Origin of the sequence: Streptococcus infantis ATCC 700779, from assembly GCF_000187465.1 — a bacterium.
Classification (GTDB): domain Bacteria; phylum Bacillota; class Bacilli; order Lactobacillales; family Streptococcaceae; genus Streptococcus; species Streptococcus infantis.
Map to the genome: position 1 here is coordinate 1,324,682 of NZ_GL732439.1, position 55,231 is coordinate 1,379,912.

Consider the following 55,231-nt stretch of genomic DNA (forward strand, 5'->3'; position numbering starts at 1 on the left):
GATATTGGATTTATTTTTTTATCTTTTTGGAGAAAAATCTCTTAGCACCTGCTTTAGTTCTTTCAACATTGCTTTTCTTCCTTTGAATCGCTCATCAGCTAACAGTCGTTCAAATAACTCCAATTTTTCTTTCCCTAATCCTGCTCGATACTCTTTAAGCACTTCTTGTAATGCGTAAGACTCATCTAGCAATAGGCCCCCTTCTCCTAATCGATGGCTAATCTCGCTCACTTCTTCATAAGCTTGTCGATCCAATCTTCTTTTGTAACTTTCTTGTTTCCTGACTGCATCCAAAATTCGATTTCGAAACTTTGTTTTGAAGTAGGTATAAAATTCCTTATTTTTATTTTCCTTAAAATCAGGGTGATTTTCTAATAATTCATGTAGGCAAATCATTCCTTCTTGATCCCAATCTTCTTTTTCCCATAAATGAAGGTAGTATTCTTTTCTACACTTATGTACAATAGCTTTTACTTCGTGGTAATTCATGTCTAACATAGTTGTTCTCCTTTTCTGCCATTAGTATAGCAGAGGTAGAGACGAATTATGACATTTCTTCTATTTTGTTATTTATCTTGCCTGATTTTATTTTTTTGAATGTTTGTTACTTTGTTAGGATATCTTTTTAGACTTTTTAGGATATAAAAAGAGACAAGAGTTATGCTCTTGTCTTTTAAACAATTTATTGGAACAAATCTACAATTGTATCCCAGACGGTTTTTGCTTTTTCTTTAATTTTTGCATCTGAAATAGCTTTTTCTGCCTCATCAATAAGGTTCTGAGCTCGACTTTGAATGTCATTTATAGAGTCATTTGACTGCCCTCCACCATTGACAGTTGACTGATTCGGAACATTTTTAGGAGCAATTCCATTTATTTTATAGGCATTTTCGACTGTAAATGTACTTCCTGGTGTATAAGGAAGAATTGTTTCTGCCATACTTCTAAAAATATGAGCGGCGCCATTTGATGTCGAACCTGCTAGATAATGATTTTCATCGGTTGTTGGGAAACCAAGCCAGTGACTAATGACTACATCTGGCGTATAGCCGATAACCCACTGGTCACTCGTATACACCGGGTTGAAGGCTGCTTCTGTTGTACCTGTTTTCCCGGCCATAACATAACCATCTGGTGATGAACTTATCCCTGTACCGTTTGTGAATGTCCCTAGCATCAGGCTAGTCATTTTATCCGCTACGGATTTATCTATCACTCGTTTTTGAGAATTCTTATGGGTAGCAATGACTTGACCACTTGCATTTTCAATACGTGTAATGAAATGTGCTTCAGGCATCAAACCTTCGTTCGCAAATGCTGCATAAGCTTGCGCCATTTGCAGTGGACTAGTTTCCACACCACCGCCCAGTGCAACACCCAACACACGATCTACATTGGTTAAGTTAAGCCCGAATCTTTCGCCTGATTCAAAAGCCTTGTCAATACCAAGTTCCTTAACCGTGGCTACTGCAGGAAGGTTTAGGGATTCAGCTAAAGCTTGGTACATTGGAACTTCTGGAGATGTTTTAATTCCTGCGTAGTTATCTACCTTGTAATCACCATACTCCATAGTATGATTGTCCAACTCTTTATTTAGAGGCCAACCAGCTTCGACTGCTGGGGTATAGACAACTAAGGGCTTAATAGTTGAACCTGGGCTTCTTTTTGATTGAGTTGCATAGTTGAAATTTCGGAAACCGGCTTTATCATCTCCTGCTACACGACCAACAACTCCTCGAACTCCTCCTGTTTTTGGCTCTAGAGCAACACTGCCCGACTCAGCATGAGTTCCATCTTCTGCGGTTGGAAAGAGAGCTGTATTTTCATAAATGACCTGCATATTAGCCTGGTAATTCTGATCTAATTCCGTGTATATACGATAGCCGTTGTTCACAATTTCTTCTTCAGTTAAATTATACTTTTCAATTGCTTCATTAACAACAGCATCAAAATAGGATGGATATCGGTAGTCTGAAACTTTACCTTCATAAGCATCTTGCAGTTGAGAGGCCATATCAACACCCGAAGCTTCCGCTTCTTTGTCTTTATCAATATAGCCAGCAGCGACCATGTTTTGGAGAACGGTGTCTCTACGATTAGTAGAATCTTCAATAGAATTCAAAGGGTTATACAATTCTGGTCCTTTGAGCATTCCAGCTAAAGTTGCAGCTTCATCAAGTGTCAGTTGAGAAGCTGAGACCCCAAAGTATTTTTTACTTGCATCTTCAACACCCCAAACTCCATTTCCGAAGTAGGCATTGTTCAAGTACATAGTCAGAATTTCTTTCTTACTATATTTTTTTGTTAGTTCCAAAGCTAAAAAGAATTCTTTCGCCTTTCTCTGTACAGTCTGATCTTGAGAAAGATAGGCATTTTTCGCCAACTGCTGAGTAATTGTAGAACCACCACCTGAGCGTCCAGCCGTCACTATCGCTAGGAAAAAACGAGCATAGTTAATACCATCGTTCTTGTAGAAACTTCTATCTTCTGTAGCAATGACGGCATTTTGTAAGTCTTCACTGATGTCCGAAAGTTCGACATAGGTGCCTTTTTGACCTGACAAGGCGCCTGCTTCTTTTTCCTCTCTGTCAAAAATCAGAGTGCGAGTTTTTAAAGCGTTTTGTAAGTCGGTAACATTTGTCGATTTTGCTAGAGCAAACAAATAGACCCCAACAAACAAGCTGGCACTAAGCCCAAGAATCAAAAAGATTTTTGTCAGGTGATAGCGACGCCAAAATTTTCGAACAGGGCCAATTGCCCCCGCTTTCTTTCGTCCTGCTCTTGAACGCCGTAAATTGCTCGACACACTTTCTTCTTGTTCAATTCCATTCATTTCTGTTTTTTCAATTTCAGATTCTTCTTTTTTAAATAAAGAAAGAAATTTTTCAAATAAGGTATCTAATTTCATGCGTATATTTTATCATCTTCCCCATAGGAAGACAAGAATTTTGCTAGTTCCCCTGTCCAAATAAATTGATTTTTGTTACAATATCAGTATGAAATTTACCTTTACAATCCCCGACTCTCTACCCGAAATGACTGTCAAACATTTTCTAGAAGAACAGCTGTTAATACCTCGAAAAATAAGGCACTTTTTGAGAATCAAGAAACACATCCTCATTAATCAAGAAGAGGTCCATTGGCATCAAACGGTCAAGACTGGAGATGAGTGCCAATTGATCTTCGATGAGGAGGATTATCCTACAAAAAAAATTCTCTGGGGAAATCCTAAACTTGTCGAAGAAGTCTATCAAGATCAACATTTAATTATCGTCAATAAACCTGAGGGTATGAAGACACACGGAAATCAGCCAGACGAGATAGCTCTTCTCAATCATGTCAGTGCCTATGTCGGCCAAACCTGCTATGTTGTTCATCGCTTGGATATGGAAACAAGCGGTCTCGTACTGTTTGCGAAAAATCCATTCATTCTTCCTATTCTTAATCGCTTATTAGAAAAGAAAGAGATTTCTCGAGAATACTGGGCTCTGGTTGATGGAAGATTAGGGGCTAAGGACTTAATCTACCGAGATAAAATCGGTCGCAATCGTCACGATCGTAGAAAAAGAATTGTGGATCAAAAAAATGGTCAATACGCCGAAACTCACGTAACTCGGTTAAAACAATTTCAAAATAAAACCAGTCTCGTTCGGTGTAGATTAAAAACAGGACGTACTCATCAGATCCGAGTCCACCTATCTCACCACGGGCATCCAATCCTCGGGGACCCTCTCTACAACCCACACTCAAAAAACAAGAGACTGATGCTTCACGCATTTAAACTATCCTTTATCCACCCTCTGACTTTAAATAAATTAAGCTTTACCGCACTCTCAGATACATTTGAAAGAGAATTAAAACAAAATGGATGATAAAATCATCCATTTTTATTGATACAAAAAGCAAGACCGATTGGTCTTGCTTTTTCGACTCAGAAATTATTTAGCAATTTTTGCGAAGTATTCAAGAGTACGTACAAGTTGTGCAGTGTAAGACATTTCGTTGTCGTACCATGATACAACTTTAACCAATTGTTTACCGTCAACGTCAAGAACTTTAGTTTGAGTTGCGTCAAACAATGAACCGTATGACATACCTACGATATCTGAAGATACGATTGGATCTTCTGTGTAACCGTATGATTCGTTTGAAGCTGCTTTCATAGCTGCGTTCACTTCATCAACAGTAACGTTCTTTTCAAGAACAGCTACCAATTCAGTAACTGATCCAGTTGGAGTTGGAACGCGTTGTGCAGATCCGTCAAGTTTACCATTCAATTCTGGAATTACAAGACCGATAGCTTTAGCAGCACCAGTTGAGTTAGGAACGATGTTTGCAGCACCAGCGCGAGCACGACGAAGGTCACCACCACGGTGTGGTCCGTCAAGGATCATTTGGTCACCAGTGTAAGCGTGGATAGTAGTCATCAATCCTTCTACAACACCGAAGTTATCTTGAAGAGCTTTAGCCATTGGAGCCAAGCAGTTTGTAGTACATGAAGCACCTGAGATAACTGTTTCAGTACCATCAAGAACGTCGTGGTTAGTGTTAAATACAACTGTTTTAACGTCATTTCCACCAGGAGCAGTGATAACAACTTTCTTAGCGCCACCTGCATGCAAGTGTTTTTCAGCAGCTTCTTTCTTAGCAAAGAAACCAGTCGCTTCAAGAACGATTTCTACACCGTCGTTAGCCCAGTCGATTTGTTCTGGATCACGTTCAGCAGAAACTTTAACGAATTTACCGTTAACTTCGAATCCACCTTCTTTAACTTCCACAGTACCGTCGAAACGACCTTGAGTTGTGTCGTATTTCAACAAGTGTGCAAGCATAACTGGATCTGTAAGGTCGTTGATGCGAGTAACTTCAACACCTTCTACGTTTTGGATACGACGGAAAGCAAGACGACCGATACGACCGAAACCGTTAATACCAACTTTAACTACCATTAGTGATTTCCTCCTTATGAAAATCATGAAAATTTTATTGTGAAAAGAGTAACTTGAATCACTACAAATCACCTTTCAACAAACCTATTATATAACTATTTTAGTTTTATTGCAAGCGCTGACGTTGATTTTCACTTCAGTTTTCTACTTTCTAGATACACAATTTTATATAGATTCCCTTTGTCAAAAGTCTATCAACATACATCTTTACAGTTATTTACTATACTTTTTGTTAAACTTTTAACCTCTTCTATTTTGAAAAACTATAAAAAGAGACAGGATTACTCCTGCCTCTGACTGATAATCAATTATTTAAGACGTCCTGGTCTTTCTTTGTAACCATAGTAAGCATCTTCGATGATTTCTTGCATATGGTCAACCATTGGAAGACGTGGGTTTGCAGGTGAACATTGATCTTCATAAGCAAGGAAGGCCAATTCGCGTGAATGTTCTTTCCATTCTTTCTCGTCAACACCTTGTGCTTTGAAGTTCATTTCGATACCTACGCGCTCACCGAGTTCGTAAACAGCTTTAGCATAAGATGCAACTCCTTCTTCTGGAGTAGAAGCTGGAAGTCCAAGCATACGAGCGATATCTTGATATTTCTCATCTGCACGGTAGTAGTTGTACTTAGGCCATGTAGCTGTCTTAGCTGGGCGTGTACCATTGTAACGGATAACGTATGGAAGCAAGATTGCATTTGTACGTCCGTGAACTGTGTGGAATTGTGCACCAATCTTGTGAGCCATTGAGTGAGAAATCCCTAGGAAGGCATTAGCAAAGGCCATACCAGCAATAGTTGAAGCGTTATGCATTTTCTCACGTGAGTGGAAGTCTGCATTCTTAACTGAGCTTTCAAGGTTTTCAAATACGAGTTTGATTGCTTGAAGAGCAAGTCCATCAGTGTAGTCGCTAGCCATTTGTGATACGTAAGCTTCAGTTGCGTGAGTCAATACGTCCATACCAGTGTCAGCAGCAACAAATCCAGGAACTGTCAATACCAAGGCAGGGTCTACGATTGCCACAGTTGGAGTCAATGAGTAGTCAGCGATTGGGTATTTACGGTTGTTTGCTTTATCAGAGATAACGGCAAATGGAGTTACTTCAGATCCTGTACCAGATGTAGTTGGGATAGCGATGAATTTAGTCTTCTTACCAAGTAATGGGAATTTGAAGGCACGTTTACGAATATCCATGAATTTTTGTACAAGGTCACGGAAGTCCACTTCTGGTTGCTCGTAGAAGAGCCACATTACTTTAGCAGCGTCCATTGGTGATCCACCACCAAGAGCGATGATTGTATCTGGTTTGAAGGAACGCATAATCTCAGTACCACGTTCAACTGTAGTGATATCTGGATCTGGTTCTACATCTGCAAAGATTTGGTAAACAACCTTATTGCGACGAAGGTCAAGTTGCTCGATGATACGATCGAGGAATCCAAGCTCTACCATAGCATGGTCAGTAACGATCATGACACGCTCAACGTCACGACATTTTTGAAGGTATTGAATTGAATCACGTTCAAAGTATGTTTTTGAAGGAAGTTTCATCCATTGCATGTTATTTCTCCGTCTTCCGACTTTTTTGATATTCAAGAGGTTAATGGCGCTAACGTTATCCCCAACTGAGTTACGTCCGTAAGAACCACATCCGAGTGTCAATGATGGCAAGAAGGCATTATAAACATCCCCGATACCACCGAAAGTAGAAGGTGAGTTACAGATAACACGAATAGCTTTAACAGCTTTACCAAATTCTTTAGTCAGTTCTTCATCAGCAGTATGGATGGCAGCTGAGTGTCCAAGACCGTTAAATTCAACCATTTGACGAGCTTTAGAAATACCATCTTCACGGCTTTCAGATTTCAAAACTGCGATAACTGGTGATAATTTTTCACGAGTCAACGGCTCGTTTTCGCCAACTTCTTTACATTCTGCAGCAAGAATGTTTGTTCCTTCTGGAACAGTAAATCCTGCTTGTTCTGCGATCCAAGTTGCTGGTTTACCAACGATGTCAGCGTTCAATTTTGCACCAGCACAGTTTTTGCTGTTTGCTTTCACGCCGAAGCAGAACTCTTCAAGAAGAGCTTTTTCTTTTTTGTTTACAAAGTAAGTGTGGTAAGATTTGAACTCTGCTACAAATTCATCATAAATTTCTTTATCAATAATAACCGCTTGTTCAGATGCACAGACCATACCATTATCAAATGATTTAGACATTACGATATCGTGAGCAGCTTGGCGAATGTTGGCTGATTTTTCAACATAAGCTGGAACGTTTCCGGCACCTACCCCAAGAGCTGGTTTACCACATGAGTATGCAGCTTTAACCATGGCATTCCCACCTGTTGCAAGGATTGTTGCAACACCTTCGTGGTTCATCAATGCGCTAGTTGCTTCCATAGATGGTTCAGTAATCCACTGTACACAGTTTTCAGGAGCTCCTGCTTTAATCGCTGCATCACGCACGATTTGAGCAGCGTGAGCTGATGATTCTTGAGCTGATGGGTGGAATGCAAAGACAATAGGATTACGAGTCTTCAATGAAATCAACGCTTTAAAGATTGCTGTTGAAGTTGGGTTAGTTGTTGGAGTGATACCGCAAACAACACCAACTGGTTCAGCGATAAGAGTCAATCCTGTCACATCGTCTTCTTCAATAACACCAACTGTTTTAGTGTGGCGCATGTTGTTTACTACGTGCTCACAGGCAAACAAGTTCTTAGTCGCTTTATCTTCAAATACTCCGCGTCCTGTTTCTTCAAAGGCATGTAAAGCCAATTCTCCGTGAGCATCAAGTGCTGCAACTGAAGCTTTTGCTACAATATAATCGACTTGATCTTGGTCAAGTTTACGCATTTCTTCAAGGGCAACTAAAGCTTTTTGCACCAAACCATCGACATGCTTTTCAGCAGCGAGTTTCTTTTCCTCTGGTGTTACAGTTTTTTTATCAGCCATATTTTCCTCCATAGCTTTCAAGGATTGTAAGTCCTTTGTTAATTTTTTCACAATCTTATTATAACTCTTTTTTCAAGATTTGTAAACAGTTTCATAGAAATTTCACAAACTTTTTTTATTCGCTTGTGAAAATAATTTTGCACAGCCCTACCCATACGCTTTTTAGCTTATACTTTGTGAATAATCCCATAAAACTTTTATTTTTCACAAACTTCATTGTAAAAAGGTATTGAAAGGCGTCTCAATTTCCATGTAAGCGCTTTCTATAAGTGCGGTATATTACCCCCTCTAAGAGGAGGTTATTGTGCTTGTTGGAAGAGCCCTTGTTTAAAGTCACCTTCATAGACAATTTCTTGCTCTGTAGTCAGTTTTCCTTTTCCTTCAGCTTGGCCATTAACAAAGTCACCTTCATAAACCCAGCCCTCTTTAGCTTGGTAGGTTCCTTTACCGTTAAATGCTCCATTTTTAAATTCACCAGTATAAGTGTCGCCATTTGAGAAGGTCATTGTGCCTTTGCCATTCATCTTTCCACGTACAATACTTCCATCATATACAAGTGAATCGCCATCCAGTTTTAAAACTCCTTGCTTAGGCATATTCCCTACAAATACAAATATAGCACAAAGAGCTATGACTACTACTGTTACAATTTCCAAACGAGGACGCGTTATATAGACACTGTACTTATCATAGAATTTCTTTAAATTATCCATTTTTTGCCTCATTTTCTAAACGTGTTAGCCAAGCTTGGCAACCAGTTAAAACTCGATCGTAAGTTTCATCAAAATCACCTGTATACCATGGATCAGGAACACCCTCAGAAGCAAATGCCTCTAGCTTGTGTTGTTGGTCTTGAGGACACATTCGAGTCAAATCTAGAAGATTGGACTCGTCCATCCCAATGACATAATCAAAATATTCAAAATCACCCTTAGAAATTTGCTGTGATGTTTTTGATGAATCGTAAGGAATCTCGTGAGCTTTAAAAATTTTCTGAGTTCCTTTGTGAATTGGATTGCCATGTTCCCAAGAAGAAGTTGCTCTACTTTCAATCTCATAATCATCGGTTAAAGATTTCATAACAAATTCTGCCATAGGACTACGGCAAATATTACCAAGACATACAAAAACAACTTTCTTCATTATTGTTCCTCATCTTCATAGAAAAAGGGGTATGAGATCCACCCCGTTTTATTCTTCAATCGCGCTTTCACCATCAACAACTGTACCTTCTGACGTAACAGCCTCTTTAAGTGGCAAGACAGATTTGATAGCTCCAAGTTCAAAAGTCAAGTAAACTCCGTCTACATCAAGTACGATCGTTCTGTTTTCGGTATCAACTTCATCAACTGTACCGTATAAACCACCGATAGTAATGACTTCATAGCCTTTTTGAAGCTTGTTCAAGCTTTCCATACGCTTTTGCGCTTGTTTCTTTTGAGAACGTTGCATAAAGAACATCAAGGCGAACATACCTACAAGCATGATTAAAAATGTTAAATTTGGACTAATATTTTCCATAGTATTTTCTCCTTTGTATTTTACATAGGACTACTATATCAAATTTCAACTACTTTTACAAGGTTGTGCCTTGTTTTTATGGTTATAAAAAATCAGAGTTTTCACTCTGATTTTTCTTATTTCAAGTTGTTTACAAGTTCTACTAAGTTTTCAACTGTAAATCCATACTCTGCCAACACTTTTGAAGCTGGGGCAGATGCTCCAAAGGTATCAATACCGAGAACTGCTCCATCAAGACCAACATATTTGTACCAGTTTTGAGTCGCTCCCATTTCAACCGCCACACGGCGACGAACTGCGTTTGGTAGGATTTCTTCTTTGTATGCGGCATCTTGTGCATCAAAGACATCCGTAGATGGCATGCTAACTACGCGAACTTTTCCACCTTGACTTGCCAATTCTTTAGCAGCTGAAACAGCTAGGTTCACTTCTGAACCTGTTGCAATCAAAATCGTGTCAAAGTCTGCTGCATTTTCATAGACAACATAAGCACCTTTCGCAACCTTATTAAAGTCAGTTCCTTCCTCAACAGTCAAGTTTTGACGAGTCAAGACAAGGGCAGTTGGTGTTTTCTCACTCTTCACTGCGAGGTACCAAGCTGCTTGAGTTTCACGCGCATCTGCTGGACGGAAAACGTTGAGATTTGGAATCGCACGAAGTCCTGCCAAGTGCTCAATTGGTTCATGAGTTGGTCCATCTTCACCAACTGCGATTGAATCGTGAGTAAAGACATAGGTTACAGGAAGACCTTGTAGAGCTGACAAACGAACTGCTGCTTTAAGGTAGTCTGAGAATACGAAGAAAGTTCCACCGTAAACTCGAAGTCCACCGTGAAGAGCCATTCCGTTCAAGACAGTACCCATTGCAAATTCACGGACACCAAACTGGATATTACGGTTCAAGCGATTTGCATCGTCCTGAAGTCCGTCAGTTTTGATGTAAGTCATATTTGAATGAGCAAGGTCAGCTGATCCACCAAGGAAGGTTGGCAATTTAGCAGCCACTATATTTAAAGCATCCTGGCTTGAGTTACGAGTTGCTTGAGAGAAGCCATTTTCTAAAGCTGGGAAATCTTCTGGAGTCAATTCAACTGGATCGCGTCCGTCGATAATGGCTTCCACTTCTGCAACAAGCTCTGGGTGAGCTTCTTTATAATCTGCAACTAGTTTTGTCCATGCTTCATATGCTGATGCACCTCGGTCCGCAACATTTTCTTTGAAATCAGCATAAACTTCTGCTGGGATTTCAAATGGTTCGTAGTCCCAACCAAGTGCTTGACGAGTTGCAGCAGTTTCGTCTGCACCAAGAGGAGCACCGTGTACAGCATTAGTTCCTTGTTTGTTTGGCGAACCATAACCAATAACAGTTTTCACTTCAATTAAAGATGGTTTCCCTGAAGCCTTAGCTTCTTCAATAGCTGCTTGAATAGCTTCTAAGTCTGTCCCATCTTCTACCAAGGCTGTATGCCAACCGTAGGCATTGTAACGATCGCGAACACTCTCTGTGAATGAATCTTTTGTCTCACCGTCCAAGTTGATATCATTTGAATCATAGAGAACAACCAATTTGTCAAGTTTCTGTAAACCTGCATAAGAAGCAGCTTCACTTGATACACCTTCCATCAAGTCACCATCTCCACAGATAACATATGTATAGTGATCAAAGATGTTATAACCTTCGCGGTTATACTTGGCTGCAAGGAAACGTTCTGCTTGTGCAAAACCTGTCGCAGTCGCAATCCCTTGTCCTAGAGGACCTGTTGTTGCATCAACCCCTGCTGTATGACCAAATTCTGGGTGACCTGGAGTTTTAGAACCCCATTGACGGAAGCTCTTCACTTCATCCATGCCCACATCTTCAAATCCAGAAAGGTGAAGAAGGGCATAGAGAAGCATTGATCCGTGACCCGCTGAAAGAATAAAACGGTCGCGGTTGATCCAGTTTGGTTGAGCTGGATTGATACGAAGTTCTTTAGTGAAAAGGCTGTAAGCCATCGGTGCTGCACCCATTACCACCCCTGGGTGACCTGAATTAGCTTTATTAATAGCATCAATACCCAAGAAACGAATAGCATTAACAGATAGATTTGACATAGAATTTCCTTTCTCTTTGAGGTGATAAGTATACCACGCATCCTATTCTACTATTATATGAAAAAATAGATAGAATAGCAATAAAACAATTTACTATAAAATGACTCAGCCGATTATACTAATCTCTAGTTACTTGATAGTAAGGTGATAGTTTTTCAAAACCTCTATCAAGTTTATCTAGAACCTTATCTATAGTATCTTCATCGGCTACTGGAATATCAACTTTTACTAAAACCTTACGAATCTCCTGATTGGATAATTGTTGTCTTAAAAGTTGTCTATTCTCCTCAGTAGCTTGTACTCTATAGCTTTCATCGTTTTTCTGAACCCAATAATAGATTCCATCAACCACTGGGACATCCAATATTTTAGCCTGCTTTGACAAGGTAGCCTCATCTTTCTTTCTCTCTATAAAGCTGACTTCTATAGAGATTCCCCAATTATTTTGATTTCCATATAAACGAAGAGCCATCATGGGCTCTGTTACATGCCCCTCTCTCTGTAAATAAACCCAGAAATGTGGTCGTAATCTCTGCGCTTGATTCATCCATTGACTGGTTGGGTGTAAATTCCAATCGGAATGCCTAGCTTGAAAACATTCCGCTAGGTGAGTAAATGCCTTTCGCGCTTCCTGCCCTTTTTGACGCAGGTCTAGCATTTTATCCTTTTCAGCTCCTGCTTTGTCAGGATTCCGGTACTGTTCTCCTTGATAAGCAAGATAGTCCTTGAATTCTTTCATTTGATTCCTTCTTTAGTTAGAAAAAATCAGGTTTTCCCTGATTTTTCATTTTTATTCTGTGTCAACCACAACGTAACGATTTGGTTCGTCACCTTCAGAGTAACTGGTTACACCTTCCATTCGTGAGATGATGCGATGGATAATTTTACGCTCGCTGCTTGACATTGGATCTGTCATCTGACTACGGCCTTCTTCCAAAACACGTGTCGCTAATTTTTGAGCATAACTCTGCAAGACTTCTGCACGATGTTCTACATAATCATTAACGTTGATAGTAATGTAGAAGGTTTTTGAATAACGATTGTAGAGGTAATTTTGTGCCAAAAGTTGAAGAGATTTCAAAACCTTACCATGGTAACCAATGATACGGCCTGGCTCATTTGTATCAATTTGCATGTTGATAGAGCGACGGTTAGAGGTGCTAGAAATAGTTCCCTCAACATCCATATCATCGATAATCGCTTGAACATAATTGGTTACTTCTTCAACAACCTTTTCAGTGTCATATGTTGGCTCGACTTTCAAACCAAGACTTTCTAAGTCGCTACCTTTTTCAGGTTCAACCTCGTCTTGAGTTTCTTCAGGTTGCAATTCTTTTAAAACTTCAATATGGCCTGTTTCTTCTAAAATCGTGCTGGCTTCTTTATCATTCTTAAGAATTTCAGCCTTGACTTCTTCAGAGATTTCTTGGCCTTCTTCTTCAATTTTCTTGATAGCAGCAACTACATGTCCCAAATCAACGGTTGCTTCACTGACTGTTTTAACTGGATCATTTTGATCATTAATTTCTTTTGGAACGCCTTTGATCGCTTGCTGATTTGCTTTTACAACGGTTGTCTCACTGATTGCTTCGATATCAACTTGAGCTGGTTTTTTACCAAAAAGTCCAAAAAATCCTTTTTTCTCTCTCGAAACAACTTTGATATGAGCTTTCATTCTCGGAATATTTAATTCATTCAATCCATTTTGGATTGCTTCTTCAACTGTTGAACCTGTAAATAATACCATTATCAGATTTCTCCTTACTTTTTCTTTTTCTGTGCTTTCTTCAGAGCTTTTCTTTTCTTAGCTTCTAAATCCTTCTTAGCCTTCACATCCGCTTCACGCTCTTCAATGATTTTGAAGGGGTTGTTCAAAAGGTAAGTTTGAAATACTTGATAAGCATTTGACACCGCCCAGTAAAGAGCGACACCACTTGGAGCAGATATTGCAAAAAAGAAGATGATGACAGGCATCCCATACATCATACCTGTCATAGCACCATTTTTCTCAGGCAAGGCTTTGTTTGAAAGCCAGCTACTGAGGAAGGTGAATAGGGCAGCTAAAATAGGTAGTACGAAAGTGGTATCAGCTCCACCTAGATTGAACCACAAAAAGTGGCCTGTCTTCAAAAAATCTACGTTTGATAAAGCTTGGAAAAGAGCCAATAGAATTGGCATTTGAATCAAAAGCGGCCAGAAGGAAGCGGATTGCTTAATGCCTAATTCTTTAAATAATTTACGTGTTTCCTGATCTAGCTTAGTACGACTTTCCATGTCGCGACCTGGATAACGTTCGCGCAATTCTTTGATAAGAGGTTGCGCCTCTTGCATTTTTCTGGAAGCCACCATTTGTGTTTGAAAGACTGGTAACAGTATTGTTCTAATCAAAACCGTGAAAAGAATAATCCCTAAACCAATGCTGACATCAAATGACAAAAATCGAATGGTTTCAGCAAAAAAATAAACAAGGTTACTCCAAAAGTCTGCAGAATCTGCAGACACTTCACTAGTTGAACAAGCAGTCATTACCAACAAGGACAAACCTAACAAACTAGTCAATTGTAATTTCTTCTTCACTCTTATTTCCTTCCTGGTAAATCTTTGCTAATCTCAAAACATGAAGTAAGTTTTTTTCAATTTCTGCATATTCTAGTAGTTCAACGCCTTTTCGAGCAATCACAACAAAATCGACATTATCAACAAGTTGATTACTATTTTGAATGAGAACATGCCGGATTCTTCTCTTGATTTGGTTTCTTGTCACAGCATTTCCTAATTTTTTACTGACTGACAAACCTACTCGAAAATGTGTTTCATTGTTTTCTAATCGATAAATAACAAATTTTCGATTAGCTACACTTGCTCCCTTTTTAAATATGGCGTCGAAATCTTTCTCTTTTTTTACACGAAAGCTTTTTCTCAAAAATTCTACTCCATCTAATAAAACTACTACTATTATACCATAATTTTTCAAAAAGCCAATCATGGCAAGGTTTTAGGCTGGTTTGACTTCGAAAAAAGTAGCCATTCTTAAAAAATTTGACCAGAATCAATGAAATTTTACTAGTTTTATTAGAGAATACAAAACAAAAGCCACTCTTACGAGCGACTTTTGTAGGAGATTATTATGAAAAAGTTTAGGATTTCTATTAAATAAAGTTAGGAGGTCTTTATTTAATGATTAGAGTATACACACTTATCCTTAAATTGAACTTAAATCATTTTATTTTTTTATTAATTTTTAAAACTATGAATTGGAGCTGGAATCTGTCCTCCACGAGCAATGAAATCAGCCGAAGAAGTTCCATTGACTTTCATAACTGGGGCAGTTCCTAGCAAGCCACCAAACTCAATCATATCGCCTTCTTTACCCTTTGGAATGATACGAACAGCTGTTGTTTTCATATTAATAACACCAATTGCTGCCTCATCCGCAATCATAGCCGCAATCGTTTCTGCCGGGGTATCTTCTGGAATGGCAATCATATCCAATCCAACTGAACAGATAGCAGTCATCGCTTCTAATTTCTCAAGATTTAGGGAACCATTTTGCACTGCTGCTATCATACCCTCATCTTCTGAAACTGGGATGAAAGCACCTGACAGACCACCGACTTGGTTGCAAGCCATTACTCCGCCTTTTTTTACTTGGTCATTTAAAAGAGCTAAAGCGGCAGTCGTCCCATGAGTCCCAACTGTTTCCAGTCCCATTTCTTCCAGGACCCGAGCTACTGAATCCCCCACTGCAGGAGTAGGTGCTAAACTCAAATCAACAATCCCAAAATCAACACCTAGTCTTTCACTAGCCATCTGGCCAACTAATTGACCAATCCGAGTAATCTTGAAGGCTGTCTTTTTAACAGTTTCAGCAACTACATCAAAGCTTTGGCCGCGAACTTTTTCTAAAGCACGTTTGACAACACCAGGCCCTGAAACACCTACATTGATAATAACATCAGCTTCACCAACACCATGAAAGGCTCCGGCCATAAAAGGATTGTCCTCAACTGCATTGGCAAAAACGACAAGTTTTGCAGCCCCCATATCTGAAAGCTCAGCTGTCTCCTTGATAATTCGACCCATATCAGCTACAGCAGTCATGTTAATTCCTGACTTGGTTGAACCAATATTGACAGACGAGCACACTTTGTCTGTCTCGGCCAAAGCACGTGGAATCGAATTGATGAGTATTTCATCTCCTTTTTGGTAGCCTTTTTGAACTAAGGCAGAAAAGCCACCAATAAAATCGACACCAATTTCTTTTGCTGCTCTATCTAAAGCTTTGGCTAACGGTACATAGTCCCTTGCATTTGTAGCAGCACCAATTAGAGAAATAGGTGTTACTGATACACGTTTATTGACAATAGGTATACCTAACTCAGCAGCAATTTCATCACCGACAGCCACTAAATTTGCCGCCTTAGTCGTAACTTTTTCATATATTTTATCTGCAGCCTTATCAATATCTGGATCAATACAATCAAGTAGAGAAATCCCCATGGTAATGGTACGAATATCAAAATTCTGCTCTTCAATCATTGCAATAGTTTCGGTAACTTGTCTAATATCCATAAGCACCTCCTAGATATTATACATAGCATCGAAAATAGCCGCGCTCTGAATATTGATTTTGACATTCAAGGTCTGGCCAAAGGCTTCAAACTCATTTCTTAGTTGAGTAAAATCATGTTTTTCATCACTGGATACTACAGCCATCATGGTGAAGAACTCATCCAAGACAGTTTGTGAAATATCATCAATATTTAATCCTAATTCAGCAATCTTAGTCGCAACACCTGCAACAATACCACCCTTATCTTTTCCAACAACAGTTATAATAGCTTTCATATTGGTCCTCCATCTTTGAAATCATAGAAAAATAACCATATCTATATTTTTCTTTTTTCTCAGTATAGCACATTTACTTCAAAAAAACTAAAAAACGCCTGCTTACGAAATTGTTCTTAAAAGAAAAACAATTTCGTAAACAAGCGTCTACCCTACCATCTTATGATGAGTGTTCCCGCTAGGACAAAAGTCCTAGCGGTAGACCAGAGCTAGACTAAGAGCACAGGGCTCCATCATCATAACACTCAACAAAATTGATGATTTTATACTAATTCGATGATCGCCATTGGCGCTGCATCACCACGACGTGGTTCAGTTTTAAGGATACGAGTGTATCCACCGTTACGTTCTGCGTAACGAGGTGCGATTTCTGAGAACAATTTTTGAAGTGCTGTAGTAGAAGTGTACTTATCAGTTGCTTCATCATAGTTTTCAGATGCGATTTCATTACGTACGAAAGCAGCAGCTTGACGACGTGCATGTAAATCACCACGTTTACCTAGAGTAATCATTTTTTCAACAGTTTTACGGATTTCTTTAGCACGAGCTTCAGTTGTCACGATTGATTCATTGATCAAAAGGTCAGTTGTCAAATCGCGAAGCATTGCTTTACGTTGTGAGCTAGTGCGTCCTAGTTTACGGTAAGCCATGTATTCCTCCTTTATTTATCTTTTAATCCAAGACCCAAATCAATGAGTTTGAGTTTCACTTCTTCCAAACTCTTGCGTCCAAGATTTCTTACTTTCATCATCTCTGCTTCAGATTTTTCTGTCAAATCATGCACAGTATTGATACCAGCACGTTTCAAACAGTTATATGAGCGTACAGACAAGTCAAGTTCCTCAATCGTACGTTCCAAAATACGGTCGTCCGATTCAGTATCAGCTTCTTTCATCACTTCTGCAGATTTAGCAATCTCTGTAAGATTTGTAAACAAATCAAGATGTTCTGTCAAAATACGTGCTGAAAGCCCTAAAGCATCTTCTGGAATAATAGTTCCATTTGTCAAGATTTCAAGGGTTAATTTGTCGAAACCATCATTGCTTCCTACACGAGCAGGTTCAACTTGATAGTTAACTTTTGTAACTGGTGTATAAATAGAATCTACAGCAAGTGTTCCAACTGGGGCATTATCTTTTTTATTTTCATCTGCAGGTACATAACCACGACCAGTGTTTACAGTCATAGTTGCTTTAAATGAAGCACCTTCTCCGATTGTAAAAAGATAATGATCTGGATTTACGATTTCAATATCACTATCAGTTAAAATATCTCCGGCTGTCACTTCAGCAGGACCTTCAACATCAAGTTCAATAGTCTTTTCGTCTTTTACATATGATTTAACTGCAATACCTTTAATGTTCAAAATGATTTGCATCACGTCTTCGCGAACACCAGGAATTGTATCAAATTCATGTAATACTCCATCGATATCGATAGATGTAACAGCTGCTCCTGGAAGAGAAGCAAGAAGTACACGACGAAGAGAGTTACCAAGTGTTGTACCGTATCCACGTTCTAGTGGTTCGATTACAAACTTGCCATAATCTTTATTTTCATCAATTTTTGTTATATTTGGTTTTTCAAACTCGATCATTTAGTTACTCCCTCTTAAACGAAAAGCAGTGTAAAGGTAATGATTATACACGGCGACGTTTTGGAGGACGAGCACCATTGTGTGGCACTGGAGTCACATCACGAATTGCTGTTACTTCAAGACCAGCGGCAGCAAGAGCACGAATAGCTGACTCACGACCAGAACCTGGACCTTTTACAGTAACTTCAACTGATTTAAGACCGTGTTCTTGTGCAGATTTAGCAGCAGCTTCTGAAGCCATTTGAGCAGCAAATGGTGTAGATTTACGAGAACCTTTGAAACCAAGAGCACCAGCTGATGACCAAGCGATTGCATTACCATGCACATCAGTAATCATAACAATAGTGTTATTAAATGTAGCGTGAATATGAGCAATACCAGATTCGATATTCTTTTTCACACGACGTTTACGTGTTGGTTTAGCCAAGACTTTTACCTCCTATATTATTTTTTCTTACCAGCAATCGCAACAGCTTTACCTTTACGAGTGCGAGCGTTGTTTTTAGTGTTTTGTCCACGGACAGGAAGTCCACGACGGTGACGGATACCACGGTATGAACCGATTTCCATCAAACGTTTGATGTTCAAGTTCACTTCACGACGAAGGTCACCTTCAACTTTAATTGCATCCACTTCACGACGGATAGCATCTTCTTGATCTGATGTAAGGTCACGAACACGAATATCTTCTGAAACTCCAGCAGCTGCCAAAATCTTTTGAGATGTTGCAAGTCCGATACCATAGACATAAGTCAATGAGATAACTACGCGTTTGTCATTTGGAATATCAACTCCAGCAATACGAGCCATGTTTTCTCCTTTCTATCTTATCCTTGACGTTGTTTGTGTTTTGGATTTGCTGGGCAAATTACCATAACACGACCATTACGACGAATTACTTTACAGTATTCGCAAATTGGTTTGACCGATGGTCTTACTTTCATTTCTTATCCCTCCAAGTTTTTCGATTATTTAAAGCGGTAAGTGATACGTCCACGTGTCAAGTCATATGGACTCATTTCAACAGTAACACGATCTCCCGCTAAAATACGAATATAGTTTTTACGAATTTTACCAGAAACTGTTGCTAAAATCTGATGTCCATTTTCAAGTTCAACCGTAAACATTGCATTCGGCATCGTATCGACTACTTTGCCTTCAACTTCAATCACATCGTCTTTTGCCACGCAAAAGTACCTCCCTAAATTTCGATTTGATGCCTCTAGACACAGAGACAACAATTATAAGTCAGACTAACTCAGTATAACATTTGTCAAGACATTTTGCAAGCCTGAAAAACGCTTTTATTTCAAATTTGTCAATACCTTTTCGATATCTTTAAAGACATCATTGATATCTTGGTTGCCTTCGATATCATGTACTAGACCTTTAGCACGATAGTGAGCAATGATTGGTTCACCTTGAGCAATATTGACATCCAAACGACGTTTTACTGTCTCAGGTTTATCATCCTCACGTTGGTAGTAATCTTCCTCTTTGTAATCAACTGGTGGGTTGAATACTTTATGGAAAGTTTCGCCAGTTTCACGGTGAATGATACGACCACTCAAACGTTCAAGTAGGCAAGATGGATCTACTTCGATGTTGATAACACCTTCAAGTTTAATTCCAAGTTCAGCCAATGTTTTATCTAAGGCATGAGCTTGCTCAATTGTACGTGGGTATCCATCCAACAAGAAACCAGTTTCTTTAATATCATCTTGAGAAAGACGTTCTTTAACAATTCCATTTGTAACTTCATCTGGAACCAATTCGCCTTTATCGATATAAGACTTAGCTAATACACCCATTTCAGTTTGGTTAGCCATTGCTGCACGGAACATGTCACCTGTTGAGATGTGGGCAACGTGAAACTGTTCAACAATTTTCGCTGCTTGTGTCCCTTTACCTGCACCAGGTAAACCCATAATCAAAAGATTCATGATTCAAACTCCTTTTTTGTATTTAAATAGAAGCAAAAATTCATTTCAACTCCTATTTAAAAACAAAATAGAAGAGAGGAGATAAAAATCTGACAATGTCTTTGATTTTTACACTCCACTCTCTGAGCAATAGTGAATTTTATTTTCTATTACAATTATTCTGTTGTATCTAAGAAACCAACATACTTACGTTTCAATAGATAACCTTCCAATTGTTTAATTCCTTCGATACCTGTAGAGATAATGATTAGCAAACTTGTTCCCCCAAAAGCGACAACTTCTGAAAGACCAAATAAATCTTTAGCTACAATAGGTAAGATAGAAATCACACCTAGGAAGATTGATCCGACTGTTGCGAGACGACGAAGAAGTTTTGACATATATTCTTCTGTCCCTTTACCAGGACGGACACCATGGATATAAGCTCCACTCTTTTGTAAATTTTCTGCTGCTTTCTCTGGATTGATCTGTACAAATGTATAGAAGAATGTAAAGAGAATAATCAACAGAGCATACAAAGCAACACCTGTTGGGGTTGAAGTAGATACCAACTCTTGAGCTGTTTTTACCCATTCCCAATTAAGGCCAGACGCACTTACGAATTGTAAAATTGCTGCCGGTGCTGCTGTAATAGAGCTAGCAAAGATAACCGGGATAACCCCAGCAGGGTTAATCTTCAATGGAAGATAGGAGCTTGACGGCGCACCTTGAGCTACCTTTGTATACTGAATTGGAATCTTGTATTTAGCTTGTTCAACGTAAGTTGTAAAGTATACAATTAACAAAACAGCAATGATTAAGATGGCAACGAAAATGAGAGACGATGTCAATCGACTACTTGGTACATTGACAAAGTAGTCCACGTAGATGCCCTTAACCATGTCAGGAATTGAAGCAACAATCCCTGCAAAGATAATCATTGAAACACCATTACCATATCCCTTATCTGTGATTTGCTCTCCCAGCCAGGTTACAATCATGCTACCTGCTGTTAAGATCCCTCCAATCACAAGGAAAACTTGTGGTGTAAGTGGTACAGTCAAAAGTTTAGCTCCAGACAGAGCGTTAAATCCAGCAGTAATACCGACTGATTGAACAAATGCAAGCACTAGTGCAATGTATCGAGTCGCTTGGTTTAACTTTCTACGGCCAACTTCCCCTTGTTTGCCCCACTCCACAAACTTTGGTAATAAATCCATTTGCAAAAGTTGGACGACGATTGAGGCTGTAATGTAAGGGCTAACTCCAAGAGCAAAAACTGAAAAGTTTTTCATGGCATTCCCTGACACCAAGCTCAACATATTTAAGAAGGATAGTCCACTCAAAGCGTTCAAGCTATTTGCATTTACCCACGGTACAGTAATACTAGTACCGATACGAAAAACAAATACGATAAAAATTGTAAATAAAATCTTTGATCGAACTTGCTTAACTTTGAGTGCTTCTCTCAATAATTTAAAAAACATAGGTCACCTCACTTAGATGACTTCAACTGAACCACCTTTAGCAGTGATAGCTTCTTCAGCTGATTTAGAGAATTTAGCAGCTTTAACAGTCAACTTCTTAGTCAACTCACCGTTACCAAGAATCTTGATACCTGATTTTTCAGCTTTAACAATTCCTGATTCTACAAGTACCACTGGAGTTACTTCAGCACCATCATCAAAGGCGTTCAATTGGTCAAGGTTAACAATCGCATATTCTTTAGCGTTGATGTTAGTAAATCCACGTTTTGGAAGACGACGGAACAATGGAGTTTGTCCACCTTCGAAACCAAGGCGTACTCCGCCACCGCTACGAGCTTTTTGACCTTTTTGACCACGACCAGATGTTTTGCCGTTACCTGATGAAGTACCACGACCAACACGGTTACGAGTTTTACGAGAACCTTCTGCAGGTTTCAATTCATGAAGTTTCATTATATATTTTCTCCTCTTTTGTAAAATGCTAGCGCCGATAAGAGAGAAAAGGTTGTCTCTCCTATCAACTCGCCTATACTGAGTCATCTAAGATGACTATATCTAGTTTTAGGGGATGGTCTTATGCACATCCCCTAAAATTTTATTAGTTTACTTCTTCAACTGTTACCAAGTGAGATACTGCAGTGATCATACCACGGATAGCAGCATTATCTTCTTTAATAACAGAGCTGTTCAATTTGCCAAGTCCAAGTGCTACAACAGTTTTACGTTGTGATGGAATGCGTCCGATTGGAGACTTAGTCAAAGTAATTTTAATTTGAGCCATTTTATCCCCTTTCTTATGCCAAATCAGAAACTGAAATACCACGAAGGGCAGCAACTTCTTCAGCGCGTTTCAATTGTTTCAAACCTTCAACAGTTGCGCGAACAATGTTGATTGGAGTGTTAGAGCCAAGTGATTTAGATGTAATATCTGCCACACCTGCCAATTCCACAACGGCACGAACTGCACCACCTGCGGCAACTCCAGAACCTTCTACAGCTGGTTTCAACAATACTTTAGCTCCACCAAATTCTGAAAGAACTTCATGTGGGATTGTTGTTCCAACCATAGGAACTTCGATCAAGTTTTTCTTAGCATCTTCTACTGCTTTGCGGATTGCTTCTGGAACTTCTTGAGCTTTACCAGTACCAAATCCTACACGACCATTGCGGTCACCAACAACTACAAGAGCTGCGAAACGAAGACGACGTCCACCCTTAACAACTTTTGTAACACGGTTAACAGCAACTACGCGTTCTTCAAGTTCTACTGCATTGTCTTTAAATGCCATTTTCTAGTGTCCTCCTATTAGAATTTCAATCCGTTTTCACGAGCTGCATCAGCCAAAGCTTTCACACGTCCGTGATATAGATATCCACCGCGGTCGAACACCACTTCTGAAATACCTTTAGCACTTGCACGTTCTGCAACGAGTTTACCGACAGCAACGGCTTGTTCAGTTTTAGTTCCTTTTGAAACTTCTTTGTCAAGAGTTGAAGCACTTGCGAGCGTTACACCCGCTACGTCATCAATCACTTGAGCGTAGATGCCTGTATTAGAACGGAATACGTTCAAACGTGGGCGATCAGCAGTTCCAGAGAGTTTTCCGCGAACGCGACGGTGGCGTTTTTGGCGGAGTTTGTTTTTATCTGGTTTAGAAATCACAGTTTTCACCTCTTTAATTTTAAATCGTGTGCTATGCACAAAGTTGGTAATGAGGTTGGTGGTTGAAAATCAACCACTCAACATTATTTACCAGTTTTACCTTCTTTAAGACGAACATATTCGCCAACGTAACGGATACCTTTACCTTTGTATGGTTCTGGTGAACGAAGGCTACGTACGTAAGCAGCTGTTTGACCAACTTTTTCTTTTGAAATTCCGCTGATAACGATAGTCGTTGGGTTTGGAAGTTCAAAAGTAATTCCTGCTGGAGCTTCAACTTCATCTGGATGTGATTTACCAACAGCCAAAACAAGTTTGTTTCCTTGAAGTTGAGCACGGTAACCAACCCCACGCATTTCAAGTTCTTTCTTGAATCCTTCTGAAACACCAATAACCATGTTGTTCAAAAGTGCACGAGTAGTTCCGTGGATAGTTTTCATTTCTTTTGAATCGTTTGGACGGTGAAGAGTTACTTCAGTACCTTCCACACGGATTTCAATATCTTTTGAGAACTCACGAGTAAGTTCTCCTTTAGGTCCTTTTACAGTTACAACGTTGTCATTGTTAGTGAGTTCAACACCAGCAGGCAACACGATAACTTTATTACCAATACGTGACATGTTTTTATTCTCCTGTTAAATTGTCAGGCCATAAAGGCCAGTTTTCACGGGGTTAAATCGATTTCTCGATTTAAAGGAATATTTAGATTTCAATTTCAAAGTGAATCTAGGCATCGTCTCGCAGGCATAACTTTTGGTTAGGCTAGAGACGATAACGAAGAGTCACAAAGAAATTGGGAGCTAAATATTACCAAACGTAAGCGATAACCTCACCACCAACATTCTTTTGGCGAGCTTCTTTATCAGTAAGCAAACCTTCTGAAGTTGAAAGGATAGCAATTCCAAGGCCGTTAAGTACTTTTGGAAGATCTTCACGTTTTTTGTAGACACGAAGTCCTGGTTTAGAAACGCGTTTCAAGTTAGTGATAACTCGTTCACCGTTTGCTCCGTATTTAAGGAATACACGGATGATGCCTTGTTTGTCATCTTCGATGATTTCTACGTTCTTAACAAAACCTTCGCGTTTAAGGATTTCAGCAATCCCTTTTTTGATGTTTGATGCAGGCACTTCAAGTACTTCGTGTTTTGCTTGGTTAGCGTTACGAATACGAGTTAGGAAGTCTGCGATTGGGTCAGTCATAACCATTTTATTTTTCTCCTCTTACTAGTAGTTTGCAAGTTGCACTTGCTAGTTAATGATTGAGCTGGGCTCAGATAGTATTGACACATTCAAACAAGATAATCTCATTTGAACACGAGCTACAACCTGGGCAAAAATGATAGATTTGCTGGAGTTGTTGCGCTCTTTGTATCACGATATTACCAAGATGCTTTTGTTACACCAGGGATTTGACCTTTATATGCCAATTCACGGAAGCAAACACGGCAAAGTTTAAACTTGCGGTAAACTGAGTGTGGACGTCCACAACGTTCACAGCGAGTGTATGCTTGAGTAGAGAACTTCGCTGGGCGTTTGTTCTTAGCAATCATAGATTTTTTAGCCATTAGTTATACCTCCTATATTATTTTGCAAAAGGCATTCCAAGGCCTGTAAGCAATGCACGTGACTCTTCGTCAGTGTTAGCAGTAGTAACGATAACGATGTCAAGACCACGAGTTTTGTCAACGTCATCAAAGTTGATTTCTGGGAAAATCAATTGCTCTTTCACACCAAGTGTGTAGTTTCCGCGTCCGTCAAATGATTTTGTTGGAACACCGTGGAAGTCACGTACACGTGGAAGTGATACTGAAACCAATTTATCCAAGAATTCGTACATACGTTCACCACGAAGGGTAACTTTTGCACCGATCGCAACACCTTCACGAAGACGGAAGCCGGCGATAGATTTTTTAGCTTTAGTGATAAGTGGTTTTTGACCTGAGATAAGCGCCAATTCTTCAGCAGCTTTTTCAAGACTTTTAGCGTTTGATACTGCTTCACCAACACCCATGTTCAAAACGATCTTATCCACTTTAGGAACAGCCATCACTGATGAGTAGTTAAATTGTTCTGTCAAAGCAGGAACTACTTCATTAAGATATTTTTCTTTTAAACGATTTGCCATTATACTTCTCCTTTCCTTCGTGATTAATCAAGCACTTCGCCTGATTTTTTGTTGTAGCGAACTTTTTTACCGTCTACAAATTTGTAACCAACACGACCAGCTACCCCATTTTTGTCCAAAACTTGAACGTTTGATACGTGGATAGCTGCTTCCTTCTCGATAATACCACCTTGAGGAAGTTCGTTAGTTGGACGTTGGTGTTTCTTAACGATGTTAACACCTTCAACGATAACTTTGTTTACTTTTGGAAGGGCAGTAAGGACAACAGCTTCTGTTCCCTTATCTTTACCAGCGATTACGCGAACTTTGTCGCCTTTTTTTACAAACATTTTTTTCTCCTTTTATTCTTACGCCCAATGGGCACCCTGGCCTAGCCAGGGGACTGTGTTTGTTTTTATTGATTAAAGTACTTCTGGAGCAAGTGACACGATCTTCATGAAGCCACCTTCACGCAATTCACGTGCAACTGGGCCAAAGATACGTGTTCCGCGAGGAGTTTTGTCGTCACGGATGATAACTGCTGCGTTTTCGTCAAATTTGATGTATGAACCATCAGCACGACGAGCACCTGATTTAGTACGAACGATAACTGCTTTAACAACGTCACCTTTTTTAACCGCACCACCAGGAGTAGCTTGTTTTACAGATGCCACAATAACATCACCGATGTTTGCAAATTTACGTCCTGAACCACCAAGAACTTTGATAGTCAAGATTTCGCGAGCACCGCTGTTGTCTGCGACTTTCAAACGAGTTTCTGTTTGAATCATTTCAGTTTTCTCCTTTCAGGTTTGATTAGATGATTACCGCTTCTTCAACAACTTCTACAAGACGGAAACGTTTTGTAGCTGAAAGCGGGCGAGTTTCCATGATACGTACGATATCGCCTTCTTTGGCAACATTGTTTTCATCATGTGCTTTGTATTTTTTAGAGTAGTTAATACGTTTACCATAGACTGGGTGGTTACGTTTTGTTTCAACTACAACTGTGATTGTCTTGTCCATTTTGTCAGATACAACACGTCCAACAAGAACTTTACGATTATTGCGTTCCATTGAAATTTCTCCTTCCCTAGTCTATTATTTCGCTTCAGATTGAACTGTTTTGATACGAGCGATTTGTTTTTTAACTTCTTTCAAGCGAGCTGTTTGTTCTAATTGACCAGTAGCAGCTTGGAAACGAAGTTCGAACAATTCTTTTTTCAATTCGTTTTCGCGCTTCGCGAGTTCTTCTTGAGAAAGACCACGAAGTTCTTTAACAAATTCTTTTACTTCATTAAGTTTCATGCCTTCTCCTTATTCTGCTTCACGTTTTACGAATTTACATTTAACTGGCAATTTGTGGCTTGCAAGACGAAGCGCTTCGCGAGCAACTTCTTCAGATACACCAGCAACTTCAAACATTACTTTACCACGTTTAACTGGTGCTACCCAACCTTCAGGTGCCCCTTTACCAGATCCCATACGAACCCCGATAGCTTTAGCTGTGTAAGATTTGTGTGGGAAGATTTTAATCCAAACTTTACCACCACGTTTCATGTAACGAGTCATGGCGATACGAGCAGCTTCGATTTGGCGGTTAGTGATCCAGTGGCTAGTTGTAGCTTGAAGACCGTATTCACCGAATGCTACTTCTTTCCCACCTTTAGCTTCACCGCGCATTTTACCACGGAATTCACGACGGTGTTTAACACGTTTAGGTACTAACATTGGTTATTTACCTCCTTTAGTGTTTTTACGAGCTGGAAGAACTTCACCACGGTAGATCCATACTTTAACACCAAGTTTACCGTATGTAGTATCTGCTTCTTCCCAAGCGTAATCGATATCTGCGCGAAGTGTGTGAAGTGGAACTGTTCCTTCAGAGTATCCTTCAGCACGGGCAATATCTGCACCGTTCAAACGACCTGATACTTGAGTTTTAATTCCTTTAGCTCCAGCACGCATAGCACGTTGGATTGCTTGTTTTTGTGCACGACGGAAAGCAACACGTTGCTCCAATTGACGAGCAATTCCTTCACCAACAAGGTGAGCATCCAAATCAGGTTGTTTGATTTCGATGATGTTGATGTGTACTTGTTTTCCAGTCAATTTGTTAAGTTTTGCACGGAGTGCATCAACGTTAGCACCACCTTTACCGATAACCATACCTGGTTTAGCAGTGTGAAGTGAAACGTTAACTTTGTTTACTGCGCGTTCGATTTCAATAGTTGAAACTGCTGCGTCAGCAAGTTCTTTTTGAACGAATTTACGGATTGCAAGATCTTCATGAAGGTAATCCGCGTATTCTTTTTCAGCATACCATTTGGCATCCCAATCACGGATGATGCCGACACGCATACCAATTGGATGTACTTTTTGACCCACGATTTTACCTCCTTATTTTTCTGCAACAGCTACAGTGATGTGAGCTGTACGTTTGTTGATTGGTGAAGCTGAACCCTTCGCACGTGGACGGAAACGTTTCATAGTTGGTCCTTCGTTTGCGAATGCTTCAGATACTACCAAGTTAGCTTTATCCAAACCAAAGTTGTTTTCAGCGTTAGCTACAGCTGAGTTCAAAACTTTCAAGATGATTTCAGCAGCTTTGTTTGGAGTGAATGTCAAAATTGCGATTGCATCGGCTACGCTTTTACCACGGATGTTGTCAAGAACAAGACGTGATTTACGAGGTGAAACACGTACTGTGCGAGCCATTGCTTTAGCTGAAGTAATTTCTGCCATTTATGTTCTCCTTATTTTCTACGTGTCTTCTTGTCGTCTGCGGCGTGACCTTTGTAAGTACGAGTTGGTGCAAATTCACCAAGCTTGTGACCTACCATGTCTTCTTGGATGTAAACAGGTACGTGTTTACGTCCATCATAGACTGCGATAGTGTAACCAATGAAACTTGGGAAGATCGTTGAACGACGTGACCAAGTTTTGATAACTTTTTTCTTTTCGTCGTTAGCTTGAGCTTCAACTTTTTTCATCAAATGCTCATCGACGAAAGGTCCTTTTTTAAGACTGCGTCCCATTTTTATATTTTCTCCTTTAAATATAGTACCACAGCGGCTTGCGCTCTCAACGAGCGCTACCGAGCTGGCGGATTATCTAGCGCTTAAGCGACTAATTTTAAATTATTTCTCGTTGCGACGACGAACGATAAGTTTGTCAGATTTCGCTTTCTTGTTACGAGTTTTAAGACCAAGAGCAGGTTTGCCCCATGGAGTTGATGGTGCTTTACGACCAACTGGTGCTTTACCTTCACCACCACCGTGTGGGTGATCGTTAGGGTTCATTACAGAACCACGAACTGTTGGGCGGATACCTTTCCAACGGCTACGTCCTGCTTTACCAAGGTTTACAAGTCCATGTTGTTCGTTTCCGACAACACCAACTGTTGCACGACAAGTTCCAAGAATCATACGAACTTCACCTGATTGAAGACGAACAAGAACGTACTTACCTTCTTGACCCAATACTTGAGCAGAAGCTCCAGCAGCACGTACCAATTCTCCACCACGACCTGGTTTCAATTCGATGTTGTGGATCAAAGTACCAACTGGGATGTTAGCAAGTGGAAGAGCGTTTCCGACTTTGATATCTGCTTCTGGACCTGAAACGATACGTTGACCTACTTCAAGACCTTTTGGAGCGATGATGTATGCTTTCACACCGTCAGTGTAGTGTACAAGAGCGATGTTTGCAGAACGGTTTGGATCGTACTCGATAGTTTTAACAACTGCTTCAACGTTGTCTTTGTTACGTTTAAAGTCAACCAAACGGTAGAAACGTTTGTGTCCACCACCTTGGTGACGAACTGTGATACGACCGTTGTTGTTACGACCAGCCTTGCTCTTCAATGCAACAAGCAATGATTTTTCAGGAGTGCTTGTTGTGATTTCAGCGAAATCCAAAGAAGTCATATTACGGCGACCGTTTGTTGTTGGTTTATAAACACGAATTCCCACGATATTTCCTCCTTAGATTATTCAGCTTCAGCTGCAAACAACTCGATTGCTTTTGAATCAGCTGTAAGAGTGATGATAGCTTTTTTAGTTTTGTTAGTAAAACCAGTGTAACGTCCAACACGTTTAGCTTTAGGTTTTACGTTGATTGTGTTAACATTTGCAACTTTAACACCTTCGAAAGCAGCTTCAACAGCTTGCTTGATCAAAAGTTTGTGTGCACGAGTGTCAACTTCAAATACATATTTCCCTGCTTCAAGTTGAGCCATTGAGCTTTCAGTAATAACAGGTTTTTTGATAACATCATACAAATTCATTATGCAAGAACCTCCTCGATTTTAGAGATAGCTGCTTGAGTAACAAGAAGTTTGTCACTATTTGCGATGTCAAGAACACTTGCAGTTGTAGCAGTCGCAACTTTCACGTTTGGAAGGTTACGAGCTGAAAGAGCTGCGAATTCGTTTCCTTCTTCAAGAATAACAAGGACTTTAGAATCGATGCTCAAAGCTGCAAGAACTTTTGCAAATTCAGCAGTTTTTGGAGCTGTAAATTCAAGAGAATCAACGGCTACAAATTTGTTTTCAGCAACTTTTTCTGAGTAAACAGATTTAAGTGCAAGGCGACGAACTTTTTGAGGAAGTTTGTACGCATAGCTACGTGGAGTTGGTCCGAAGACAATTCCACCACCACGCCATTGTGGAGAGCGGATAGAACCTTGGCGAGCACGTCCAGTTCCTTTTTGACGCCATGGTTTGCGTCCGCCACCTGAAACAGCTGAGCGGTTTTTAACTGCGTGAGTTCCTTGACGAAGGCTAGCACGTTGGCTGATGATCACATCAAACACAACAGATTGGTTTGGTTCGATACCAAAGATTGCATCGTTAAGAACAACTTCGCCCGCTTGTTTACCAGTTTGGTCGAATAATGTTACATTTGCCATTTTGACTGTATTCCCCTTTCCTTATTATTTACCAGCTTTAACTGCTGACTTGATAGTGATAAGAGATTTCTTAGCACCTGGTACGTTACCTTTGATAAGGATAACGTTCTTTTCTGGAACAACTTGTACAACTTCAAGGTTTTGAATTGTTACACGGTCGCCACCCATACGTCCTGCAAGGTTTTTACCTTTGAATACGCGGTTAGGTGCAACAGGTCCCATAGAACCTGGACGACGGTGGTAACGAGAACCGTGAGCCATAGGTCCACGTGATTGTCCGTGGCGTTTGATAACACCTTGGAAACCTTTACCTTTAGATGTACCAGTTACATCAACAATGTCTCCAGCTGCGAAAGTTTCAACTGTGATTTCAGCACCAACTTCCAAGCCTTCAACGTTTTTGAATTCACGAATGAAGCGCTTAGGAGCCGTGTTAGCTTTTGCTACATGTCCTTTAGCAGGTTTGTTGCTCAATACTTCGCGTTTGTCATCGAAACCAACTTGGATAGCGTTGTAACCATCTGTTTCAACAGTTTTAACTTGAAGAACAACGTTCGGAGTTGCTTCGATAACTGTTACAGGGATCAATTCGCCAGCTTCAGTGAAGATTTGAGTCATTCCCACTTTTTTCCCTAAGATTCCTTTTGTCATGAGAAAATAGTTCCTTTTCTATATTTTTTATTCAAAAAGTTTTTAACGAGCGTTTTTTATGCTCAAGGTTTCAAACTTTCGATTAAAGTTTGATTTCTACGTTTACACCACTTGGAAGATCCAATTTCATCAAAGCGTCAACTGTTTTTTGAGTTGGGTTGATGATATCGATCAAACGTTTGTGTGTACGCATTTCGAATTGTTCGCGAGAATCTTTATATTTGTGAGTCGCACGAATAATTGTGTAGAGGCTACGTTCAGTTGGAAGTGGGATTGGACCTGCAACTTCTGCACCTGTACGAGTAGCTGATTCTACGATTTTAGCAGCCGCTGTGTCAAGCGTACGGTGTTCGTAAGCTTTCAAACGGATACGGATTTTTTTGTTTGCCATCTTTTTCTCCTTTTCGTCTATTTAAGATAATAGGCTAGCTCCACAAGAAAACCGACGCGCGTTGCGTGGCAATGCAACCGAGCGTGTCGCAACCTCTTGCATCAAAGCTAAGGCTGTAATTTACAGCACCATAATAGAATAACACAAAGCCCCTGCGATTGCAAGGGATTTGACAGGATTTTTTTAATTTTTCGAATGAAACTGTTTTCTTATCGCTCCTTATCTCAAAAATGCAAAAATGAAAAGCGAATTTTTATTTTTTCTTCTATATAATATTCGTTTTAATCTGAAATTTATCATTTGATTGATTTATCAAGATATCCGCTTTTGACTCGGTTTCTTTATAGTATTGCAGATACTGTTCTCGTCTCATTTGCTGACTTGCCAATATAAAGGATGCATCGCCATTTCTCACGGTCGTATCTCGAGCTAGACGCCTCTTTAATTCTGTCTCTTCATTCGTGTAGAAACAAACAGTTTTGTCAAAGAGTTCCTTTGGTAGAAAACCTACAGACATCCCTTCGACTATCAGAATTGGTTTTGCTCCTAATAAGACTTCGCTAGGCTTCCAAGGTTCATCTATTGTTAAGACATCCATACCTGCCTGCAGGGCGAGAATATCTCTCTTCAAACTTGCCAGTTCATGCGCCACTGGCAGACAAGCTGTCACCTTTTGATCAGGTGCTTGCTTTGGTACTACCAGGTGACGTTCTGAGGTGATATAGGGATCTGTTTCTAGCAAATTTACTGTAATAGAATCTAGAGCTTGATATAATTCCTGAGCAAAAGTTGATTTTCCTGAAGCTCCATGGCCGTAAATACCTAGAGTTTTTACTTTTCCAGACTCTATTTCTGATACTAGTCTTTCTATTAAGTCTTTTTTCTTCATTCTCTCTTCACCTGTTCATAGCTTTGCTTCCCATCATTAAGCTTGTCCCAAATAACTACTTTCCCACTTTGCAGAGATTTTTGTACATCAATAATTCGTTGATTGGAAGAGCCACGGAATTGAAGCATGAGATTACGCTTGCTTTTATCATACCGTCCATCAACCAAGATATCAATCATTGACAAGAGTTCCAGTTTATCAGGTGTTTCCAACATCATCTCTTCCCATGTGTAACCCGTCCAAGACCAGATATCTTTTTCTGGCAATTCTTTCCGTATACGTTTCACGAGAGGCAAGAGAATACCCGTATTGAGGAAGGGTTCTCCTCCTAATAAAGTCAAGCCTTGAACATAGGGGTGGGCTAGGTCTGCTATGATTTGCTCTTCCAACTCTGGGGTATAAGGTAAGCCTGCATTAAAGGACCAGGTCGCTACGTTGTAACAGCCCTCACAGTGAAACATACAACCTGCTACGTAAAGGGAATTGCGCACTCCCTCTCCATCGACAAAGTTAAAAGCCTTATAGTCAATGATACGCCCCTGACTGAGTTCTTCACTTTTCCACTCGCCTGGTTTTGGTGTATTCCATGTCATGCTTTCTACTCCAAGTCTATCCAATAGCGCTGACTTCTATCGATTGTATTTTCGTAAACACCGCCAGCGGAGAGAATCGTGCGGCGGCTGGCTTCGTTGTCTTCATCGCAGGTAATCAGCACTCGTTCCAATCCTTGCTTTCGAGCCTCTGCTAGTCCTAATCTCAACTGCTCCTTCCCATATCCTTTGCCTCGTTGACTGGGACGGATAGAATAGCCAATATGACCGCCTTCCACAAATAATTTGTCATTCAAGGACAAGCGCAGGGCTAAAAATCCCAAAGGCAAGCCAGTCTCATCAAAGGATAAAAATTTGATTGCAGGAACCCAGCCTACTGGCAGGTTGGCAGCATCCTCCTGCTGCTCTACAATCTTTAAACAATCCTCATAATCCTTTGCTCGCTTCCAAGCGGAGCCCATGCCACCGTGCATATAGGATTTTGCTGCGTCGAACTCCGCAATCATCTCTAATATCGCTTCTTTATCTTCCAAAGTTGGTCGTCTTAGCTCCATGCTTCCTCCTTAATCGACATCAATCCAGTAGCGCTCTGTTCCATTACGAACATCCTCATAGACACCACCGTTAGCTAAGATAACAGCTCGGCTGGCAGGATTTTCTGTGCTACAAGTTACCAGAGCTCGTTTGATATTCTTTTCCTTGGCAATTTGTAGACCTTGTTGGAGGGACTCTTTGGCGTAGCCCTTGCCTCTTTCAGACGGTCGGATGGAATAACCAATGTGACCACCTTCTTCCAATAAGAAGTCACTAAGACGCAATCTCAGATTGAGAAAACCTACGGCTTGTCTATCTCTCGAAAAAGCAACTAACTGAATATCAGGCACCCACCCTTCAGGCAAATTAATCCCCATTTCATGATTCTGATTACTTTCCAACCACTCTTCATAAACAAAATTCTCAGCATCCCAAAATCCGCCATCGTGGGCTGATTGAGTCTGTTCAAACTCTGCCATCATCTCTAAAACTGTTTCTTTATCTGCTAATCTTGGTCTGCGTAGTATCATTTTTACCTCCAATTAAGAGAAAAGCGAGAGGCAACTCTCACTTTTTCTTGTTTTTGTTTAAAAACTGTTCTCTAAGGCTAGCTACTCGGTCTTTTTTGCTACTTCCACCCTTTGAATGTTTTTCGTGGAATCGTTGGACCAAGGCCTTGCCTTTATCATCTAATTGATATTTTCCCATGCTATTTCTTTCTAATTTCTTACTTCATGTCCTGCCGTTTTAATAGTAGAACCGTTCATATGTTTGACACGCGCAGCAATTTCCTTATGACGCCCATTAACCATCGGACGAGCTTGTGGATTCCCAAGATAACCACAGGTTCGTTTAACCACGTCTACTGTTTTAGGATCGTTATTTCCACAGTTAGGACAAGCAAATCCTCTCTCTGTCGGTTCAAAATCTCCTTCAAAATCACACTTGTAGCAACGGTCGATCGGAGTATTGGTTCCGAGATAACCTACACGGTCATAAGCATAGTCCCACACAGCTTCCAAGGCCTTTGGATTTTGTTGGAGAACAGGATACTCGCAGTAGTGGATAAAGCCACCAGATGCACCCGCTTCTGGGTAGACTTTCTCAAAGTCCAATTTTTCAAAAGGTGTTGGATTTTTGCGGACATCATAATGGAAGGAATTTGTGTAGTATTCTTTATCTGTGATATCTGGAATAGAGCCGAATTTCTCCGTATCCAAGCGACAGAAGCGGTCTGTCAAACTTTCAGACGGCGTTGAATAGATAGAGAAATGGTAACCATATTGGTCAGACCATTCTTCTACTCGACGTTTCATATCGCGAATAATATCAAGTGTGAACTCTTTGGCTTCTGGATTATTTTCCCAATTATTACCAAAGAAGACTGTCGCTACCTCGTACAAGCCAATATAGCCCAGAGAAATAGTTGCACGACGATTCTTAAAGAGTTGATCAACACTTTCTTCTTTTCCAAGACGACGTCCGAAAGCTCCATATTGATAAAGAATTGGAGCATTAGCTGGAGTGGCTTCCTTAGTTCTTTCCACACGGTAAACCAAGGCATCTTCCGCGATGTTCATGCGCTCGTTGAAGATTTCCCAGAACTTGTTCATGTCTCCTTCGGACTCAAGAGCGATACGAGGAAGATTGACCGTCACAACTCCTAGGTTCATACGGCCCGAATTGACTTCTACTCCATTTTCATCCTTCCATCCTTGAAGGAATGAACGGCATCCCATCGGAACTTTGAAAGAACCAGTCAACTCGACAATCTTATCATAAGACAAGACATCCGGGTACATGCGCTTAGTTGCACACTCAAGAGCCAATTGCTTGATGTCGTAGTTAGGCGAGCCTTCCTCTAAGTTAAGACCTCTTTTAAGAGTAAAGATGAGTTTAGGGAAGATGGCTGTACGATGTTCTGAACCAAGCCCCTTGATACGAATGTTCAGGATTGCCTTTTGAATTTCACGTTCAAAACGACTGGTTCCTAGACCGAAACCAAGAGAGGTAAATGGCGTTTGCCCATTTGATGTAAAGAGGGTATTAATCTCGTACTCTAGAGATTGCATGGCATCGTAGATGTCTTTTTGGGTTTTCTTCCAGGCATATTCTTGGCGTTTGTCAGGCAGAACCCATTCCTCCGCATCCTTGAGGTGCTTTTGATAATTTTTCTCTGCATAAGGAGCCAAGACTTCATCGATACGGTCAGCAGAACAGCCCCCGTACTGGCTAGAAGCAACGTTTGCGATGATTTGTGAAATCTGTGCTGTCGCAGTTTGGATAGACTTGGGACTCTCTACCTCGGCATTTCCAATCTTAAACCCATTTTCTAACATACCCTTGAAATCAATCAAACAGCAGTTGGTCATAGGGGTATAGGGACTGTAGTCCAAATCATGATAGTGGATATCCCCTTTTTGATGGGCATTAGCCACATGTTTAGGAAGCATTTGAAGTCCGATGGATTTCCCAACAATCCCTGCCGTCAAATCACGCTGGGTATTAAAAACATCACTATCCTTATTGGCATTTTCATTGACAACCGCCTGATCTTTATTGAGAAGTTTATGAATACTAAAGTTGATATCTGTCGCTTTTGAGCGCTCAAAATCCCTTTGAGTTCGATAGGTGATGTACTCCTCGGCCAAGGCGTATTCTTTAACTTCCAACAATTCGTGCTCTACGATGTTTTGGATTTCATAGATTTTTACACCTTGTGGGAAACGGCTATGAATCTCTTCGACGATACGTTCAACTAGGGTACTAAGTCGTTTTTCAACCAAAGGAGTTACATCCATAACCTTTTCAGCAGCCTTATGAAGCGCTTTGTCAATCTTGTCTACATCAAAAATTACACGTCTGCCGTCGCGTTTTTCGACAAATAAAGTCGGATCAGGGACAGCCTTCTCTTCCAATACAATCATATCCATACCCTTTTCTTAAATATAATATTGATTCTAAAAAGTATTATATCACTAAAAAAATAAAAATCAATATCTTGTGTCAAAAAATAAAATTTTTTTAAAATTACACAAGATATTGATAGTTTTTATTTTAATTTATAGAGTTTAAAATCTTTGAATTCACTTTGAACCGCTTGATAATTTTCAGCTAAAAGTTGCTCTACTTCTGTCCATAGACTTGTTTTTGTATTCACTACAATCATCTTTGGTTGATTATCTCTCAGATCATTAACAAGTTTGGTACGATTTTCACCAAGTCCTGTATGCAATCTAGGCGAAAGCAACTGACTCGCAGCTAAACGTTCACTAGCCTTATAACTACTTGTCAGATTATCCCAAACATAGATACGGTCTGTAGCTTGAGTTTCCCCTTTGACCTTAGTTTCGATGGCTGTACGTTCTTGATATAGTTCTGCATGAAGTAAATATCGTGATACTACAGGTGCTAAGAATAGGTAAGCAAGAGCTAAGATTGGTAGATAGACATTTCCTTTTACAAAAGCTCCCCATACCGAAGTTTCTTCTCTAGATCGTCTACGGCGATTCTCTCCTTCCGCTTTCTCTATTGGAATTCGTGTCAGCAAAAGAAGCGACAAAAAAGGAAGGAGCTCAACCATACGACTACCATTGATAAGATCTGTAGAAAAAATCTCTAAAACTAATACCAAAATGACAGCTATTGCAGCAGTGATTGATAAGACTGATTGCTTCAATGGTTTATATTTGAAGAGACCTGTCAATGCTAGCGTCAATGCTCCAAGAGCAATTGCTAACAATCCATAAAAGAGGATATTGTCGAGTAATCCCGAGTTAGACGTAAAGTTTAAACTATCTAATGGATAAAGGATTTGACTAATGGCATTTCCGAAACTGCCTTTATAAGCCGTGTAGTATCCAATTGGATAAAAGAAGATTGAAAAACCAAGGCCCGCTGCAAAAAATTGATAGAGACCATGACTCAACTTATTGCGACCAACATTAAAAGCTGTTAGAGCAAAAAATAAGACAAATCCATACAAAGCTGTGACCAAGGGTGCAAAGAAAAATGCTAGAGCCAAGCTAGCTCCAATCCGGATAAATCCTTTGTCATGACTTGGTTCTGACAAATAAGCTGTTACTAAACTCAAGGCATAGAACAAGAATGGGAGGGCTAGAATAGTTGCATATCCCCCACCAAAACTAAGAGCACTAGCCAGGACATAAAAGACCGTCAACACTTGTTGCGATTGCTTGTTTTGTTCCGTCAGATTGTAAGCAGAACGGAAAAGAAAGAATCCAGCACCTACTAAAGCCAACCAATTAAAAACAGCAAACAAAATACTGCCCTTGGTTAAATACTGTAAAAAGTAATAGAGGAGACCACTAGTTCCAAAATAATCTGTGTAGATATCTCCGCTCTGATGCATAGCCCATCCAATATAAAAATCCTGAGACTGCTCCGGACTTATTAACCCTAAGAAGAAGGGTAAAATTACGGACACAAGGACCACTAGAGTACTCAAAAAGAGGATATTCAAAAATGGTAAGCGGGCAGGCTGACGAGTTTCAACCTCGAGTTGCTCCTCATTTTCTACTGGAGCATCCTGACTCCCCATCCAAGTTGGAGTTGGTTCGTCTTCTAATCTGCCATATACGTTCATTCGCTGTCTCCTATATTTTAATTTGTTCTAGTATATCAAAAAGTCTAGTTCTTGTCAGCCTTTGGCGGACGTTCGCTCAACTTTTCAGACAAGGCAACAAAGCGTTCAATCTCATAAAAACGATGATATGAAACTCTTTTATAGCGGTCTAAAAAATTTTTTTCTTCTACTGTCAGCATAGTCATTTCTCCTTTTCTCTTAATTCGAAAAATGAAGAAAAAACTAAAAAAGCTGAATCCCTCAATAGAGAATTCAGCTTTTTATTTTTAGTCAGCTTTCTTTTCTAAGTTTTTAGAAATGCTTCGATTTTTACCTTCAAGATACACCATCAAAATAGAAATATCTGCTGGGTTTACTCCCGAAATACGGCTGGCTTGGCCGATGGTTTCTGGATTGATAAGTTTGAACTTCTGACGAGCTTCGGTTGCGATAGAGTCAATGTCATCCCAGTCAATATTAGCAGGAATGCGTTTTTCTTCCATCCGTTTCATCTTGGCAACCTGATCCATGGCTTTGGAAATATAGCCTTCGTATTTGATTTCTGTTTCAATCAATTCGATAATCTTGTCATCCAAGTCCTCAGCAGCAGGTCCGATAAAGGCCACCACATCTTGGTAAGACACTTCTGGGCGGCGAAGGAATTCCTTAGCTGTCACCGCATCTGTCAATGGCTTGAACCCCATCTCCTCAACCTTAGCATTTGTTTCCTTGACCGGCTTGAGTTTGATGCTGTCTAAACGCTTCATTTCATTTTCAAATTGATTTTTCTTGATTTCAAAACGAGCCCAACGTTCATCGTCAACAAGCCCAATCTCGCGCCCCATCTCAGTCAAACGCATATCGGCATTGTCATGACGAAGAATGAGTCGATATTCTGCACGACTGGTCAAGAGACGGTAAGGTTCAATGGTCCCCTTGGTCACCAAGTCATCAATCATAACCCCGATATAACCGTCACTGCGCTTCAAAATTAACTCAGGCTTGCCTTGGATTTTCAGAGCTGCGTTGATACCCGCGATAATCCCTTGGCCTGCTGCCTCTTCGTAACCAGATGTACCATTTGTCTGACCAGCTGTGAAAAGTCCTGAGATTTTCTTGGTTTCAAGCGTTGCACGCAACTGATGAGGCAAGACCATGTCGTACTCAATTGCATAACCTGTACGCATCATTTCTGCATTTTCCAAACCTTTGATAGAATGAACCAAGTCACGTTGGACATCCTCAGGAAGACTGGTTGAGAGACCTTGCACATAAACTTCTTCTGTGTTTCGTCCTTCTGGCTCAAGGAAAAGCTGGTGACGTTCCTTGTCTGCAAAACGCACAATCTTGTCCTCAATCGACGGACAGTAACGAGGTCCCACTCCCTTAACCACACCTGTAAACATAGGCGCACGATGGAGGTTGTTTTGGATAATCTCATGACTGGTACCATTGGTATAGGTCAACCAGCACGGTACTTGGTCTTTGACATAATCTTCATCACGTGAGGTGTATGAGAAGTGATTTGGCGTTTCATCTCCTGGCTGAATCTCTGTCACATCATAGTTGATAGAGGAAGCCTTGACACGTGGAGGTGTTCCTGTCTTGAAACGACCGATTTCAATTCCAAGTTCCTTGAGATTATCAGCTAGGTTAATAGAAGCCAGACTGTGGTTTGGACCTGATGAATACTTGAGATCTCCGATGATGATTTCCCCACGAAGGGCTGTCCCTGTAGTCACGATAACAGCCTTGGCAGCATACTCTTGATGGGTAGCTGTACGAACACCGACAACCTTACCATCTTCCACCAAAATCTCATCAATCATGGTTTGACGAAGGGTTAGATTTTCTTGATTTTCAACCGTCTTGCGCATTTCCTTAGAGTAAAGTTCCTTGTCAGCCTGCGCACGAAGGGCACGGACAGCTGGTCCCTTCCCAGTGTTGAGCATCTTCATCTGGATGTAACTCTTGTCAATGGTCTTAGCCATTTCGCCACCAAGGGCATCTACCTCACGCACGACAATCCCCTTGGCAGAACCACCAATAGACGGATTACATGGCATGAAAGCCAACATTTCAATGTTGATAGTCGCAAGCAAGACCTTGCAACCCATACGGCTCGCAGCTAGGGAAGCTTCGACCCCAGCATGTCCCGCACCGATTACAATAATATCGTATTCTTCCGTAAAATTATAAGTCATTTTCTCTCCTATTCTTCAAGATGAATGTGTCTTAGTTGGCCGTCCCAATCTGGCAGGGCTGTTTTTAAAAAGGCTGGAACTAGTTGGAAATCCTCAAGCCTGTCTAAGTCAATCCACTCACAGGGTTGTTTTTTCTCATCTTCTTGCATGGTCAATGGGGCATCCTCAAGTAAATCCACCAGATAATGAAACTCGATGTTGTGAAAATAGACACCATCTTCTTCAAAACGATTTTCAACCACGAAAGCTAGCTGCCCAGCTTGAGCTTTGACATCCAATTCTTCACTCACTTCACGCACTAGGGCATCTTCCGTACTTTCATTGACTTGGATGGCACCGCCAATAGTGTAATACTTGTCCTTATCTTTGGTGACTAGGAGCTTGCGGTTTTGAAGAATCAAAGCTGTCGCCCGAACGCCAAAAACCGTATTTCCAACTTTTGTCCGAAAGTCTTGCTGAGTCATTCTTGTCCTTTCCCTTTAAACGACACAAAAACAGTCAAAACTCGTAAGAAGCGCAGGACAAAAAGACCTGCAACATCCATGAGCTTTGACCATCATTTCTATTGCTGTTATTATTGTAGCAAATTGAGAACATTTGTCAATCTAAATGTACTGACAAACTTTGCCATCACGGTAAGCATTATCAATCAAACCACCACCGAGACATTCTTCGCCGTCGTAAAAGACAACTGCCTGTCCTGGTGTAATGGCGCGCTGTGGCTCCGCAAAGATGACCTCTGCCTTATCCCCTTTGACATGTACAGTCACTTTAGAGTCAGGCTGACGATAGCGGAATTTAGCCGTACATTCTAATGTAAATTCCTCTGGCATGTCACGAGTAAAGTGGACTTGACTGGCTTCTAAGCTAGTTGACATGAGCGAATCATGGTAGAAGCCTTGGCCTACATAGAGAATGTTCTGGCTCAAATCTTTACCGACAACAAACCAAGGAGCATTGTCACCGCCGTGTTGTCCACCGATACCGAGTCCGCCACGCTGACCGATCGTATAGTACATCAGACCAGCATGCTCACCCATATCGCGACCATCCACAGTCATCATTCGACCAGGCTGGGCTGGTAAGTAGTTACTGAGAAATTCTTTAAAGTTCTTTTCTCCGATAAAGCAAATCCCTGTCGAGTCTTTCTTCTTAGCAGTCGCAAGACCTGCTTCTTCTGCTAGTTTGCGAACTTCAGGCTTTTCCAAATGTCCCAATGGGAACATAGTCTTTTGTAATTGTTCTTGCGAAAGTTGACTGAGGAAATAGGTCTGGTCTTTGCCATTGTCCACGCCACGAAGCATGTGAACGACTCCATCCTCATCACGCAACACACGGGCATAGTGCCCAGTCGCTACATAGTCTGCTCCCAAGGTCATCGCATAGTCCAAAAAGGCCTTAAACTTGATTTCCTTGTTACACATCACGTCTGGATTTGGCGTGCGTCCTGCACGGTATTCCGCTAGGAAATACTCAAAAACACGGTCCCAGTACTCTTTTTCAAAGTTGACAGAGTAGTAAGGAATGCCGATCTGGTCTGCTACCGCAGCCACATCCTTGTAATCTTCGGTCGCCGTACAGACGCCATTTTCATCTGTGTCGTCCCAGTTCTTCATGAAGATACCGATCACATCGTAGCCCTGTTCTTTGAGTAAGAGAGCCGTCACCGACGAATCGACACCACCACTCATCCCCACGACAACACGTGTTTTAGAGTTATCACTCATGGTAGTTCTCCCATCTATTCGTTTATTCACGATTGAAGGTCGTGTTTGCTATCACGATTGAAGGTCGTTTGAGCAGTTTTCATTATAACATGCTTAGATAGAGAAGACAAGGAAGATGCTGACAAACTATCAACCTCTTCTGTCAATACATGAAGATAGGATACAAAAGAAATCAATTCATTCCCAAATATCTATTCTCTTTAAAAACTTATTTTTAAAATCAACTAAAAATGATATACTTTAATAAGGAGGAATGCGCACATGATTCCATATATACACCATCATCCATGTGCGTAGAACTAATGTGAACAACTACAAAGATATTCTAAAATCAAAAAATACTATTTTTATTATTACACTTATTGCAGGTATTGGACTTTTGACAGGCTTAGTCCTCCATCAAGAAAAAATCCAAGCAGAGAGAGGGAACGTTGCTCTCATCAAACAACAAAAAAATCAACAAGATGTCGAACAAGTAAAAAACGCCATTAAAGACTTCAATATTGATTCTGAAACCATTATAGAAGATTGGAAAAAAATTCAAGAATTAAAACCAACTACTGATGAAGGCAAAAAGACATTAGCAGACTTTCTCGCTTCTACTGCCGATAAAGTCACAAATCATTATAGTGAAAAAGCTTTGAAATTAGATATAAAGGATTCTGATAGCCAGTTTCAAGATAAACAAACACTTGAGACAGCCATCACTTCCTTGCAAAAAATAATAGACATCATTAAAAACATTAATTCTGCCAGCGACCAAGTTGCTCTTGAAGAAAAGATAAAACCAATTCAAGAACTAATCTCTAAATTCCAAAAACAAGTTGAAGTCTTGACCAAAAAAGAAGAAGAAAAAACTACCCAAACGGAAACGACTACTAGAGATGCCGGAATAGAAGCCAGCCGTTCAGAAGATAGTAGCTATATTCAAAGCTATCCAGAAACAAATGGAAGCATATCTAATTCCCAAGCACCTGCAGCTGAGCAGTCTTCATCTGGTAGTACTAGTAGTGGAGGAGATAATAGCGCTAATACAGGAGGTCAAACTGCTGATTCTTCAGGTTCTCAATCAGAGTCTAATAGCGTTACAACCAGTTCGTCTAACTAATAATCTAGATGGCGAAATCCCATAAACTTGTAAGCCCTCAACACCAATGTTTATAATGATCTCTCATCAAATGCAAACACACAAAAAGAGCCTTAAACGGCTCTTTTTTAGGGCTCTATGATATTTGTAGTTGGTAAATTCCCTATAGATATTATGGAGCCAATTATTGATAAAAACTTTAGTCATCTTCGTCTCTATAAAAATATTTTCTATACACCCTTGATAATATCAAAATTAATGCCCATATTGTACTAAGAGCTATAATAATAGAATTTATTGGATTTATTTCAGTATGTCCAATCACTAGTCCAATTATTGGACTAGTAGACATGTTTAGATATAATAAAAATGACAAAATATGATGTTGTTGCTGAATCTCTCAACTCTTTATCTTTACAATGGTGATAAGTTACTTTGCAAACAGCTTTGGTACACTCTCTTGGAGAAAGCAAAAATAAGCAGACAGTATGACACACTTGCGTTTTCCTATATTCGTATAGGCATTTGTACTAATGATGCTCAGTTGATACAAAATGGACTCTCCTTAGCTAAGCTAGTAAAAGATGAGCTCTTACTAACAGAACTAGAGCGAGAAGTTGATATCTTTGTAAACAAAAAAGAAAGTCATTGAGACTTTCTTTTCTATATCTTCTTAGTACCAACCGTTGTTAAGCCAGAAGTTCTTAGCAGCTGTCCATGAACCGTAACGTCCTGCAACATAAGCGTCTGCTACACGTTCTTGGTTTTCAGCTGAGTAGTTGCCGTTCAAGTAAGAATCTGTCAATTGGTAACGTCCGATATAACGTCCGTTTGTCGCTGTGTAGCTACCGCCTGATTCTTTTTGAGCGATCCATTCTTTCGCTTCTGCTTCAGATCCGCTTACAGTTGCAGCTGGAGCTGAGTAGCTTTCTGCTGCTGCAGGTGCTGAAGCTGGAGCTTCGTAAGTTTCTTCGTATGTAGTTTCTTCTACAACAGTTTCAGCAACTGCTGGAGTTTCTTCAACTTCTGCTACAGGTGCTTCTGTTGTTGTAGTTTGGGCAACTGGAGCTTCCCCATCAATAACCAATACTTGGTCAATAAAGATAAGGTCAACATTTTTAATGTTGTTCAATTTAGCTAATTTTTCAACTGTTGTGTTGTAAGTCTCAGCAATTTCTGAAAGAGTATCTCCAGGTTTAACTGTATAAGTTTTTGTTTCTTGTGCAAAAGTAAGTGATGGTGCAAGGAAAGCAAGTACAACTGCAAATCCTGCAAGTTTAGTCTTAATATTTAATTTCATTTAAAAAAGTTCTCCTTTTTTCTTATACTACCATGATACCTTTCTAAGGTTACTATTTGTTAACGAATTTGTGTAGAAATGTTACAAAACTGTGATTTATTTACTTAAAAAAGCCACTTTTTGTTACAAAACCCTTGTTATAAAAGCTTTTTAATCTTTTTATATATTTCAGAAAGTAATTAAGCACTTACATCTAATCTTTGCTATAATAGAAGTAAGAATCTTTTTAAGGGGAAACAGATGCAATCACTTCGTTTTCAATCTGTCTTTGATATCATTGGACCAGTCATGATTGGGCCATCTAGTAGTCACACGGCAGGAGCTGTTCGTATCGGTAAAATCGTTTCATCTATCTTTGATGATACTCCAACGGAGGTTGAATTCCAGCTTTTTAACTCTTTTGCAAAAACCTATCGTGGACACGGGACAGACCTTGCCCTTGTAGCTGGTATTTTGGGAATGGATACGGATGATCCTGAAATTCCAAATAGTTTAGAAATTGCCCACAAGCGTGGCATTAAAATCGTGTGGACCATCCAAAAGGACAGTAATGCTCCCCACCCAAATACTACGAAAATCACTGTTAAGAACGATCATAAGACTATCAGTGTAACAGGAATTTCAATCGGCGGTGGAAATATCCAGGTCACCGAACTCAATGGTTTTGCCGTATCTCTCAACATGAACACCCCTACCATCATCATCGTTCATCAAGATGTTCCAGGTATGATTGCTCATGTGACTGAGGCTCTTTCTCGCTTTGATATCAATATCGCTCAAATGAATGTAACTCGAGAAAAGGCTGGGGAGAAGGCCATTATGATTATTGAAGTTGATAGTCGTAACTGTGAAGAATCTATCGAAGAGATTCGGAAAATTCCTCATTTGCACAATGTCAATTTCTTTCAATAGGAGAAAATATGTTTTACTCTATCAAAGAATTAGTCGAACAAGCCGAACTTGATTTCCAAGGAAATGTTGCTGAGCTCATGATTGCTACTGAGTATGAGCTAACTGGGAGAGAGCGTGAGGAAGTTCTCCTCCTCATGGAACGTAACCTCGAAGTCATGAAAGCTTCCGTTGAGCTTGGTCTCAGCGAAAAGAAATCTCGTAGCGGTTTGACTGGTGGTGATGCAGCTAAGCTCGACCACTACATCAAAAAAGGAAAGACCTTATCAGACTTCACTGTCTTGTCTGCCGCCCGTAACGCCATTGCCGTTAATGAGCACAATGCCAAGATGGGCCTTGTGTGTGCGACACCAACCGCAGGTAGCGCAGGATGTCTTCCTGCAGTTCTCACATCTGCTATTCAAAAGTTAGATTTAACGCATGAACAACAACTAGATTTTCTCTTTGCTGCTGGTGCTTTTGGGCTTGTCATTGCTAATAACGCTTCTATCTCGGGAGCTGAAGGAGGCTGTCAAGCCGAAGTTGGATCTGCCTCTGCCATGAGCGCTGCTGCCCTAACTCTAGCTGCAGGTGGAACTCCTTATCAAGCGAGTCAGGCTATCGCCTTCGTTATCAAAAACATGCTCGGTCTTATCTGCGATCCAGTTGCAGGTTTGGTTGAGGTTCCATGTGTTAAGCGTAATGCCATGGGAGCAAGCTTCGCCTTCATCGCAGCTGATATGGCTTTAGCTGGTATTGAATCAAAAATCCCAGTTGACGAAGTCATTGATGCCATGTACCAAGTAGGCTCTAGCCTCCCAACTGCCTTTCGTGAAACTGCCGAAGGTGGTCTCGCAGCCACACCGACAGGCCGTCGCCTTCAAAAAGAAATCTTCGGCGAATAATTTCAAGATTACTAGGAGAATCAATGTCATCCCTAACAGCCATCTTTTTCGACTTAGATGGAACCCTTGTGGACAGCTCGATCGGTATTCACAATGGCTTCACCTATACTTTTGAACAACTGGGAGTCCCTAGTCCAGATGCAAAAACCATCCGTGGTTTTATGGGACCTCCTTTGGAAACTAGTTTCGCTAGTTGCTTACCAACTGAGCAGATTGAGCTGGCTATCCAGCTTTATCGTTCCTACTATAAGGAAAAAGGAGTCTACGAAGCTCAGCTCTTTCCACAAATCAAGGAACTACTCACTGAACTAGCTCAACAATATCCTCTCTATATCACGACAACAAAAAATACTCCGACAGCAGTCCATATGACAGCTAATTTCGAAATCGATCATTTCTTTGACGGCATCTATGGTTCAAGTCCTCAAGCAGTGCACAAGTCAGACGTCATTCGTCAAGCTTTGGCAACTCATAAATTGGACCCACAAAAAGTGATCCTTATCGGAGATACTAAGTTTGATATGATTGGCGCCCAAGAAACTGGCATTAAAAAACTAGCGGTTACTTGGGGATTTGGTGACGAAAAAGAACTCATGACCTATCAACCTGACTGGGTCGCTCATCAACCAAGAGACATTTTACGTCAACTATAATTGAAACCCTAAACAAAAAACACTCCAATTTAATTGGAGTGTTTTTTAATTTGTTCTTGCTTTGATCTGTCATTTATTAGCTAGTTACTTCCTTAGTTGGCATTGCAAGCAGGACTAAAAGAATAAATCCTCCCATTGGAGCGAAAGCGAGAAAAATGAAGGTCCAATGAAAGCCTGCATCACGTAAACGACGAACTCTTAGAGCGATACTCGGTATGAATATCACTAGATAAAAAATGATATAAAAACTCAGAATTCCCACACTTGCGATAGGGTCTGCTACTTCTTCTTCAGTGAAGACAGCCTGAAAATAGGTAATATAAAGAGGAATGGACAAAATAGTATTCATTATCCAAACCCACCAAAAGTCCGGACGCGTTGAACGGCCTGAAAAGTCTGCAAACCCTTTAAAGAAATTTTTATAAGCGTTAATCATATGATACTCCTAATTATATGTTAAACAGGCATAAGAACTACCAGACAAGATTCAACCGTAAAGCAAGAATCTCTTAGTTCTTATCTGATTCTTCGAACGGTGTATCTTCGATGCCTTCTTCGACATTAACTGCCTGAGATTCACTATAGTTTACCACTTCAGTTTCTTTTGTCGGCATAGCGAAAAGAATCAAAAGAGCTATCCCTCCCATTGGAACAAAGCGAAGGAAGATAAAGGCCCAGAGAAAACCAGCATCACGCAAACGGCGAACTGATAAAGCTAAAGTCGGTACTAAGATTGCTAGGTAGAAAATTGCATAAATAATGACAACTAAACCCAAAACCATAAAAGTAGCTTCGCTGGCTGAATCGCTCACTGAATCCATCACGGCACTAAGAAATACAGTGTAGAAATAGATAATCCAGAAAGGAATAGAAAGGATGAGGTTTCCTAACCAAACCCACCAGAAATCTGGACGCGTCGAACGCCCAGTAAACTCTGCATAATTCTTAAAAAAATTCTTATACGCGTTAATCATATGATACTCCCATTTTTTATTTTATCAGTAGATACTAAACTGTACAGTTATAGAACACTCCCAAATCTAGTAAAAGACCTGGGAGTGTTAGCAAATTATTCGACAAGACTGAAAAATCTTCGTCCTTGTAGCATTCTTCAGATAGTTAATCTTATAGTGTTTCCTTTGTTGGCATAGCTAGGAGCACCAAAAGTACGATACCTCCAACCATTGGAATAAAGGCAACGAAGATGAGCGCCCAATGGAAACCAGCGTCACGTAGGCGACGAACTGTCAGTGCTAGTCCAGGCAATAAAACTGCTAGACTAAAAATGAGATAAATAAATACGAAAAGACCCAAAGTCATAACAGCAGCTTCGCTATCTGGATTTGCCATTGCAGCACCGTATACCATGTAGAAAGGAATAGAAAGGATAATGTTTGCCAACCAAATCCACCAGTAATCTGCGCGAGTTGAACGTCCTGAAAAATCTACATAACCTTTAAAGAAATTTTTAATTGCGTTAATCATAAGTTACTCCCTAATTTTTTATTTACTATAGTTTACCATATCTGTTCAATAATAACAAGTTTGTTCAAAAAACTCTGAAAGTCTCTCGAAATCTAGAAAAAAGATACTATCCGCTCTTTCTCATAAACAGAAGTTGCAGATAGTATCTTATCTATTTTTAGTCAGCATGTGTTGTTTCATTAGCAAAAGCTATGATTGCTCTCTTCAATTCAGAGCCTTGCAAGGTACGGAACTCTTCAATCTTCTGATTGATCATCTCAAGAGGCATTACATTTACTTTACCAACAAAGATTTTGTCCATTACTTGATTGTCAATTAGTTCAGTTGATACAAGCAACTCTTCATATAGTTTTTCACCTGGGCGAATACCTACTTCTACGATTGGAATTTCATTTTCAGTATGACCACTGAGTAGAACCATTTTCTTAGCCAAATCGTAAATGCGTACAGGTTTGCCCATATCAAGGATAAAGACTTCCCCATCCTTTGCATAAGCGCCCGCATGAATCACCAAGCGACTAGCTTCTGGAATGGTCATAAAGTAACGAGTCATTCGGAAGTCTGTCACCGTTACAGGCCCACCTTCAGCAATCTGACGTTCAAAGACAGGAATCACACTACCACGGCTACCGAGTACGTTACCGAAGCGAACCGCACAATAAGTAGATTGGCTACGTTGATTAAATCCAGTGACAATCAACTCAGCCACACGTTTTGTTGCTCCCATTACGTTTGGTGGATTAACGGCCTTATCTGTCGAAATCATGACCATTTTTGGAACTCGAGTAGCGTCAACTGCCTTAGCAACATTATAAGTTCCAAGGATATTATTCTTAAAGGCTTCGTTCGGATTGCGCTCCATCATCGGAACATGTTTATGGGCTGCAGCATGGTAAACAATCGCTGGTTCGTACTGTTCAAAAACTTGAAGCAAACGATCGTAATCTTGAATATCAGCAATGACAGGAACAAAATCAATTTCCTGGAACTTGCGAATCAATTCATGGTAAATCAGATAAATAGAGTTTTCTCCATGACCGAGCAAAATGACACGTTCAGGATTGAAGCGACTGACTTGACGGCAGATTTCTGAACCAATCGAGCCTCCGGCTCCAGTCACCAAGATTGTTTTGCCAGTGATTTCAGAACCCAGACGTGATTCATCAAGCTGAATCTCTTTACGTCCCAACAGGTCCGTGATATCAATTTTCTGGAGACCACCTGCTTGAGGCTGGATACCTTGCACAACTGACTCAATCATCGGCATCTTAAAGCATTTTACACCGATACGGTTACACATTTGTAGGATTCGTTCATATTCAGATGGATCTAGAGACGGAATCGCAACGATAACTTTTTCAACTCTGTAACGTTTAGCCAATTCTGGTAGATCATCATAAGAACCCAAAACTGGGATTTTCCCAAGTTTTTGTCCTTTTTTCTTTTCATCATTATCCAAAATCCCAACTAGTTCAAGGTCACTAGTAGGATGTTGGTAGCTGTTCATAAAGAGCGCGCCACCATCACCAGCACCAATCAAGAAGGTACGACGGTGTTCTCCAGCTCCATTTCCCTTTTTACGTCTTGAGTAAATCAACTGCCAAGTGATACGAGGAAGTAGAATCAAGAAAGTTGTTAATAGGATAAAGAGTACGATAAAGCGGATAGAAAAGAGCGGCAAGAAAGCATAGCAGATCACATAAGATAAGATACTACTGATAGTTACTCCGAAGAAAATCTTCATGAAATCTGTTATTTTGCTATATCGACTAATACTAGCATTAAGCCCCCAGAATCCAATCATCAGTTGGTAGAAAAGGAAGGTTAGACCTGTGTAAATGACATAGTCTACCGGAGCTGGATTAATCAAGCCATAAAATAGAATATAGGAAACAATAATTGATAAGACCATACTGGCAATATCAAAAAATCCCCAAAAAATTTGTTTCTGTTGTTTATTTAATACTTCAACCAGATCAATTACGTAATCTGTTATTTTTTTATTCATGTGAATGGTATCCTCCTACACAGAATCACATTTGCTAGCAGTGATAAGATATAGTTTTAAAATCCTATCAGCTAGACATTACTTGCTGTTTCTTAGAAGTTTCAAAAATATAAACTGTCGCACAAATCCTGGACATAGGGCAACGACAACTTGGATTAAAACACTTTTCAGATATTCGCCATAAGAAATCTGTCCACGTGCGTGCATTCTCTTTCGTGCTTGGCGATAGAGTTTGAGATAGCGAAGACCTCCACGTCGTTCAAACATCCCAGCTCCCACGCGCACCTTACATAGAATTTGATCCACATTTCCAGTTCGAGCTCCTGCACTAATCATATTGAGCCAGAGAAGATCATCTTCCATATAAAGGCCATCCTCGTAGTTACCAGCTTTGAGAACCATTTCTTTTTTGAACATAACAGTCATGTGGTTAAAAGCACTTCTCATACGTTGGTAGACAATGATATCCTCATGCTTAGTCGGTACACGACGGTAAGACACAATCTCGTCAGGTTGGTCGATAAACTCTGCGATATGACCACCTAGCAGGTCCAAGTTTTCTTTTTCCATCAATTCGAACTGTTGTTCGAAACGGTCTTCAACAGCAATATCATCTGTATCCATACGAGCAATGACGTCATATTGGCACTGTAAGACACCGTACTGAAGCGCTAAACCTAAGCCGCGATTTTGCTCAAGTGGACAACGTTTGATTGGAATACTTGACTGTGCTTCCAATTTCTCCAAAACTTGATACAGTTCAGGTGTCAGCGGACCATCTTCGACGATTACCACTTCGCTAGATTTGAGCGTTTGATGTATGATACTCTCTACCGCCTCTTCTAGAAAGACTGGATTTTCTTTAACATAGACTGACATCAGGACGCTAAATTTACGATTTTCAGACACAGTAGTTCTCCAATGTATAGATTTTCTTTCACTATTTTATCACAATTTTTCAGACTTTCCTATTTTTATTTGAATCCCAGAAAAAAACTAGTAAATATATTGTCCTTCTTTACTATGATTTCTATCGACTACGTAGCGAATCACGTCAGGTCAACTTGACATCTTTAGGAAAAAAAATTAAAATAAGCTGTTATCAAAATCAGCTTATTGAGGTTCACATGAAAAAACGATCACTCTTTTTTATTCTAGGAATTATCTTAATTGGAGCGGTCTTAAGAGCTCCTTTTACAGCCCTACCGACTATTTTAGGAGATATTGCCCAAGGTTTAGGCGTGGAAGTTAGTTCACTTGGTGTTTTGACCAGTCTCCCTCTCTTGATGTTTGCTCTCTTCTCCTCTTTTGCAACTCGTTTAGCTCAAAAAATTGGACTCGAGCATCTTTTCACCTATAGTCTTATCGTATTGACCATCGGTTCAGTGATTCGTATCTTTAATCTTCCTCTACTCTATCTAGGGACTTTACTCATCGGAGCAAGTATTGCGATCTTTAACGTGCTCCTTCCTAGCGCCATTCAGGCCAATCACCCACAAAAAATTGGCTTTCTGACAACCATCTATGTAACCTCTATGGGGATTACAACGGCTCTTGCTTCCTATCTCTCAGTCCCCATTACTCAGGCAACATCTTGGAAAGGCTTGATTCTCTGTTTATCCTTGGCCTGTCTACTAACTTTAGTTGCCTGGCTCCCCAATCATCGTCACAATCATTTTCTAAAAGGAAGTGAGAAAAAACAAAAGAAAGAGAATATCTTAAAAAACAAGGAAGTTTGGGCTATTATTGTTTTCGGTGGACTTCAGTCCTTACTCTTCTATACCAGTATGACCTGGTTACCTACCATGGCAATCCGTGCTGGCTTATCTAACACAGACGCCGGTCTTTTAGCTTCGATCTTTTCTCTAACTAGTATCCCCTTCTCTATGACTATTCCAAGTTTAACGACTCGTTTGTCCAATCGTCACCGTCAAATCATGCTGACAGTCATCTCTATCGCTGGATTGCTTGGAATTACCATGCTCTTATACCCGAGCAAGAGTTTCCTCTACTGGTTAGTAGCGCATCTCTTGATTGGTACTGCCTGTAGCGCTCTTTTCCCTTATCTCATGGTTTGCTTCTCCATCAAAACTAGCTCCCCTGAAAAGACGGCCCAATTATCTGGACTTGCCCAGACCGGAGGCTACATTTTGGCAGCCATCGGCCCAACTCTCTTTGGTTATAGCTTTGACATGTTCCGTTCCTGGATCCCAGCTGTATTGGTTCTTCTAGTTATTGATATCATCATGACAATCTCCCTCTTTATGGTAGATCGAGCAGATAAAATCCTCTAATCTTCTAGTTTTTTCTAGAAGATTTTTTTATATATAAAATTTTTACACATATTGCTTGACAGGGCTTACAATTAGATGTATGATGTATGTGTAGAATAATTATATATAAAATTTTTATATACTAAAAAGGAGGTGCCCCATGTATTTTCCGACATCAGCGGCTTTGATTGAATTTCTCATCTTGGCCATTCTAGAACAAGGGGATTCCTATGGTTATGAGATTAGTCAAACCATTAAACTCATTGCCAAAATCAAGGAATCTACCCTCTACCCCATCTTGAAAAAACTGGATACCAACCGCTATCTGACTACATACTCTCGCGAATACCAAGGTCGGATGCGGAAATACTACTCCTTAACAGAGATTGGGGAGGAGCAACTATTTGTACTCAGAGAAGAGTGGACACTCTACACTGACACTATCAATGGCATCATAGAAGGGAGCATTCGCCATGACAAGAACTGAATATTTGAATCAGCTTGAAGCCTATCTGATGAAGCTTCCTCAATCTGATCGCATCGAAGCCATGGACTACTTCAAAGAACTCTTTGATGATGCTGGTCCAGAAGGTGAGAAAGAACTCATAGCTAGTCTCGGTAGTCCAAAAGAGGCTGCCCATGACATCCTGACTACACTTCTTGATAAGAAAATCAACGAAGAAAATTCAAATAAGAACAACCGTCAAGTTTTACAAATCGCAATCCTCGCACTTCTGGCTGCACCTATTGGGATTCCAGTCGGGATTGGTCTTCTCATGGCTATCATCGGGATTTTTATCGCTGCGGTTAGTGTACTTTTAGCCTTCTTTGCTGTATCAGCAGCTGGACTAATCCTAGGAGGCGTTCTCCTATTTGAAAGCTTCTACGTTCTGGCTGAATCGACATCTGCTTTTATGCTGATTTTTGGTGGAGGTTTGCTGGCTATTGGAGCTTCATCTTTAGTTCTGCTGGCAACGTCCTATGTAACACGTTTCTTTGGATTACTAATCCTTCGACTTATTCAGTGGATTCTTAATAGAGGAAAGAGAGGTGAAAGTCATGCGTAAATTAACAAAAGGATTTCTTATCTTTGGTGTTGTTACTAGTATCATCGGTTTTGCCATGATGATCATCGGCATCCAAACAGACGGTATCAGAGGCCTCCTTGCAATGTCACAAAAACCAGTCTTTGAGAGCCGAATGGAAGAGCTCGTTTTTGATCAAGATATTGAAAATCTTAACATGTCACTGACAGAACATTCGTTAGTCATTAGAGAATCTAGCGATGACAAGATCCACATCCAGTATCATCCAACCTTCTCTGAAAAAGAAAATCTTCAAAATTCTATCAAAGAAAAAACTCTTGAGATTTCAGATACCAAGTCAACGACACGTCATTCTCTAGGTTCTAGTATCGAGGGAATCCTATTTATCGCAAGTGGAGTCTCAAGTCACAATAATGAAGTCGTTCTATCACTACCAAAAGGAAGAGAATTAAAAAACCTAACAGCGCAGGTTAATCATGGTGTCCTTTCGATTGCCGATGTAAAACTCAGCAATGCCAAGATTCTGTCAAATGGCTATCTTCTTCGTATCACTAATAGCGAAATCAAAAATAGCCAGCTGACCACAACTGGAATTGTCAATGTATTTGAATCCAGTCTAACAGATAGCCGCATCCAAGCAGACCATGAACATATCACTACAGACGATATCCAAGTGCACGGTAAGGTAGAGCTAAAGGCAAAAAAAGATATGGTCATCCAGTTATCCAAAAAAGAACTTGAGAGAATTAATCTTAACCTCTCATCTGAACACGGCGCTATTTATCATCGAACTCGAGAAGGAGTTCATCCTGTCCAGGGAAATCATGAAAATAAGGACGAAGAATTCTCCAATCCTTACAACGTAGAGAAAAAAGATACGCAAGATCTCCTCGTAGCAAAGGCGGATCAAGATATCAACATTCCAGACGAACCGGATCGCTCACCCAATTCGAGAAATTATGAATAATAGTTAATCATTACTACTCAAACAAGAAATAAAAAAGGAGGTCCCATCATGACTCAAGAATGGTTCGAAAGTGCTGATTTCGAGAAAACAGCCAACAATGAGAAAAAAGATAACCCATCTGACCCAGTCATTCCCCAAGAAGAGTTAAAAGAAAAAGAAGAGTTGCCAGTAGTTGAGGAAAATCCTCAAGCCAATCAAGAGGATAAGGAAACTGACCTAGAAAAAGTAGAGAATGACGAACACGAAGAAATCGTGGAAAATACAGAAAAGATATACAAGTCAGAAGAACCTGTAGAGACTGAAGAACAAGAAGAACTGGCAATAAAGACAGATCAAGCAGAAAAACCAGCTAAGGAAGCACCTCAGCCTAGCAAATCTTTGGAAAGTCCATTTGTCCCAGATCCTGTCCCTACAAAAACTGCAATCTTCAAAGAAGAATTGGCTGATTTTTGGGTCTGGTTACAAGGTGCTCTTAAAGAGCCAACAGCAAGCATTGGTTCAGATAAAAAACATAGTTATAATGCCTTTGCGCTCCTAACTATCTTTTCTGCTACAAGTTTTCTCTTTATAGTTTATCACGCCAAACAAGGCTACTATGGTCGTATGGCAAGCATCAATGCTCACTTCATGGAACAATTCCCGTCTCTCAATCTCTTCTCGGTCTTCTCCATCCTAGTAGCGACAAGTCTCTTCTTCTTTTCAATTCTCATGGGTGGATTTGTAGTCAAACGTTTTGTCGACCAGGACAGTGATTGGACATTAGAAAGAACCTTTCAAGCACATAGCAGGCTCTTGGCTATCCCAGTTCTCTTTACAGGTATTGCTAGTTTCTTCGCTCTTTTTAATGGTCTACGATTTGCAGTATTACTTTGCTTGATTAGCATTGGTCTGACTCTCTTGGCCAATCTCTACTTTATCTCAAGACCTAGCAAGGATAGTCAAACCGATCCCTTCTATCGCCTTCTCTTAGCTTTCCTAGTCAACGGTGGTGTTCTATTTCTCTTCTTTCTAGCAGAAATGGCTCTTGTTTTT

71 protein-coding genes (1 of these 71 only partly in view) are annotated in these 55,231 nt (G+C 40.2%); 10 read left to right on the top strand and 61 right to left on the bottom strand.

From position 1 onward, the window contains the following. Positions 1-18: 18 nt before the first annotated feature. Positions 19-498 (bottom strand): sigma factor, encoded by a 480-nt coding sequence (locus tag HMPREF9423_RS08970; RefSeq protein ID WP_006148994.1) that lies wholly within the window; start codon positions 496-498, stop codon positions 19-21. Positions 499-682: 184 nt separating this feature from the next. Further along, positions 683-2,908, bottom strand: coding sequence for a penicillin-binding protein PBP2A (gene pbp2a / locus HMPREF9423_RS08975; RefSeq protein ID WP_006148995.1), 2,226 nt, complete (start codon positions 2,906-2,908; stop codon positions 683-685). Positions 2,909-2,996: 88 nt separating this feature from the next. Between pbp2a and HMPREF9423_RS08980 the strand changes: the two genes are divergently transcribed. Further along, entirely contained in the window at positions 2,997-3,872 is an 876-nt protein-coding gene (locus tag HMPREF9423_RS08980) for an RluA family pseudouridine synthase (protein WP_006148996.1), read from the top strand. Between the two features lie 66 nt (positions 3,873-3,938). Here HMPREF9423_RS08980 and gap read toward each other — a convergent pair whose 3' ends face one another. The 52 genes from gap to mnmA form a co-directional block, all read right to left on the bottom strand. Beyond that, entirely contained in the window at positions 3,939-4,949 is a 1,011-nt protein-coding gene (gene gap, locus HMPREF9423_RS08985) for a type I glyceraldehyde-3-phosphate dehydrogenase (protein ID WP_004251141.1), read from the bottom strand. Between the two features lie 308 nt (positions 4,950-5,257). After that, positions 5,258-7,909: a bifunctional acetaldehyde-CoA/alcohol dehydrogenase gene (adhE, locus tag HMPREF9423_RS08990; RefSeq protein WP_025170204.1), complete on the bottom strand. Its 2,652-nt coding sequence runs from the start codon at positions 7,907-7,909 to the stop codon at positions 5,258-5,260. Positions 7,910-8,208: 299 nt separating this feature from the next. Next, on the bottom strand, positions 8,209-8,622 hold the full coding sequence (locus tag HMPREF9423_RS08995; protein ID WP_006155602.1) for an MORN repeat-containing protein: 414 nt from the start codon (positions 8,620-8,622) through the stop codon (positions 8,209-8,211). Beyond that, positions 8,615-9,052, bottom strand: a complete 438-nt coding sequence (locus HMPREF9423_RS09000; RefSeq protein ID WP_006149001.1) for a low molecular weight protein-tyrosine-phosphatase — start codon at positions 9,050-9,052, stop codon at positions 8,615-8,617. The genes HMPREF9423_RS08995 and HMPREF9423_RS09000 overlap by 8 nt, the downstream gene beginning before the upstream one ends. Before the next feature lie 48 nt (positions 9,053-9,100). Beyond that, entirely contained in the window at positions 9,101-9,421 is a 321-nt protein-coding gene (gene yajC / locus HMPREF9423_RS09005) for a preprotein translocase subunit YajC (protein ID WP_025170205.1), read from the bottom strand. Positions 9,422-9,546: 125 nt separating this feature from the next. Continuing rightward, positions 9,547-11,523 (bottom strand): transketolase, encoded by a 1,977-nt coding sequence (gene tkt, locus HMPREF9423_RS09010; RefSeq protein ID WP_006149004.1) that lies wholly within the window; start codon positions 11,521-11,523, stop codon positions 9,547-9,549. Between the two features lie 118 nt (positions 11,524-11,641). Further along, a complete protein-coding gene (locus HMPREF9423_RS09015; protein ID WP_006149005.1) occupies positions 11,642-12,262 on the bottom strand; it encodes a hypothetical protein in 621 nt (206 codons plus the stop codon). 51 nt (positions 12,263-12,313) lie between these two features. Next, on the bottom strand, positions 12,314-13,270 hold the full coding sequence (gene jag, locus HMPREF9423_RS09020; protein WP_006149006.1) for an RNA-binding cell elongation regulator Jag/EloR: 957 nt from the start codon (positions 13,268-13,270) through the stop codon (positions 12,314-12,316). Positions 13,271-13,284: 14 nt separating this feature from the next. Then, entirely contained in the window at positions 13,285-14,100 is an 816-nt protein-coding gene (locus tag HMPREF9423_RS09025) for a YidC/Oxa1 family membrane protein insertase (protein WP_006149007.1), read from the bottom strand. Beyond that, on the bottom strand, positions 14,075-14,446 hold the full coding sequence (gene rnpA / locus HMPREF9423_RS09030; RefSeq protein WP_025169334.1) for a ribonuclease P protein component: 372 nt from the start codon (positions 14,444-14,446) through the stop codon (positions 14,075-14,077). The genes HMPREF9423_RS09025 and rnpA overlap by 26 nt, the downstream gene beginning before the upstream one ends. 311 nt (positions 14,447-14,757) lie before the next feature. After that, positions 14,758-16,095 carry a PFL family protein gene (locus HMPREF9423_RS09035; protein ID WP_006149009.1) on the bottom strand — a complete coding sequence of 446 codons (1,338 nt, stop codon included), beginning with the start codon at positions 16,093-16,095 and terminating at the stop codon, positions 14,758-14,760. Between the two features lie 9 nt (positions 16,096-16,104). Next, entirely contained in the window at positions 16,105-16,371 is a 267-nt protein-coding gene (locus HMPREF9423_RS09040) for an ACT domain-containing protein (RefSeq protein ID WP_006149010.1), read from the bottom strand. 263 nt (positions 16,372-16,634) lie between these two features. Continuing rightward, a complete protein-coding gene (rplQ, locus tag HMPREF9423_RS09045; RefSeq protein WP_000331493.1) occupies positions 16,635-17,021 on the bottom strand; it encodes a 50S ribosomal protein L17 in 387 nt (128 codons plus the stop codon). Between the two features lie 11 nt (positions 17,022-17,032). After that, on the bottom strand, positions 17,033-17,968 hold the full coding sequence (locus HMPREF9423_RS09050; protein WP_004251121.1) for a DNA-directed RNA polymerase subunit alpha: 936 nt from the start codon (positions 17,966-17,968) through the stop codon (positions 17,033-17,035). A gap of 43 nt (positions 17,969-18,011) precedes the next feature. Beyond that, the gene (rpsK, locus tag HMPREF9423_RS09055) at positions 18,012-18,395 is read right to left on the bottom strand and encodes a 30S ribosomal protein S11 (protein ID WP_001118385.1); all 384 of its coding nucleotides are present in this window, start codon (positions 18,393-18,395) and stop codon (positions 18,012-18,014) included. A 17-nt stretch (positions 18,396-18,412) separates the two neighbouring features. Further along, positions 18,413-18,778, bottom strand: a complete 366-nt coding sequence (gene rpsM / locus HMPREF9423_RS09060) for a 30S ribosomal protein S13 (RefSeq protein WP_004251117.1) — start codon at positions 18,776-18,778, stop codon at positions 18,413-18,415. A gap of 17 nt (positions 18,779-18,795) precedes the next feature. Then, the gene (gene rpmJ, locus HMPREF9423_RS12070; protein WP_001808836.1) at positions 18,796-18,912 is read right to left on the bottom strand and encodes a 50S ribosomal protein L36; all 117 of its coding nucleotides are present in this window, start codon (positions 18,910-18,912) and stop codon (positions 18,796-18,798) included. A gap of 24 nt (positions 18,913-18,936) precedes the next feature. Continuing rightward, complete coding sequence (gene infA, locus HMPREF9423_RS09065) at positions 18,937-19,155, bottom strand: translation initiation factor IF-1 (RefSeq protein WP_001029883.1); 219 nt, start codon at positions 19,153-19,155, stop codon at positions 18,937-18,939. A gap of 117 nt (positions 19,156-19,272) precedes the next feature. Beyond that, positions 19,273-19,911 (bottom strand): adenylate kinase, encoded by a 639-nt coding sequence (locus tag HMPREF9423_RS09070; RefSeq protein ID WP_004251114.1) that lies wholly within the window; start codon positions 19,909-19,911, stop codon positions 19,273-19,275. A gap of 155 nt (positions 19,912-20,066) precedes the next feature. Continuing rightward, positions 20,067-21,377: a preprotein translocase subunit SecY gene (secY, locus tag HMPREF9423_RS09075; RefSeq protein WP_004251112.1), complete on the bottom strand. Its 1,311-nt coding sequence runs from the start codon at positions 21,375-21,377 to the stop codon at positions 20,067-20,069. Positions 21,378-21,389: 12 nt separating this feature from the next. Beyond that, on the bottom strand, positions 21,390-21,830 hold the full coding sequence (rplO, locus tag HMPREF9423_RS09080; RefSeq protein ID WP_006154715.1) for a 50S ribosomal protein L15: 441 nt from the start codon (positions 21,828-21,830) through the stop codon (positions 21,390-21,392). A gap of 145 nt (positions 21,831-21,975) precedes the next feature. Further along, positions 21,976-22,158: a 50S ribosomal protein L30 gene (gene rpmD / locus HMPREF9423_RS09085; protein WP_000057241.1), complete on the bottom strand. Its 183-nt coding sequence runs from the start codon at positions 22,156-22,158 to the stop codon at positions 21,976-21,978. Between the two features lie 13 nt (positions 22,159-22,171). After that, a complete protein-coding gene (rpsE, locus tag HMPREF9423_RS09090) occupies positions 22,172-22,666 on the bottom strand; it encodes a 30S ribosomal protein S5 (protein ID WP_004251100.1) in 495 nt (164 codons plus the stop codon). 17 nt (positions 22,667-22,683) lie between these two features. Then, entirely contained in the window at positions 22,684-23,040 is a 357-nt protein-coding gene (gene rplR, locus HMPREF9423_RS09095; RefSeq protein WP_004251098.1) for a 50S ribosomal protein L18, read from the bottom strand. An 83-nt stretch (positions 23,041-23,123) separates the two neighbouring features. Then, positions 23,124-23,660 (bottom strand): 50S ribosomal protein L6, encoded by a 537-nt coding sequence (rplF, locus tag HMPREF9423_RS09100; RefSeq protein ID WP_004251096.1) that lies wholly within the window; start codon positions 23,658-23,660, stop codon positions 23,124-23,126. A gap of 187 nt (positions 23,661-23,847) precedes the next feature. Next, a complete protein-coding gene (gene rpsH, locus HMPREF9423_RS09105; protein WP_004251095.1) occupies positions 23,848-24,246 on the bottom strand; it encodes a 30S ribosomal protein S8 in 399 nt (132 codons plus the stop codon). A gap of 173 nt (positions 24,247-24,419) precedes the next feature. Next, positions 24,420-24,605 (bottom strand): type Z 30S ribosomal protein S14, encoded by a 186-nt coding sequence (locus HMPREF9423_RS09110; RefSeq protein ID WP_001085699.1) that lies wholly within the window; start codon positions 24,603-24,605, stop codon positions 24,420-24,422. A 17-nt stretch (positions 24,606-24,622) separates the two neighbouring features. Continuing rightward, complete coding sequence (gene rplE, locus HMPREF9423_RS09115) at positions 24,623-25,165, bottom strand: 50S ribosomal protein L5 (protein ID WP_000013542.1); 543 nt, start codon at positions 25,163-25,165, stop codon at positions 24,623-24,625. Positions 25,166-25,188: 23 nt separating this feature from the next. Further along, on the bottom strand, positions 25,189-25,494 hold the full coding sequence (gene rplX, locus HMPREF9423_RS09120) for a 50S ribosomal protein L24 (RefSeq protein ID WP_000497691.1): 306 nt from the start codon (positions 25,492-25,494) through the stop codon (positions 25,189-25,191). 72 nt (positions 25,495-25,566) lie between these two features. Continuing rightward, positions 25,567-25,935 (bottom strand): 50S ribosomal protein L14, encoded by a 369-nt coding sequence (rplN, locus tag HMPREF9423_RS09125; protein ID WP_002928796.1) that lies wholly within the window; start codon positions 25,933-25,935, stop codon positions 25,567-25,569. Positions 25,936-25,960: 25 nt separating this feature from the next. Beyond that, positions 25,961-26,221, bottom strand: coding sequence for a 30S ribosomal protein S17 (gene rpsQ / locus HMPREF9423_RS09130; protein WP_000440801.1), 261 nt, complete (start codon positions 26,219-26,221; stop codon positions 25,961-25,963). Positions 26,222-26,245: 24 nt separating this feature from the next. Then, entirely contained in the window at positions 26,246-26,452 is a 207-nt protein-coding gene (rpmC, locus tag HMPREF9423_RS09135) for a 50S ribosomal protein L29 (protein WP_000772918.1), read from the bottom strand. A 9-nt stretch (positions 26,453-26,461) separates the two neighbouring features. Beyond that, positions 26,462-26,875 carry a 50S ribosomal protein L16 gene (gene rplP / locus HMPREF9423_RS09140; RefSeq protein ID WP_002928793.1) on the bottom strand — a complete coding sequence of 138 codons (414 nt, stop codon included), beginning with the start codon at positions 26,873-26,875 and terminating at the stop codon, positions 26,462-26,464. A gap of 3 nt (positions 26,876-26,878) precedes the next feature. Next, entirely contained in the window at positions 26,879-27,532 is a 654-nt protein-coding gene (rpsC, locus tag HMPREF9423_RS09145; protein WP_000529936.1) for a 30S ribosomal protein S3, read from the bottom strand. A 12-nt stretch (positions 27,533-27,544) separates the two neighbouring features. Then, positions 27,545-27,889 carry a 50S ribosomal protein L22 gene (gene rplV, locus HMPREF9423_RS09150; RefSeq protein ID WP_000818137.1) on the bottom strand — a complete coding sequence of 115 codons (345 nt, stop codon included), beginning with the start codon at positions 27,887-27,889 and terminating at the stop codon, positions 27,545-27,547. Positions 27,890-27,900: 11 nt separating this feature from the next. Next, positions 27,901-28,182 (bottom strand): 30S ribosomal protein S19, encoded by a 282-nt coding sequence (gene rpsS, locus HMPREF9423_RS09155; protein WP_000533766.1) that lies wholly within the window; start codon positions 28,180-28,182, stop codon positions 27,901-27,903. Between the two features lie 102 nt (positions 28,183-28,284). Then, positions 28,285-29,118, bottom strand: coding sequence for a 50S ribosomal protein L2 (gene rplB / locus HMPREF9423_RS09160; protein ID WP_000512910.1), 834 nt, complete (start codon positions 29,116-29,118; stop codon positions 28,285-28,287). A gap of 17 nt (positions 29,119-29,135) precedes the next feature. Beyond that, positions 29,136-29,432, bottom strand: a complete 297-nt coding sequence (locus HMPREF9423_RS09165; RefSeq protein WP_001055347.1) for a 50S ribosomal protein L23 — start codon at positions 29,430-29,432, stop codon at positions 29,136-29,138. After that, positions 29,432-30,055: a 50S ribosomal protein L4 gene (rplD, locus tag HMPREF9423_RS09170; RefSeq protein ID WP_000024549.1), complete on the bottom strand. Its 624-nt coding sequence runs from the start codon at positions 30,053-30,055 to the stop codon at positions 29,432-29,434. Before rplD ends, HMPREF9423_RS09165 begins: the two co-directional genes overlap by 1 nt. A gap of 24 nt (positions 30,056-30,079) precedes the next feature. Beyond that, positions 30,080-30,706, bottom strand: coding sequence for a 50S ribosomal protein L3 (rplC, locus tag HMPREF9423_RS09175; RefSeq protein ID WP_004251088.1), 627 nt, complete (start codon positions 30,704-30,706; stop codon positions 30,080-30,082). A gap of 82 nt (positions 30,707-30,788) precedes the next feature. Further along, the gene (gene rpsJ / locus HMPREF9423_RS09180) at positions 30,789-31,097 is read right to left on the bottom strand and encodes a 30S ribosomal protein S10 (RefSeq protein WP_001284511.1); all 309 of its coding nucleotides are present in this window, start codon (positions 31,095-31,097) and stop codon (positions 30,789-30,791) included. Positions 31,098-31,362: 265 nt separating this feature from the next. Then, positions 31,363-31,986: a uridine kinase family protein gene (locus tag HMPREF9423_RS09185; protein WP_006149017.1), complete on the bottom strand. Its 624-nt coding sequence runs from the start codon at positions 31,984-31,986 to the stop codon at positions 31,363-31,365. After that, entirely contained in the window at positions 31,983-32,579 is a 597-nt protein-coding gene (gene nrdG / locus HMPREF9423_RS09190) for an anaerobic ribonucleoside-triphosphate reductase activating protein (RefSeq protein WP_006149019.1), read from the bottom strand. The genes HMPREF9423_RS09185 and nrdG overlap by 4 nt, the downstream gene beginning before the upstream one ends. A 5-nt stretch (positions 32,580-32,584) precedes the next feature. Further along, positions 32,585-33,091 (bottom strand): GNAT family N-acetyltransferase, encoded by a 507-nt coding sequence (locus HMPREF9423_RS09195; protein WP_000423437.1) that lies wholly within the window; start codon positions 33,089-33,091, stop codon positions 32,585-32,587. Positions 33,092-33,100: 9 nt separating this feature from the next. Further along, entirely contained in the window at positions 33,101-33,601 is a 501-nt protein-coding gene (locus HMPREF9423_RS09200) for a GNAT family N-acetyltransferase (protein WP_006149021.1), read from the bottom strand. Between the two features lie 37 nt (positions 33,602-33,638). After that, the gene (locus HMPREF9423_RS12355) at positions 33,639-33,779 is read right to left on the bottom strand and encodes a hypothetical protein (RefSeq protein WP_006149022.1); all 141 of its coding nucleotides are present in this window, start codon (positions 33,777-33,779) and stop codon (positions 33,639-33,641) included. Between the two features lie 11 nt (positions 33,780-33,790). Beyond that, positions 33,791-35,998 carry an anaerobic ribonucleoside-triphosphate reductase gene (gene nrdD, locus HMPREF9423_RS09205; protein WP_025170206.1) on the bottom strand — a complete coding sequence of 736 codons (2,208 nt, stop codon included), beginning with the start codon at positions 35,996-35,998 and terminating at the stop codon, positions 33,791-33,793. Positions 35,999-36,123: 125 nt separating this feature from the next. Further along, entirely contained in the window at positions 36,124-37,677 is a 1,554-nt protein-coding gene (locus HMPREF9423_RS09210; RefSeq protein ID WP_006149025.1) for a hypothetical protein, read from the bottom strand. Positions 37,678-37,721: 44 nt separating this feature from the next. Beyond that, complete coding sequence (locus tag HMPREF9423_RS12755) at positions 37,722-37,856, bottom strand: hypothetical protein (protein ID WP_006149026.1); 135 nt, start codon at positions 37,854-37,856, stop codon at positions 37,722-37,724. 87 nt (positions 37,857-37,943) lie between these two features. Continuing rightward, a complete protein-coding gene (gene mnmG / locus HMPREF9423_RS09215) occupies positions 37,944-39,860 on the bottom strand; it encodes a tRNA uridine-5-carboxymethylaminomethyl(34) synthesis enzyme MnmG (protein ID WP_006149027.1) in 1,917 nt (638 codons plus the stop codon). Positions 39,861-39,868: 8 nt separating this feature from the next. Next, entirely contained in the window at positions 39,869-40,324 is a 456-nt protein-coding gene (locus HMPREF9423_RS09220; protein ID WP_006149029.1) for an NUDIX hydrolase, read from the bottom strand. A 141-nt stretch (positions 40,325-40,465) separates the two neighbouring features. After that, positions 40,466-41,587 carry a tRNA 2-thiouridine(34) synthase MnmA gene (mnmA, locus tag HMPREF9423_RS09225; RefSeq protein WP_006149031.1) on the bottom strand — a complete coding sequence of 374 codons (1,122 nt, stop codon included), beginning with the start codon at positions 41,585-41,587 and terminating at the stop codon, positions 40,466-40,468. A gap of 304 nt (positions 41,588-41,891) precedes the next feature. Between mnmA and HMPREF9423_RS09230 the strand changes: the two genes are divergently transcribed. Next, positions 41,892-42,695, top strand: coding sequence for a hypothetical protein (locus HMPREF9423_RS09230; protein ID WP_006149033.1), 804 nt, complete (start codon positions 41,892-41,894; stop codon positions 42,693-42,695). A 178-nt stretch (positions 42,696-42,873) separates the two neighbouring features. Here the strand turns inward: HMPREF9423_RS09230 and HMPREF9423_RS12680 are convergent, their stop codons facing one another. Continuing rightward, positions 42,874-43,071, bottom strand: a complete 198-nt coding sequence (locus HMPREF9423_RS12680) for a hypothetical protein (RefSeq protein ID WP_080555147.1) — start codon at positions 43,069-43,071, stop codon at positions 42,874-42,876. Between the two features lie 276 nt (positions 43,072-43,347). After that, complete coding sequence (gene apf, locus HMPREF9423_RS09240) at positions 43,348-43,974, bottom strand: aggregation-promoting factor (protein WP_006149036.1); 627 nt, start codon at positions 43,972-43,974, stop codon at positions 43,348-43,350. Positions 43,975-44,214: 240 nt separating this feature from the next. Between apf and sdaAB the strand changes: the two genes are divergently transcribed. Genes sdaAB through HMPREF9423_RS09255 form a run of 3 tightly spaced genes read left to right on the top strand, consistent with a single transcriptional unit; the run spans position 44,215 to position 46,420 of the window. Further along, positions 44,215-44,886 (top strand): L-serine ammonia-lyase, iron-sulfur-dependent subunit beta, encoded by a 672-nt coding sequence (gene sdaAB, locus HMPREF9423_RS09245; protein ID WP_006149037.1) that lies wholly within the window; start codon positions 44,215-44,217, stop codon positions 44,884-44,886. 8 nt (positions 44,887-44,894) lie between these two features. Further along, positions 44,895-45,767 (top strand): L-serine ammonia-lyase, iron-sulfur-dependent, subunit alpha, encoded by an 873-nt coding sequence (gene sdaAA, locus HMPREF9423_RS09250; protein WP_006149038.1) that lies wholly within the window; start codon positions 44,895-44,897, stop codon positions 45,765-45,767. A 23-nt stretch (positions 45,768-45,790) separates the two neighbouring features. Next, the gene (locus HMPREF9423_RS09255) at positions 45,791-46,420 is read left to right on the top strand and encodes an HAD hydrolase-like protein (protein WP_006149040.1); all 630 of its coding nucleotides are present in this window, start codon (positions 45,791-45,793) and stop codon (positions 46,418-46,420) included. Positions 46,421-46,496: 76 nt separating this feature from the next. On the opposite strand, the gene HMPREF9423_RS09260 is transcribed toward HMPREF9423_RS09255, so the two are convergent. The 5 genes from HMPREF9423_RS09260 to HMPREF9423_RS09280 form a co-directional block, all read right to left on the bottom strand. Further along, complete coding sequence (locus HMPREF9423_RS09260) at positions 46,497-46,856, bottom strand: DUF805 domain-containing protein (protein ID WP_006149041.1); 360 nt, start codon at positions 46,854-46,856, stop codon at positions 46,497-46,499. A 73-nt stretch (positions 46,857-46,929) separates the two neighbouring features. Beyond that, a complete protein-coding gene (locus tag HMPREF9423_RS09265; RefSeq protein ID WP_006149043.1) occupies positions 46,930-47,394 on the bottom strand; it encodes a DUF805 domain-containing protein in 465 nt (154 codons plus the stop codon). Between the two features lie 151 nt (positions 47,395-47,545). Next, positions 47,546-47,905 (bottom strand): DUF805 domain-containing protein, encoded by a 360-nt coding sequence (locus HMPREF9423_RS09270; protein ID WP_006149044.1) that lies wholly within the window; start codon positions 47,903-47,905, stop codon positions 47,546-47,548. Between the two features lie 157 nt (positions 47,906-48,062). After that, positions 48,063-49,913, bottom strand: coding sequence for a polysaccharide biosynthesis protein (locus HMPREF9423_RS09275; RefSeq protein WP_006149045.1), 1,851 nt, complete (start codon positions 49,911-49,913; stop codon positions 48,063-48,065). A gap of 78 nt (positions 49,914-49,991) precedes the next feature. After that, on the bottom strand, positions 49,992-50,822 hold the full coding sequence (locus HMPREF9423_RS09280) for a glycosyltransferase (RefSeq protein WP_006155605.1): 831 nt from the start codon (positions 50,820-50,822) through the stop codon (positions 49,992-49,994). Between the two features lie 218 nt (positions 50,823-51,040). On the opposite strand from HMPREF9423_RS09280, the gene HMPREF9423_RS09285 reads away from it, so the two are divergent. The 5 genes from HMPREF9423_RS09285 to HMPREF9423_RS09305 all read left to right on the top strand — a co-directional run. Then, positions 51,041-52,207 carry a CynX/NimT family MFS transporter gene (locus HMPREF9423_RS09285; RefSeq protein ID WP_006149047.1) on the top strand — a complete coding sequence of 389 codons (1,167 nt, stop codon included), beginning with the start codon at positions 51,041-51,043 and terminating at the stop codon, positions 52,205-52,207. A 139-nt stretch (positions 52,208-52,346) separates the two neighbouring features. Beyond that, on the top strand, positions 52,347-52,673 hold the full coding sequence (locus HMPREF9423_RS09290) for a PadR family transcriptional regulator (RefSeq protein ID WP_006149048.1): 327 nt from the start codon (positions 52,347-52,349) through the stop codon (positions 52,671-52,673). Then, entirely contained in the window at positions 52,660-53,253 is a 594-nt protein-coding gene (locus HMPREF9423_RS09295; protein ID WP_006149049.1) for a DUF1700 domain-containing protein, read from the top strand. The genes HMPREF9423_RS09290 and HMPREF9423_RS09295 overlap by 14 nt, the downstream gene beginning before the upstream one ends. Continuing rightward, on the top strand, positions 53,246-54,199 hold the full coding sequence (locus HMPREF9423_RS09300; protein WP_006149050.1) for a DUF4097 family beta strand repeat-containing protein: 954 nt from the start codon (positions 53,246-53,248) through the stop codon (positions 54,197-54,199). The genes HMPREF9423_RS09295 and HMPREF9423_RS09300 overlap by 8 nt, the downstream gene beginning before the upstream one ends. A gap of 48 nt (positions 54,200-54,247) precedes the next feature. Next, positions 54,248-55,231, top strand: partial view of a DUF6574 domain-containing protein gene (locus HMPREF9423_RS09305; protein WP_006149051.1) — the 5' portion only. The gene runs 30 nt beyond the window's last position; 984 of the gene's 1,014 nt are visible here — the first part of the coding sequence; it begins with the start codon at positions 54,248-54,250; its stop codon lies beyond the right edge, outside the window.

Excerpts from the sequence above, each read along its gene's own strand:
- HMPREF9423_RS08970 (WP_006148994.1), bottom strand. The coding sequence starts at position 498 with ATGTTAGACATGAATTACCACGAAGTAAAAGCTATTGTACATAAGTGT.
- pbp2a (WP_006148995.1), bottom strand. The coding sequence starts at position 2,908 with ATGAAATTAGATACCTTATTTGAAAAATTTCTTTCTTTATTTAAAAAA.
- HMPREF9423_RS08980 (WP_006148996.1), top strand. The coding sequence starts at position 2,997 with ATGAAATTTACCTTTACAATCCCCGACTCTCTACCCGAAATGACTGTC.
- gap (WP_004251141.1), bottom strand. The coding sequence starts at position 4,949 with ATGGTAGTTAAAGTTGGTATTAACGGTTTCGGTCGTATCGGTCGTCTT.
- adhE (WP_025170204.1), bottom strand. The coding sequence starts at position 7,909 with ATGGCTGATAAAAAAACTGTAACACCAGAGGAAAAGAAACTCGCTGCT.
- HMPREF9423_RS08995 (WP_006155602.1), bottom strand. The coding sequence starts at position 8,622 with ATGGATAATTTAAAGAAATTCTATGATAAGTACAGTGTCTATATAACG.
- HMPREF9423_RS09000 (WP_006149001.1), bottom strand. The coding sequence starts at position 9,052 with ATGAAGAAAGTTGTTTTTGTATGTCTTGGTAATATTTGCCGTAGTCCT.
- tkt (WP_006149004.1), bottom strand. The coding sequence starts at position 11,523 with ATGTCAAATCTATCTGTTAATGCTATTCGTTTCTTGGGTATTGATGCT.
- HMPREF9423_RS09015 (WP_006149005.1), bottom strand. The coding sequence starts at position 12,262 with ATGAAAGAATTCAAGGACTATCTTGCTTATCAAGGAGAACAGTACCGG.
- jag (WP_006149006.1), bottom strand. The coding sequence starts at position 13,270 with ATGGTATTATTTACAGGTTCAACAGTTGAAGAAGCAATCCAAAATGGA.
- HMPREF9423_RS09035 (WP_006149009.1), bottom strand. The coding sequence starts at position 16,095 with ATGGATATTAGACAAGTTACCGAAACTATTGCAATGATTGAAGAGCAG.
- HMPREF9423_RS09040 (WP_006149010.1), bottom strand. The coding sequence starts at position 16,371 with ATGAAAGCTATTATAACTGTTGTTGGAAAAGATAAGGGTGGTATTGTT.
- rplQ (WP_000331493.1), bottom strand. The coding sequence starts at position 17,021 with ATGGCTTACCGTAAACTAGGACGCACTAGCTCACAACGTAAAGCAATG.
- HMPREF9423_RS09050 (WP_004251121.1), bottom strand. The coding sequence starts at position 17,968 with ATGATCGAGTTTGAAAAACCAAATATAACAAAAATTGATGAAAATAAA.
- rpsM (WP_004251117.1), bottom strand. The coding sequence starts at position 18,778 with ATGGCTCGTATTGCTGGAGTTGATATTCCAAATGACAAACGCGTAGTT.
- rpmJ (WP_001808836.1), bottom strand. The coding sequence starts at position 18,912 with ATGAAAGTAAGACCATCGGTCAAACCAATTTGCGAATACTGTAAAGTA.
- HMPREF9423_RS09070 (WP_004251114.1), bottom strand. The coding sequence starts at position 19,911 with ATGAATCTTTTGATTATGGGTTTACCTGGTGCAGGTAAAGGGACACAA.
- secY (WP_004251112.1), bottom strand. The coding sequence starts at position 21,377 with ATGTTTTTTAAATTATTGAGAGAAGCACTCAAAGTTAAGCAAGTTCGA.
- rplO (WP_006154715.1), bottom strand. The coding sequence starts at position 21,830 with ATGAAACTTCATGAATTGAAACCTGCAGAAGGTTCTCGTAAAACTCGT.
- rpmD (WP_000057241.1), bottom strand. The coding sequence starts at position 22,158 with ATGGCTCAAATTAAAATTACTTTGACTAAGTCTCCAATCGGACGCATT.
- rpsE (WP_004251100.1), bottom strand. The coding sequence starts at position 22,666 with ATGGCATTTAAAGACAATGCAGTAGAACTTGAAGAACGCGTAGTTGCT.
- rplF (WP_004251096.1), bottom strand. The coding sequence starts at position 23,660 with ATGTCACGTATTGGTAATAAAGTTATCGTGTTGCCTGCTGGTGTTGAA.
- rpsH (WP_004251095.1), bottom strand. The coding sequence starts at position 24,246 with ATGGTTATGACTGACCCAATCGCAGACTTCCTAACTCGTATTCGTAAC.
- HMPREF9423_RS09110 (WP_001085699.1), bottom strand. The coding sequence starts at position 24,605 with ATGGCTAAAAAATCTATGATTGCTAAGAACAAACGCCCAGCGAAGTTC.
- rplE (WP_000013542.1), bottom strand. The coding sequence starts at position 25,165 with ATGGCAAATCGTTTAAAAGAAAAATATCTTAATGAAGTAGTTCCTGCT.
- rplX (WP_000497691.1), bottom strand. The coding sequence starts at position 25,494 with ATGTTTGTAAAAAAAGGCGACAAAGTTCGCGTAATCGCTGGTAAAGAT.
- rplN (WP_002928796.1), bottom strand. The coding sequence starts at position 25,935 with ATGATTCAAACAGAAACTCGTTTGAAAGTCGCAGACAACAGCGGTGCT.
- rpsQ (WP_000440801.1), bottom strand. The coding sequence starts at position 26,221 with ATGGAACGCAATAATCGTAAAGTTCTTGTTGGACGTGTTGTATCTGAC.
- rpmC (WP_000772918.1), bottom strand. The coding sequence starts at position 26,452 with ATGAAACTTAATGAAGTAAAAGAATTTGTTAAAGAACTTCGTGGTCTT.
- rplP (WP_002928793.1), bottom strand. The coding sequence starts at position 26,875 with ATGTTAGTACCTAAACGTGTTAAACACCGTCGTGAATTCCGTGGTAAA.
- rplV (WP_000818137.1), bottom strand. The coding sequence starts at position 27,889 with ATGGCAGAAATTACTTCAGCTAAAGCAATGGCTCGCACAGTACGTGTT.
- rpsS (WP_000533766.1), bottom strand. The coding sequence starts at position 28,182 with ATGGGACGCAGTCTTAAAAAAGGACCTTTCGTCGATGAGCATTTGATG.
- HMPREF9423_RS09165 (WP_001055347.1), bottom strand. The coding sequence starts at position 29,432 with ATGAATTTGTATGATGTTATCAAAAAACCTGTTATTACTGAAAGCTCA.
- rplD (WP_000024549.1), bottom strand. The coding sequence starts at position 30,055 with ATGGCAAATGTAACATTATTCGACCAAACTGGTAAACAAGCGGGCGAA.
- rplC (WP_004251088.1), bottom strand. The coding sequence starts at position 30,706 with ATGACAAAAGGAATCTTAGGGAAAAAAGTGGGAATGACTCAAATCTTC.
- rpsJ (WP_001284511.1), bottom strand. The coding sequence starts at position 31,097 with ATGGCAAACAAAAAAATCCGTATCCGTTTGAAAGCTTACGAACACCGT.
- HMPREF9423_RS09185 (WP_006149017.1), bottom strand. The coding sequence starts at position 31,986 with ATGAAGAAAAAAGACTTAATAGAAAGACTAGTATCAGAAATAGAGTCT.
- nrdG (WP_006149019.1), bottom strand. The coding sequence starts at position 32,579 with ATGACATGGAATACACCAAAACCAGGCGAGTGGAAAAGTGAAGAACTC.
- HMPREF9423_RS09195 (WP_000423437.1), bottom strand. The coding sequence starts at position 33,091 with ATGGAGCTAAGACGACCAACTTTGGAAGATAAAGAAGCGATATTAGAG.
- HMPREF9423_RS09200 (WP_006149021.1), bottom strand. The coding sequence starts at position 33,601 with ATGATACTACGCAGACCAAGATTAGCAGATAAAGAAACAGTTTTAGAG.
- HMPREF9423_RS12355 (WP_006149022.1), bottom strand. The coding sequence starts at position 33,779 with ATGGGAAAATATCAATTAGATGATAAAGGCAAGGCCTTGGTCCAACGA.
- nrdD (WP_025170206.1), bottom strand. The coding sequence starts at position 35,998 with ATGATTGTATTGGAAGAGAAGGCTGTCCCTGATCCGACTTTATTTGTC.
- HMPREF9423_RS09210 (WP_006149025.1), bottom strand. The coding sequence starts at position 37,677 with ATGAACGTATATGGCAGATTAGAAGACGAACCAACTCCAACTTGGATG.
- HMPREF9423_RS12755 (WP_006149026.1), bottom strand. The coding sequence starts at position 37,856 with ATGCTGACAGTAGAAGAAAAAAATTTTTTAGACCGCTATAAAAGAGTT.
- mnmG (WP_006149027.1), bottom strand. The coding sequence starts at position 39,860 with ATGACTTATAATTTTACGGAAGAATACGATATTATTGTAATCGGTGCG.
- HMPREF9423_RS09220 (WP_006149029.1), bottom strand. The coding sequence starts at position 40,324 with ATGACTCAGCAAGACTTTCGGACAAAAGTTGGAAATACGGTTTTTGGC.
- mnmA (WP_006149031.1), bottom strand. The coding sequence starts at position 41,587 with ATGAGTGATAACTCTAAAACACGTGTTGTCGTGGGGATGAGTGGTGGT.
- apf (WP_006149036.1), bottom strand. The coding sequence starts at position 43,974 with ATGAAATTAAATATTAAGACTAAACTTGCAGGATTTGCAGTTGTACTT.
- sdaAB (WP_006149037.1), top strand. The coding sequence starts at position 44,215 with ATGCAATCACTTCGTTTTCAATCTGTCTTTGATATCATTGGACCAGTC.
- sdaAA (WP_006149038.1), top strand. The coding sequence starts at position 44,895 with ATGTTTTACTCTATCAAAGAATTAGTCGAACAAGCCGAACTTGATTTC.
- HMPREF9423_RS09255 (WP_006149040.1), top strand. The coding sequence starts at position 45,791 with ATGTCATCCCTAACAGCCATCTTTTTCGACTTAGATGGAACCCTTGTG.
- HMPREF9423_RS09260 (WP_006149041.1), bottom strand. The coding sequence starts at position 46,856 with ATGATTAACGCTTATAAAAATTTCTTTAAAGGGTTTGCAGACTTTTCA.
- HMPREF9423_RS09265 (WP_006149043.1), bottom strand. The coding sequence starts at position 47,394 with ATGATTAACGCGTATAAGAATTTTTTTAAGAATTATGCAGAGTTTACT.
- HMPREF9423_RS09270 (WP_006149044.1), bottom strand. The coding sequence starts at position 47,905 with ATGATTAACGCAATTAAAAATTTCTTTAAAGGTTATGTAGATTTTTCA.
- HMPREF9423_RS09275 (WP_006149045.1), bottom strand. The coding sequence starts at position 49,913 with ATGAATAAAAAAATAACAGATTACGTAATTGATCTGGTTGAAGTATTA.
- HMPREF9423_RS09285 (WP_006149047.1), top strand. The coding sequence starts at position 51,041 with ATGAAAAAACGATCACTCTTTTTTATTCTAGGAATTATCTTAATTGGA.
- HMPREF9423_RS09290 (WP_006149048.1), top strand. The coding sequence starts at position 52,347 with ATGTATTTTCCGACATCAGCGGCTTTGATTGAATTTCTCATCTTGGCC.
- HMPREF9423_RS09295 (WP_006149049.1), top strand. The coding sequence starts at position 52,660 with ATGACAAGAACTGAATATTTGAATCAGCTTGAAGCCTATCTGATGAAG.
- HMPREF9423_RS09300 (WP_006149050.1), top strand. The coding sequence starts at position 53,246 with ATGCGTAAATTAACAAAAGGATTTCTTATCTTTGGTGTTGTTACTAGT.